Consider the following 57,671-nt stretch of genomic DNA (forward strand, 5'->3'; position numbering starts at 1 on the left):
ATTTTCGTCTGTAGTTTGTTTCCCTCAAGTTAACCATTTCTCTGTCTTCCCTTGTTGTTTACACTTTAGCGATCAGCCATGCGCGTGTTGAGTGTAACAGGATTATCATTAAATTCGTTTGATGAATTGCAGCCGTCAAAGCGGCGTATGATGCTGATCCGTCGATTCCCGAATTTCAGACACCCGGAATAACCATTTTACTATGACAACCAGATCAATTGTGCACAAAGAAATCCTTGTCCGTGGCCAGGTTCAGGGTGTGGGGTATAGGGCTAATGCCAAACATATAGCTGATTTATTAGGCGTGCAGGGAATGATTAAGAACATGCCGGACAGAAGTGTATGGATTCTGGCAGAAGCAGAAGAGTCGGTGATGGATAATTTTCTGGCATGGTGCCGAAAAGGACCAGCCTTCTCAAAAGTTACAGAGATGGAAATTACCATGGGAGCTGTGCAGCATATCCAGGGATTTACCATTCTTCCTTCAGGTAATAAATAAAACGTTACAGATAACAGACAGGAGAGCCGGTGGGAATGTGATCCTGCTGTGGTAGTTTATTGCAGACAATATTCCGAAAAAAGAAGTGTCCTTCCAGGATTATAAATCAGTTCAGCTACTGCTAACTACTATCCTTCCATATATGCCTGGTTAAATAACAGGCAACGGTGTTCCCTCTTATGCCAACTTAAATACAACGGTAAACCAATGAAAAAATAAAAGCGCAAAGAATTTGATGGCCCGCTGTAAGCAACTCCAGCCATATCATTCTTCGCGCTTTTATTATTATGAACGTTATTACACTATACTTTTAAATGTGTGACCGTCGTTATTCGTTTATTCTTCACCGTTACACAGAAAAAATCTTTGCGGCCTCACACTGTATCCGGGTTTCAGCTCATCAGTCTTCTACGCTGATGGAAAGATTACCCTGACGTTTCTGGTGAATGGTGATGTTTTTATTCTTTAACACATCTTTGTATCTGGCAGCAACATCGTCAGCAACTTTTTTGCCATCAATATACAGTCCGGAGTTATTTTTCTCAATCAGAAAGGATTTGCTGGGGTCAATCAGTTTGTCATCTGCAAAGCGTTTGATAATGCTGCGGTGTTCCTGGCGGTTTTCCTCTGCTTTGGCACGTGCTTCCTCTGCTTTATCGCGTGCTTCGTCTGCCCGCTGCCTGGCTTTCTCTGAGCGGCTGCTTGATTCTTCAAATGATTTCTGCCGTTTTTCCATCCTGTCAGCCATATCTCTGTGAGAATCTTCCATAGCTTTTATTCTGTCTTTGTTAAAGGCTGCCATATGCTGGCGGGCTTCTTTCATGGATTTTTCCACGATTACCCTGTTTTCTTTCCAGACTCTTTCGACATTTTTATTTACTTCCTTCCATCTTTCGCTGTCTTTAAAAGAGGTTTGATAGGCTTGCTGGATATCTTTATTGATCTGATCCCAGTTGATATTTTTCAGGGCTTCAGCGGCATGCTGCTGCGCTTTTTGGGTTTCTGCCGCGATAGCTTTCCAGTCAACATTTTCGGTTGCTGCTTTTGCTTCTGCCTGTATTCTTTTCAGATCTACTTCCTGGAGCTGTTTCATGGCCTGCTGTACGCTTTTCTGTGCCTCGCGTACCTGTGCCCTGATTTTACTGGCATCGCCGGTATACTTGCGCATTTGTGGAACGGAGTCCGGCTGATAGACCCATATTTTGGATTCTCTGTCATAGAGCGTGCCGTTGAATGGTACTTCCGGAGCATCCGGTATTTCCGGTGGCGCAGGTGGCAGCGGCATAGCATCCGGTAATGGTGCTGCTTCCGGGGTGTCTGGTGTTGCAGGTGCCTCCGGTGTTTCAGCAGGTGCAGGCGTTGGTGGCGCCGGTGGTACAGCTGGCATGGATGTACGCTGTGCAACCGGTACTGTCGCGGGCAGGATGGTATCTGCTGCCATCAGGGATTTATCGGCAGTACGGTTATTCTTACCTGTCACCGGGTTTAACCAGGCGATGGAAATCAGGCCGGTGGCGATGATGAGAACTGCTAAGAATTTCTGACTATAGTTAAGATGCTTTGTTTTCATCTCCATAATGCGTTTAATTCGGTAAAACAGATGTTGTTTATTGTCTGCAGCAGCCATAGACAACGGGTTGGCGGTTAACCGGTATTGTTCCAGCGCAACCAGGGCCTGGGCATAGTGCATGGGTTGCGCGGTGCTTGCAATCACAAGGTCGTCGCAACAGTGTTCCCTTTCCTGGCGTATTATTCGTGAAATAAGCCATACAAAAGGATTGAAGAAAAGAATGGTTTCAACAATTGATTGGAAGATATTCAACAGATAATCATTGCGTTTTACATGTGCCAGCTCGTGCAGCAAAATAGCTTCCAGCTGGGCTTCCGTGAGGTTGTTAACCATCGCGATGGGAACTAATATCACGGGTTTGAGAAATCCGAGCATCACAGGTACGTGTACATATCTTGATACCAGCAGTTTCACTTTCCGTGGCAGCGCCAGTTGTGCTGCGAGGTGTTCCAGGTGTTTCTCCCAGGCAGTGCCCATAGATTCCACCTGTGTGGTACGGATCTGCTGCAGCTGTACCAGGTCCGATACAAACTTGACAGCCATCAGCAGCATACCGGCGATATACAGGCTTACCAGCGCCGGGAAACAGAATTCGAGGTTAGGGAATAACCAGACCATCTGCGTCTGGCTGGGATAAGGTGCAGCAGCCTGTATGGCGCCGGCAGCCATATCTGTTCCTGTATACTGTACCAGTAATTTTTGCGTGGCAGATACAGCTGCCAGCTGCTGATACAGGGTAATCAGGAACCAGGTGAATATACCCGCCAGGGAAACAACAGACAGATTATACTTGATCCTGGCACTCGCCATCGGCCATAGCTTGAGCACTACTCTCAGGCACGCATATACGAAAAATGCCTGCCAGATAGCGTGTAGAATTGCCCATCCGAGCGCATGTACCAGGTTGCCGGTAATAGGTAATAAAGTCATGAGATAAAAATTTTACCTGTTATCGTTTTTGTTGTTTTTCTATGGCTGATAAATATTCCCTGATTTTGTCCAGCTCCGCTTCCGAGGAGTGGTGATGACCCAATGCCTGCATCACCAGCCTGGAGGCCGATCCGCCGAACACGGTGTCTATCATTTTATTCAGCAGCTGTTGCTGCGTTTTTTCCTGTGAAACAGCTGCACTGTATATATGCGTTTTACTGCTCGTATCGCGGTGCAGCAATTCTTTCTCATGCATAATCTGCATCAGCTTCAGCGTAGTGGTATATCCTGCCTCTTTGGTAGCGGATAAAATATCATGTACTTCACGCACGGTACTTGCTCCCTTATCCCAAAGGATACCCAGTATTTCCAGTTCGCTTTCTGTAGGCTTAATCTGTTTCAAAGTGATGGATTGACGACGATGATTATTGATGTACGAATATCTTCGTATCAAATGTACGATAGTTTTCGTAAATGCCAAAAAAAAGAGAATTTATGTGACCGGCGCGGATAAAAAAGGATAAGCGGGCAGGTGAAGCAGCACCTGCCTGCTGTAAGATGGAATAGTTAAGACGACAAAATTTTATGCTTCGTTTTGTTCCCGGCGCGCAGCTGGCTGGTAGTTTTCCGGCTTCCGTCGGCACTCCAGCCCGGAGCATTAAAAATATAGCGAAGGGCCTCCCGCAGGCTTTTAGACTGCCGCACATCCTGCCAGATGCTTACCCACTCGTGCGTAGCTATCCGCAGCGGATTAAAGGTATTGATGTTGGAAGTCAGCCCGTAAGCCGGCCGCTTTCCCTCCGGCGTAAAAGTACCGAACAGGCGGTCCCAGATAATCAGTATCCCCGCATGGTTGCGGTCCAGGTAAGCTATATCGGAACCATGATGAACCCGGTGATGCGACGGTGTATTAAATATATATTCTATCGGCGCGGGCAGCTTATTAATAACTTCTGTATGAATCCAGAACTGATAAATCAGGCTGATAGCCTGCATACTCAGCACCATCACCGGATGAAAACCTGCCAGCGGCATCCACAGCCAGAACAGGAAGGTGCCGGTCAGATTACCGGTCCAGGTTTGCCGCAAAGCTGTGGCCAGCGTATACTTCTGCGAGGAATGATGAATCACGTGCGAAGCCCAGAAGAAACGGACTGTATGACTGCTCCGGTGAAACCAGTAATAACTGAAATCATCTGCAAAAAAACATAAAACCCATGCCCACCAGGTAAATCCCAGTGTAAAAAAACGAAACTCGTATACAAACAGGTAAATGCCCAGTATGACCCCCTTGGTAAACAGCCCGATAAATACATTGCCCAGCCCCATCGCAATACTGCTCAGCGCATCTTTCGGCTCATAGAGATCCCGGTGGTCAATAGTGGTGACAACAATTTCCAGTAATATCAGGAGCACAAAGCCGGGAATGGCATACATAATCAGGTTAGGCGGCATAAAGGCATCTTTCTCCCTGAATTTACTGAAAAAAAATGAAAAAGCCGCCCGCTGTTGAAAGCGGTGCGGCTTTTTATTCCTGTGATTGTCCTGTTATTTTACGGTTCTTTCTCTTCTGCTTACGGAAGAGGCGCCGAACCAGCCCAGTATTTTGATCTTTCCGGAAGGTGTGGTATTCTTTACATTCGTTTTCACATTCTCCAGCACTTTTGCGAAAAGTCCGCCTGCATCTACCTGTGCCTGCACCTGTGTCAGAAAATCATGACTGCGGTGTGTGATGGAAAACAATTTCACAATAATTTTTTCATTCTTCTGGAAAGGTTTCTCATAATTGGTGATGCCTTCTGCGAGCGGCAGGATGAAGGTGGCGCCGTCAGATACGCCTTCATCATAGGAGCCGTCAATGGAGAAGTTATCTTCCAGCCGCCTGAGGGTATCGTTGCGGTAAGACCTGATCCAGTAATAGTCAACCGGGCCGCCCTCTATATCCTTTGCATGCATGGTGGCATAATACCCTTCCTTGCCGCTGATGGATTCTTCGTCGGTCTTGAATTTGTAGGAGATGGAATCAATGGCCGGCACCCGTTTGATGGTGTCAGACGCTTCAAAAATCTCTCCCTTATATTCCACGTGCAGTTTGTAGGCATGCCCCTGTATGCCTATCGGCGCAGCTGATGCATCATAGCTGTACATATTGTCCTTAAAGGCAAATGGATATGATTTACCGGCAGTTTCATCATACAGTGTAATCTTTGCGTCGTTGATGATGGGGGCAGGATTATTATCCGTATAGGGAACAGACATGGTGAACCTGATTTTCTGCAGGCCGGCTTCATTGGTAATCCATGCATCCAGCACCGGGAAAGATTTTCCCGGCGCTATGTCCAGGTCTATTTTATCCTCGCAGGCGGTAAGTCCGGCAAAGGCAGCTAAAAGTATGATCGGTAATTTTTTCATCTCAGCAATTTTTGACAGTTAGAATTTGAAGTTATAGGTGATACCCGGAATGATAGAACCTATGATGGACAAGCGAACTGCTTCACGTTTGTTAGGATCGTCTTCGTTTTGCTTGAAGTAGATGCTGTATGCATTCCTGCGTCCGTACACATTGTACAGGGAGAACACCCATTCGCCTTTCCAGCGTTTCAGCTGTTTACCTTTCAGTGTAAAGGAGAGGTCAAGGCGGTGGAATGCCGGCAGGCGGTAGTTATTACGTTTCTCGGTACTGTTGTACGGGATATCCCAGTCCTGGAATTCCATCCTGTTATCCGCATAGGTGCCCGGTGTGCCGGAAGCATACACCCAGTTGGCAGATAAAGAGGTACGTTTGGTAAAGGTATGTGTAAGCACGAGGTTGACGTTGTGCGTGCGGTCGTAACGATTCACAAACCATTCATCCAGACTGATTCCCGGCGTTTTTCTTTCGGTACGGGAGAGCGTATAGCTTATCCATCCGGTGGTTTTACCTATATCTTTTTTGGCGTACAGCTCCAGTCCGTAGGCACGTCCCTCTGAGGGCAGGAGATCGGCTTCAATGTACTGGTTCAGCTGCAGGTTGGCATTGTCTATATAATCCAGCTGATTATCTGTCTTCTTATAAAATACTTCTGCAGAAAACTCGTAGGAGTCATTGGGTGCATTGTAAAAATATCCTGCTGTATACTGGTCTGCCACCATCGGTTTGATATTATTGGTGCTGGGAGTCCAGATGTCCAGCGGCGTAGGGGAGGCGGTGTTGGACAGCTGATGCATGAATTGGGTGGTTCTGCTGTACGCCACTTTTACGGCATGATGATCGTTGAGCGCATAGCGGGCACTCAGCCTCGGTTCAAAGTAGTAGTAACCTTTAATCAGCTTGTTGGCATCGAAGGTTTCTGTGCCGGTCAGCCTTTTACGGATACCTGGTGTGGTGTCATTATAGTAGTAGGCTGTTCCTTTACCAATCAGCTGATAAGCAGATAACCTGCCGCCGTACTGGATACCGAATTTTTTTGTAGGCTTCCATTCATGATCCAGGTAAACAGCTGATTCCAGCGCATGTTTGTCGGTCAGCACTTTCACGCGTTCCTTCTCGCCTTCAGTGCCTGTACCGGTACCGGGTTTAAAGGTATAATAGATACCCTGTACCCCGAAATGCAGGCTGCTGCCGGAATTGATGTAATAGGTGAAAGATGGTTTCAAACCGTAGTTGATAATGTTGGAAGTCCATTTATACCCCTGTAATTCTTCGTCCGCCTGCTTTTTGTTGCCATTGCTGAAGTTCAGGCTGTAGTCATATTTGGAGTAGTAGGTGGTGAGGTTCAGGAACAGGCGGTTGGTGAAAACGTGGTTCCAGCGGATGGTAGCGGTGCTGTTACCCCAGTTCATGTTTACATCCTTGCCTATTCCGAAAACGTCGCGGCCGAAATAACCACTCAGGAAGAGCGTATTATTCTGGTTGAACTTGTAGTTGGCTTTGGCCGTAAGATCATAGAAATTCAGTTTGGTGTCTTTCATATCTCCCTTTACAAAAGGTTTCATGAGCACATCAATGTATGATCTTCTGGCGGCTACGATAAAGGAGGATTTATCCTTTACCAGCGGGCCTTCTACGGAGAGGCGGCTGAAGATGTTGCCGATACCGCCGTTCACGTTAAACTGCTGGTTGTTACCGTCTTTCATACGGATATCCAGTACAGAAGAGGCACGTCCGCCGTATTCTGCGGGGAATCCGCCTTTGATGAGATTGAGACTTTTTACGGCATCCGGGTTAAATACGGAGAAGAAGCCGAGCATGTGAGTAGAGTTGTACACCGGCGCTTCGTCCAGCAGAATGAGGTTTTCATCGCTGTTACCACCGCGTACATTGAAGCCTGCAGCGCCTTCACCAACGGTAGTTACGCCGGGAAGCGTCTGGATGGAACGCAATACATCTACTTCGCCCATGAAGGTGGGCATTTTTTTCATCTGTGCAATGTCAAGTCTGTTAATACTGGTGTTCAGTGTGTTAACACTTCTTTCCTGTTTTTGTCCGCTGATGGTTACTTCATTTAACTGACTGCTGCTGCTTTCCAGCTTTACATCTAATGTTTTATTGGTGTTCAGGTTAACGGTTGTTTTGAAGGGTGCATAACCCATAAAGGAGAATTGCAGTTCGTGTTCTCCGGCGGGTAAGGTGAGGGAATAGAAGCCGTATTGGTTTGTGACGGTACCAACTGCGGTGCCGGGCTTGCCGATGGAGATGCCTACCAGGCTTTCTCCGTTTTGTTTGTCTTTAACATAGCCGCTGACAGTATATCGTTGCTGCTGTGCCATAGTTGAGTGTGCCGCCAGTATTATTACCAGCAGAGACATCAACATGATTGCCGTTGTTTTCATAATAGGTAAATCGTGTGTTTGATGAGATTTATTCCTGTTTTGTAACATTGTATTTAAGACGTGACAGGGTAGATTTACCCCTATGCAGAAAAATGAAATATTTATTTAATTAATATAGAAGTAAAGATAGATGGGGAAAACAAAAAAACAGCATATTAAGATACAAACTGTCGGGAAAAGTTGTCGATCTCAATATTCCGGGGGTTAAAGCGTTAAATAAGCGGGCTATTCAAGGATGTCGCAGCTGAATCCCAGGTTTGTCACAAAATCAATAATAGATTCTTCTGCCAGCTGTTGCTGACTGATGACTCTGAGTACTTTGTCACAGTCTTCAATATCCACGCTGCAGGCGTTTACAGTAAAGCTGGCATTGATAGCGCTGATCACATTATCCTTATCCCTTACAGTGTTAATGTTTGTACGGAATATTCCTATCATGACTAATTTATTTGAATTTTGAGGAATATATTTGTGCAAATTTGCCACTGTTCGGCCGTATAACTGTTACACAAAAAGGATTAAAACTTATACGAAACGGATTTTTTATGACCGTAGTTATCAGAAATGAGGCTAAAGAAGTATTACTTGAGGAACCGTTTCCATTTGCCAGCGATCGAATGGGGTCCAAGGTAATTATTGAAGGAACCTCCCAGCTGGAGCGCGATTTTGGCTCCTACCGGATTCATGAGCTATGCTTCGACGGTATTCAGATGGCCATCTGCAATGCAGAGGTCCGTCAAAACCTGTCTATTACCACAGATGAGATTGACCGGCATGTGACCATGATGTTCATGCAGCGTGGGGATGTCAGTACTTCTATTGAAGGACTGACCAGGCAGTACAGATTCAGCAGCCTGCAGCATAATCTCCTGTTTACTCCTGAATCGATGGAAAGTGCCAATGTGAAAAAGCAGGAAGGCATCCGGTTTTATGGGCTGAGCCTTACTCCGGAAAGATTCCTGGAACTGGCAGAAAATAATGGTGGCGTATTGGGCCGCCTGGCAGATAAAGTGGCCGGCAACCGTAAAGCGATACTGGTGGAGAAGGCAAATCCTCCTATTACCCCGCGAATGAGCGCTGTACTGGCGGAAATCAGCCAGTGCGGGTTTTCCGGCGGACTCAAAAAGCTGTTCCTGCAGTCAAAGCTGATGGAACTGCTGGCGTTGCAATGTGAACAATCAGAGAGCGTATTCCTGAATGGCAATGTAGTGAGCCGCCCTGTAAAAATATCTACCCGCGAAGTAGATCAGCTGCATCACGCCAGGGAGCTGCTGCTGCAGGACCTGGGCAATCCGCCCACCCTGAGCCAGCTGGCGCGCAGCACAGGTCTGAACGAATTTAAGCTCAAATCAGGATTTAAAACGGTATTCGACAGCACCGTATTCGGTTACCTGAACGATTACCGCCTCAATATGGCGAAAGAACTGATACTGACGGGAGATAAGCCGCTGTCGCAGATTGCGGACGATGCCGGTTATTCTTCCCCGCAGCACTTCAGCACCGCTTTCAGAAAGAAGTTTGGGGTCAGCCCCGTTCAAATCAGGAAAAAGTAAGTATGACAGATAAGCGGGCGTATTATGAGATGCTGCTGAAACATATCGCTTCCAGGGTAAGCATCACGGAAAAAGAAAGGGAACTTATCAGTGAAGCCTTTGTACTGCGGCGTTTGCTGCCCAAGCAGTACCTGCTCCAGGAAGGAGATGTCTGCCGGCACGAGAGCTTTATATGTGAAGGATTATTACGCTCTTTTTATGTAGATGAAGATGGCATGGAGCATACCTTGCATTTTGCCCTGGAAGACTGGTGGATAGCAGACCTGAAGAGTTTTATCAAAGAAGAACCCGCCAGCCGTAATATAATAGCTGTAGAACCCGTAATACTCCTGCAGATCACCCGCGAACGCCGGGAAGCCCTGCTGCAGGCAGTTCCGGTCCTCGAAAGATTCTGGCGTATACTGAATGAAAGCGCCTGCGCCGCCCAGGATGACCGCATCCTGCAGAATATCAGACTCACCGGGGCCGAACGTTATGCTGCCCTGGTGAATAAGTATCCCGGCCTGGAACAGCGCTTACCCCTGAAATTCATCGCCTCCTACCTGGGTATCACCCCTGTATTCCTCAGCCAGATCAGGAATAATAACGCCGGAAAGAAGAAGAAAGAAGTGAAGCATTAAACTAGTTTAATCTCTTTTATTATAATAGTTATACGTCGGGAAACCGCAACTGGTCTACTTTTGTATTCATAATCGACAAGAGAATGGATACAAAGCAACAGACCATTTTTCAGCCGGTAACGCTGAAAGGTCACCAACTGAAGAACCGGCTTACCGTAGCGCCTATGTCGCGGGTAAGCGCCACCGCAGAAGGATTACCTACCGCGGAAATGACAGATTATTACAATGCATTCGCCAAAGGCGGCTTCGGCATGATTATCACCGAAGGTATTTATACAGACAATATCGCCAGCAAAAGTTATGTTAATCAGCCCGGCATTACCTCCGCCGCGCATATTGCTGCCTGGCAGCAGCTGACCGCAGAAGTGAAAAATACAGATGTATTACTGATTGCCCAGCTGATGCACGGTGGGGCTATCTCCCAGTATTCGGCGCATACCGTAGCGCCGTCCGCTATTCAGCCGCCGGGCGTGAAAATGGTCCAGTATGGCGGAGAAGGGGCCTTCCCGATGCCCAGGGCCATGAATACGGAAGATATACAGCTGGCTAAACAGGGATTCATCGATGCTGCTGTAGCTGCCATGCTCGCGGGTTTCGACGGCGTAGAGCTGCATGCCGCCAACGGATACCTGCTCGACCAGTTCCTGACACCGGAATGCAATACCCGCCAGGATGCCTACGGAGGCAGTGTTGCCAACCGTTTCAGGCTCATCGCCGAGATTATTGACGGTATCCGCACGGTAGTACCCGCCCAGTTCCTCGTAGGTATCCGCCTCTCTGAAGGAAAGGTGAATGATATGAGCTACCGCTGGAAAAACGGACTGGAAACAGCCCATGCCGTACTGCAGGAGGTGAAAAAGGCATCGCCGGACTTTATCCATATCGCGGTGCAGAGCGGAGAGTGGGAGCGGGACAGCTTCTATGAAGATGGTTCTTCCTATGCCGCCCTCGCCAGACAGATCACCGGTCGCCAGGTGATTGCCAACGGCGGTATGCATCAGTTGCCACTGGCGGCAAGAGTACTGGAAGAAGGACATGCAGACCTGCTTGCCATCGGGAAAGCGGCCCTCGCCGATCCGTACTGGCCGCACCATATGCAGCAGGGGACCGCACCTCAGCCATTCCACCGCGATATGTTATGGCCACAGGCTACCATCAGCCACTCCCGGAAGATTATTCAGACACTTCAGCCCAATTAATCATTATAACATGAAATCTTTTCTTTTAGCAGTCGCTTTACTCAGCGGCCTGACATCCTTTGCGCAAAAAAATTCAACTAACAGTAAAAAACATACCACCATGAAAATTTCACAGATTCAGATTACACCAGACCCATATAAACCTTTCCGTCTTGCTCAGGGCTACCGTGCCGGCGATATGCTTTACATTTCCGGACAAACAGCAGTAGATGATAACGGACAGCTGACCGGCATCGGGGATTTCGACAAACAGGCGGCCAAAGCTTTTGAAAACCTGGAGAAAGTACTGAAGGCAGGCGGCTCCAGCCTGAAAAATGTGATCAAGGTAACCATTATGCTGAGAGATATGAAGAACTTCAGCAAGATTGTTGAATTACGTGGCCGCTACTTTACTGCGCCCTATCCGGCAGACACCATTCTGGAAGTGTCTTCCCTCTTCTCTCCGGATGCGCTGATTGAAATAGAAGCCATCGCTGTGGCTGACGAGGCCGCCGACTGGCAACGGTAGACAACTGACGGATATATAAATGCAGTGAGGCACAAAAAAAATAAAGCAGGAAATTTTTTTCCTGCTTTATTTTTTTGTGGGAGCATATATGCTGCAGGGAGGCATCTTAATTTGGTCCCGACATGTTTACTATATTTTAAAACTGTATCACGTATGAAAAGGAAAACACCATCCGGAAAACTGAAACTTTCCCGCATCAGGATTGCAACGCTTGGCAAAGCCCAGCCTGACCAGTTAAGGGGTACACTGGTATCCTGCACCAACATTGTTTGTACCGTGACATCAAAGGTCTATGTCTGCAGCTACGAATAACATCTGAGATTTGGTTATTTGCCTATTCGGTTATTTGAGATTTTATTTCCGGTCCGGGGTATGGCTGCATTTATCAGTGCAGTGAACAGCGGAAAAGGAAATAAATCTCAAATGACCGGTTTTATTTTTAAACACGCAGAGATGAAAAAAATACATCCCAAAAAACTACAACTTCCCAGAATCAGGATTGCTACCCTGGGTAATATTCCGACGGCACAGGAAAGACTGACGGAAATCTGGTGTACCAGATCTCCATGTCCGACAAAAGGTGCGATTACCTGCAAGTGCGGCTGATATAAATATTTACGGATTTTGGGATTTTCTGATTTAGGAATTTATAAATGCAGCAAAGATCTTAGCATAGCTATCCGCTGCATTTATAAATTCCTAAATCAGAAAATCCCAAAATCCGTAAATCTCAATAATTAATATGCTACGGTGAACCTGGCGCGTATGTGCTGTGGTTTTTCCAGTTCATCGATCATGGCGATGGCGTAATCGGCAGTGGAAATGCTGCTCTTGTTGTTGCTGTCGGTGAGCAGCTGGTCTTTACCCAGGCGGAATTTGCCGGTACGTTCGCCGGGAGCAATCATAGCAGCGGGGCTGAGTGCGGTCCATTCCAGGTCCTTGTCTGCCTGCAGTACACGGAACGCTTCTCTGGTGGCAGATGCGCCGCCTTTCCATTCGGCCGGAAATTCGGGCGTATCCAGCAGTTGCAGTCCGGGCGCTACTTCCAGGCTACCGGCGCCGCTCACTACGAGAAGTCTTTTAATACCGGCTTTTTTAACGCCGTTGATGATAGCCTGTATGGCTTTTACATAAGTATCGGTGTCATGGGAATTGTAGGCGCTGATGACAGCGTCGTTGCCTGCTACCAGTGATGCAACTGTTGCTTCGTTGCTCACATCTCCCTCTTTCACTGTCAGGTGCGGATCCGTGATAGTGATCTTTGACGGATTACGTACAATGGCAGTCACTTCATGCCCTCTGCCCAGTGCTTCTTTCAGAATTTCAGTGCCAATAAAACCGGATGCGCCGATGATCGCTACTTTCATGTTGGTAGTTTTTTATAGTAAGATAATTACAGCTGATGCCAGCCATTTGTTTAATTGTTATATTTTTTATTACAGTTTTATGGATAAAAGAAGACAGCTGATCATCTGTCTTAACTGTAATTAAATAAATTACAGTACAAAAATAAGCAATTCTCCCAAAAGGCAAAATTTATTTAGTTATTTGAGATTCTCACTCATCAAAAAGCCCCCTGAGCATTCAGGGGGCTTTTTGATGAGTGAGAATCTCAAATAACTAAATAACCAAATCTATTTAACGAGGTAGGCCGTTGCCTTGCTGGCAGGAGGCGTTACCGTTTTAACTTTAGCAGTAGGGGCAGGAGCGGCTTCCTTGGTATGGAATTTCTCTGCCAGGGTAGGCGCTATTACCAGTGAAACGATGGACATCAGTTTGATGAGGATGTTCATGGACGGACCGGAGGTATCTTTAAACGGATCGCCTACAGTATCGCCGGTAACGGATGCCTTGTGTGGCTCAGATTTTTTGTAGTAGGTTTCGCCATTGATTTCCACGCCTTTTTCAAATGATTTTTTGGCATTATCCCAGGCGCCGCCGGCGTTGTTCTGGAAGATACCCATTAACACACCGCTCACGGTAGCGCCGGCCAGGAAACCGCCTAATACTTCAGGGCCTAAGATAAAGCCGATCAGCAGCGGGGAAATCAGGGCTATGGCGCCAGGCAGGATCATTTCACGGATAGATGCCTGGGTGGAAATAGCTACACATTTATCATATTCGGGTTTGCCGGTACCATCCATGATACCCGGAATTTCCCGGAACTGACGGCGTACTTCCTCTACCATCGCCATAGCAGCGCGCCCTACGGCGGCAATAGCCAGGGAAGAGAAGATAAACGGAATCATACCACCGATGAACAGACCGGCCAGTACATCCGCCTTATAAATATCGATACCGCTGATACCAGCCACGCCCACAAAAGCGGCAAACAGCGCCAGGGCTGTCAGCGCAGCGGATGCAATGGCAAAACCTTTACCGGTAGCGGCAGTAGTGTTACCTACCGCATCGAGGATATCTGTTTTCTCCCGTACATCTTTTGGTAATTCGCTCATTTCCGCGATACCACCGGCATTATCGGCAATAGGTCCGAATGCGTCTATCGCCAGCTGCATGGCAGTAGTAGCCATCATACCGGCAGCCGCAATGGCCACACCATATAAACCGGCAAAGGCATAAGAGCCGTAAATGCCGCAGGCCAGCACAATAATAGGCAGCGTGGTGGACTCCATACCTACAGACAAACCGCCGATGATGTTGGTGGCAGCACCGGTAGCCGACTGACGGATAATGGAACGTACCGGGCGTTTACCCATAGCCGTATAATATTCTGTGATGATGCTCATCAGCGTACCTACCACCAGGCCAACGGCGATAGCGCCGAACACCTGTCCTTTGGTGAACTCATGACCACGCAGTACCATCACACCGTCAGGCAGTATCCAGTTCACCAGGAACCAGGAAGCGATGGCGGTGAGCACAATGGAACCCCAGTTACCCATGTTGAGTGCTTTCTGTACAACGCCGGTGTTAAGACCTGCGCCGTCGCTGATTTTTACGAAGAAGGTACCGATGATGGAGAATACGATACCGATACCGGCAATCAGCATTGGCAGGAGGATGGGGGCTAAGCCGCCAAATGCATCCTGGGAGCTGGTTTCAGAGCCAAGTACCATGGTAGCGAGTACGGTAGCAACATAGGAGCCGAACAGGTCAGCACCCATACCTGCCACATCGCCTACGTTATCGCCTACGTTATCGGCAATAGTGGCGGGGTTGCGGGGATCGTCTTCCGGAATGCCGGCTTCCACTTTTCCTACCAGGTCAGCGCCTACGTCGGCCGCCTTGGTATAGATACCGCCGCCTACGCGGGCAAACAAGGCAATACTTTCTGCACCAAGTGAAAAGCCTGTGAGCACCTCAATGGTTTTCACCATTTCAACAGTGTTGGCAGCTGCGCCGAACCAGGCTTTCAGCGTGATGAACAGGGCGCCGAGCCCTAATACAGCCAGACCGGCAACGCCCATACCCATTACAGAACCACCTGTAAAAGATACTTTAAGCGCCTGTGCCAGGCTGGTGCGTGCTGCCTGCGCAGTACGCACATTCGCTTTGGTCGCTATCTTCATTCCTATAAACCCTGCCACGGCAGAAAATACAGCCCCTATAACAAATGCCAGCGCTATAGACCAGTGGGAGTTTTCATGGGTGGATCCCATATAACCCAGCAGCAGCGCAGCGATAATTACAAAGTAAATAAGGACCTTATATTCTGCTTTAAGAAATGCCATAGCGCCTTCAGCAATATGCTGCGCTATTTCTTTCATCTTTTCATTACCCGCGTCCTGACGGGAAACCCAGGAACTTCGGATAGCGGTAAATAACAAAGCCAGTAATCCAAAACAAGGAACGAGGTAAACGATATTCATAGAAGCGTATTTAAATAAAAGCTCGGTTGAAAAAATAGCGGTAATGTCTAAAATATCAAAAAAATACTAAAAGTGTATCCAATAAATATAAAACATAAAAAATGATTTACGAATGCTCGGGGGCTTTTCATAATTTTTTCCTTTACCATTTTTCAATGGCAATGAAGGCGGGGTCATAGTCTTGCCTGCGTATGAAATTTTTAAAAAAATTATCTCCTCACATTTCCGGGGGGAAGCAGGACAAAAATGCTTTTCCCACAAAGTTAATGATATCGCCTGCGGTCATTGCTTCCTGCGAAAGTTCTGCTGCTGCAAGATCGCCGGCATAGCCATGCAGCCATACCCCCAGCAGTATGGCGGCCTTGGGCGAATAGTCCTGCGCCAGCAGTCCGGTAAGTATGCCTGTCAGCACATCGCCGCTGCCGCCGGTAGCCATACCGGGGTTGCCGGTGGCATTGAAGTACACAGCACCGTCGGGGCAGGCAATGGCTGTATACCTTCCTTTCAGTAATATATACAGTTGTAGCCTGACCGCCTGCCTGGACAATAACTCCAGTCGTTCAAAGTCATTGGTGGTACTACCGAACAACCTTTCAAATTCTTTGGGGTGGGGCGTGAGTATGGAGCCGGCAGGGAGCTGGTATAACAGGTACGGATATACGGACAATATATTCAGGGCATCTGCATCTATCACCATCGGCCGTTTGTAAACAGCCAGCAGTTTTTCAAAGGAGCGGGCAGTAGCCGCAGCGGTGCCCAGTCCCGGCCCGATGCCAATGGTTTTATACCGGGCATCTGCCTGTTCATGGAAGTGCGCGTTGAAATCAGGCTGTTCATCAGTGCTGCACATCGCAGCCGGTTCGCCGAGCTGCATGATTTCATATCCGCACTGCGGTACATGGCAGGTGAGTAATCCTGCGCCGGCGCGCAGGAAGGCCCTGGCAGCCAGTACTGCTGCGCCCATTGTGCCACGGCTGCCGGCTATCAGCAGGGCATGACCATAGGTGCCTTTATGTGCAAAGGGTTGACGGGGCTGATAAATGGTGCGCATCATATCTATATCCGTGATATGATAACGTGCAGGCGTCTGCGTTATATACTCCGGATGCAGTCCTATCGGCAATACATGTACCTGGCCTGCGAAGGCAGCATTTTCGGGTAACAGGAAAGCGAGTTTATAAAACTGAAAACTGAGTGTATACTGCGCATGTATCACCGGCATATTACGCGAGCTGCCGTCTGCCATCAGGCCGGAAGGCATGTCAACCGCAATAATGGTATGCTGTCGCTTTACATCATTGATCTTATGTACGATACCTGCCAGCCAGCCTTCAATGGGCTTGTTCAGGCCGGTGCCGAATATGGCATCAATAATTACTGCACCGGGAGGGAGTTCCGGAAATCCGGTCACGTCGGCTATTTCACGGATACGGCCGGGGTATTGCTGGTGCAGCTGCCGGAAATGAATGGTATAATCCTCACTGGCCCTGCTGCCGTATTCCAGCAAACAGGCGGTAACCGGATAACCCTGCTGCAGCAGCTGCAGCGCTATTACCAGGCCATCGCCGCCGTTGTTGCCTTTGCCGCAGAAGATGTAAATGGGTTGCGCAGGCGTATAGCGGTCTTCTATCCACGCCGCACAGCGGCCGGCAGCGCGTTCCATCAGGCTGGTACTGCTGATGGGCTCATTACTGATAGTGTAGGCGTCTGCCTCCCTGATTTGTGCAGCCGTGAAGATTTTCATAAGCGCCCCGCTTTTAGCTGTTAGCAGATAAAGCTACATAAAAAATCAGCAGGGAGGAAAACAACGGGGCATAAAAAAACGGATCATGCTTGCCTCATGATCCGTTCAAGTGTATAGCGTTGCCGCTGATTAGAAAGTGTATCTCGCAGAGATGCCACCAATTTCTTCGCCGATGTAGTTGGTCGGGCCAACAAACTGAACATAAGGCTTCAGGTCAGCACTCAGGTTCAGCGGTATTTTCTTGAAAGTATATTCTATACCAATGATACCATCCAGTCCGGGAGATACGTAAGTACCTTTACCTTTATTCCAGTAACGGTCTGTATCATAGTCCAGGCGGTCATAGAAACCTACATGCACACCACCGCCGGCATACATGTTCAGTTCCGGCATACCGATATTCCAGTGGTATTCATATAAACCCGTAATGGTAACATTTGTTCTGTTGGAGTGGTTGGTAGTTACCAGTCCTTCAACTGCGTGAGGGCCCTGGAGGAAATGTTTGATAGTAAAACCTACTACCCATGGGTTTAAACGGATACCTAATGCAGTATTGTAGTTTTCAACACTGTTGCTACGGTAACTGCTTTTCTTTTTTTGCGCGTTTGCCTGAACTGCAATCATGGCAATCAGACCAAATAGTAACACGACTTTTTTCATAGATGTTGATTGTTTGAATGATACAAAAAAAATGTATCGACTACTAACGTTGGCTATTCTTTCTAAAGTATGTACGATACCGATTAAAAAATCAGCATAGCCTAACAAGAACAATGCCAACTACTGCAATTTTTCATTTTTTATGATGGGCACGGGCTTGAGTATACGAAGAAATACATACCCAAGGATTCCCGCCAGCAGCGAGGCTGCGATAACAGATATAATGGAGATGATCTGGTATTCCCTTTCTATATAGGCCAGGGAAGAAATGAAAATAGACATGGTAAATCCGATACCGGCAATGATGCCTACGCCGAACAGCTGTGTCCACCGCGACTTTGAAGGGAGTGCCGCCAGTTTCAGCTTTACCGCGGTAAATGACAGCACAAAAATGCCGAGCGGTTTTCCCAGCACCAGTCCTGCAATGATACCATAACTGATGTTATTGTGCAGTGCGCCCCATATATCCGATGGCAGCTGAATGGCGGTATTGGCCAGCGCAAATACCGGCATGATGATGAAGTTTACGGGATCATGGAGGTCATGCACCAGGTCGGCAATCTTATCCTGCGGTATGCAGAAGGCCAGCAATACGCCTGCAATCGTGGCATGTACGCCTGAATTGAACAGGCAATACCACAGCACCACACCAGGTATATAATATAAGATAAGCCGCTTCACCTTCAGCAGGTTCAGCAGCACCGGAATCAAAAACACAGCGCCGCCGATCAGCAGGTACTTTACTTCCAGGTGGGGCGTGTAAAATACAGCGATGGTCAGAATTGCGCCGAGGTCATCGATAATAGCCAGCGCCATCAGGAAGATTTTCAATCCCACCGGCACCCGTTTACCCAGCAGGGAAAGTATGCCCAGCGAAAAGGCTATATCGGTCGCCATAGGGATACCCCAGCCATGGGCATAGGGCGTACCGCTGTTGAAGAGCGTAAATATCAGTGCAGGAAACACCATTCCGCCGATAGCTGCCAGCACCGGCAGTATAGACTTCCGGAAGGACGACAGTTCTCCTACCGTCAGCTCCCGCTTGATTTCCATACCTACCAGGAAAAAGAACAGCACCATCATGCCGTCGTTTATCCATAACAGGTAGGAGTTGGGAAGATGCAGGGCGCGGTACTGGTAATGATGACCTCCTGCCGGATCAAAGAGTGTATTCCAGAACGCCACATATCCTTCCTGTACACCGGAATTGGCCAGTATCATAGATACCAGCGTGCAAACAATCAGCACAATACCAACGGCCCGGCTGTCTTTTAAAAAGGTGTGGAGGGGAGATAGCAGCGTTTTGAAGGTGGCTCTTATCATGAAGCGTAATATTATAGGGCTATTTGAGATTTGTTTATTTGAGATTTCTTTCCAATCAGTATGTACCTTCAAATTCAGCGGACATACTGATTGGAAAGAAATCTCAAATAAACAAATCTCAAATAACCCGTGATTAAAATAGGTTATTGCATTAACTCGTACTTCGTCCTGGGCTTCCGTTTAATATCCCATTTGAAGTTATCCAGCTGAAGCTGTTCTTTGGGTCTTTGTGTGAAAGGGTAAACAGTGCCCTCTACATCTTTCATCTGTGTGACTTTATTGACTTCTCCGTTTTTGAAGAAGATATTGATAATGGCACACATGGCTTTGTTGACGCTCATATAGGCGCCACCCTGGTCCTTGATGTAATTGATGGTTTCGGCGTTTCCTTCCACATGCATCCAGTCCAGGGTTTCACCTGCAACGTAGCCGGTAATATCATTCCCTTTTATCTGGTTATACATGCCTGGTCCGGCTTCGTTGATAATCAGGGCATTTTTGATCATAACAATTTTATCGGCCGCCTGGTTTTTAGTATACATGAGCATGGTATCTGCACTCAGCTGGGTAGTATTGTTGGACCACATTACGGGGTCGCGGAAGAAGCGGAATACAGAGTCTTTGGTAGTATAGAAAACGCTGTCTGCCACCCCCTGGATAGAGTCGGAGAACATCCTGACGTGGTGGTATGCCAGCAGGTAGCGGTATTCGGTCGTATCCTGTTTGTCTGATCTGGCGGCAATTGCCATGCTATCGGCATGATGCATGACGCCGGGCAGGGAATCCCGGATGGGTATATCTTTCAGCGGCGCTATCTTCACTGTTTTCATGGCCGTATCCAGTTTGGCTCTGGTGCGGGCCAGCGCGCTGTCGGCCTGATGCATCATAACTGCGGCGGGCACGCCACCTTTCTCCAGGAGTGCATCTCCTTTTGTTACCGGCGATATAGTAGCGGGAATATCGTATTTAGGCCTGGCTGTCCTGACAGTATGCAGCGGCTCTACATAGGGCTGCTTCTTCAAACCGGCTACAGAGGGGATAGACAGACTGTCGCCCGGCTTGATGATACCGGAAAACAGCGTATCTGCCGTCATGTAGAGGGTATCTTTGTTTTTCTCCATGATCACCAGCGGCTTCTGGGTCACCAGGATGGTTTTCTGCAGCTGGTTGACGGTGCCGTGATTGCCGAGCAGGGACATCTTGTTGATGGTATCCCGGTACACCATGTTTCCGTTGGCGTATGCAAGGCCGGTGATTTTATTCATTTCTATGTTATCGGCAGTGAGGGTACCGGTGCTGTCTTCGATGACAGGGCGGTTGCCGAAGTTGCCGTAACCTTTGTCGGTATCATAGTAGCCGCTGGTTACATACATGGTGCGTTTCCCTTCGTTGATGGTGGTGGGAGCAATGATGTTGGCGACTTTCGTTTCCGTGTTATACAGGAGCGCGTCTGTGGCGAGGGTATAGTCAGGATCTACGAGAACCACGTGACGCTGGAAGTGCATCTCCTTGGTTTCGGTATAATAGAATCCTTCGTCGCTGGTGAGCACACTTTTACCGTTGACGAGCTTACCTGTTTTGAGGTAGCTGCCTATTTTGGCATTCATATCATACTGCAGTTCGGGGCCCGTGATGGTTACTTTCCCGTCGGTGAGGCGGGCGTTTTCCCGGAGTATGGCCATGCGGGTGTTACCGTCGTAGTTGAGGTAGTTACCGTAGATGTGGATACTGTCTGCCTGGTTGATATGTACGTTACCGTAGGCGTCAACGATGTTGGTCTTGTTATTTTTGATGGCGCTGTCGCAGTAAAAGAGGGTTGAGCCCTGTTTAAAGGCGGCATGGCCGATGAAGCGGGTCAGATTTACTGAGTCGTGCTCAATCATCTGTAATGTATCGGCTTTGAGGATCTCAATGACGGTACCTTTTTTCGGGGCAGGCGTGGCCGGAACCTGTGCGCTGGCGGACATTACAGCCGCCAGGCACATGACTGCCAGGAAAAAAACTGATTTAGTATATAGATTCATTGATGCGAATTATTGTGCCGCTGCGGTATCAGAAGGCAGTGGCTTCGTTTTATCTTTTTTGCCGAACAGTGAAAAATGCACGTAGCGTTTTGGATTTACCCGAAGATCTTCCAGCAGTTTGTTCAGGTTACCGAGAGAATTCTGGAGGTTGGTGTAAACCCTTTTATCGTTGAGCAGCATACCGGCGGTACCATCGGTGGTATTGAGTTTGGCGATGGTGGCGTTCAGGTTGGTAGCTGTTTGCTGTAGCTGCTGCAGTGTTTTGTCAATATTGCCGGCGGCCAGTGCGTCGGTTGCTTTTTTAGCGTTATCGAGAATGCCGCTGATTTTAGCGTTATTGTCTTTCAGGTTGCCTGTAACAGCTGCCAGGTTGTTGAAAGTAGCCTGTATGTTACCTTTCTGCGGGTCCAGCATGCCGCTCAGGGAAGCGGAAGTATGCGAGAAGTTACGCATGGTCACATTCAGGTTGCGCATGGTTTCCTGGAGGTTACCTTTGGCGGTGGTATCCAGGATAGCGCTGACAGCGAGTAAAACGGAGTCGATATTGGAGAGGGTTCCTTCGAGTTTTTTCACCAGGGGGCTGATCTGTTCTTTCAGCGCATCCGTCATGGAGCCGTCTACAGCTGCGTAGATGGTATCGCCGCTTTTCAGATATTCGCTGGCGTTACCCAGGTCCATCTGTACAGTTTTGGTGCCCAGCAGGTCGCTGCTGATACGGGCAACGGAGTTCCGGGGGATTTCCACTTTCTTGGTGATGGTGATGGTAACCAGTATTCTGGAAGGATCGTTGTCCATTACATTCAGTTCTGAAACATTACCTACTACCAGACCATTGACCTGTACTGCATTTGACGGCTGTAATCCGTTTACCTGCTTGTATACAGCGTAAATGGTTTTGTTTTTCGAAAACAGGCTCTTTCCCTTCAATAAATTAAAGCCCAGTACGAGTAAAGTTATACCCAACACGGTAAGTATGCCTACCTTGGTTTCATTAGATAATTTGAGCATGAGATTCGTATACGTTCACGCAAAAATAATCAAAAAGGATGCACGGGGAGTATCCGGAAGAAAATGTTGATAATAAAAAGGAAGAACAATGGGAGCGGGGTGCGGTGAAGGGGCAGTGGGGAGGGGAGTAATCAGCAGGTGGTGACGAAGGCATCTTTGAATCCGAGGCGGCGGGCTTTGCGGGCGGCGGTGGAGGCTTGCTGGTCTGTTTTAAAGTGCCCCCAGGTGTATTTATTCATTTTTTTTTTATTCATGACAATTTGTTCTCTGTTGATATTTCCGTGGAGCTTCCTGAAAATGGAAGCTCCCGGTTTATAGATTTTATCTGTTACCATCAGCTGAACGCAATATGGGTCAGCGGCTGGTGCAGGGGTGTTTTTGTTGTTGCCGGAGCGGGACCGGAGTCTGGTGGTTTCGTTACCGGACGGCGTATTGCGGCTGTTGGTGAAGCGCTGCAGCTCATCGCGGTAGCGTTTGATGGCCTTGTAGATGCCTGTAGCCAGTTCCTGCTGGCCATCGCCGGAGTTCAGATAATCTTCTTCTTCCGGATTGCTGATAAAGCCCAGTTCCACGAGTACGCTGGGCATAGCGGTAGCAGACAATACCCAGATACCTTTTTCATTACGTTGTCTGGCGCCGCGGCTGATACGGCCTGCTTTGGTGAACTCGTCTTCTATGAGGGTAGAGAGGCGGAGGCTCTGGTCAAAATAGGCGTTACGGAGGGTGTTGAGCAGAATGAAGGTTTCCGGATCGGTATCATCCATCAGCTGTTTGGTTTCTTCTGAATTGGCGTCCAGCACGATCACCGAGTTCTGTTTCAGCGACTCCATTTTGGCGCTGTTCTTACTGGTAGCCCAGATGTACGTTTCGGTACCTTTGGCATTGCTGGGGTAATAGGCGTAGATAGCCTGCTTGGTAGCTACTTTCCTTTTCCCTTTCTTATGGTATACTGTTTTATACCCTGTTACCTTCCGGATTTTGCCGGTAGAATTACAGTGGATGGATATAAACAGGTCGCCTTTGGCATCATTGGCCATCTGTGCTTTTTTGGTGGGGTGGTCAAAGCGGTCCACTTTTCGTGTATACACCACCTTTACATCGGGCATGTTCTCTTCCAGGATCTTCCCCAGTCTGAGGGCTACGGCAAGGGTTACCTGTTTCTCGGTAGAGTAGCTGCCCTTGGCACCAGGGTCTTCTCCGCCATGTCCTGCATCAATCACAATAGTTCTGATAGGGTTCTCCTGTTCCGGTGCAACCCGTGCCACCGGATTGTTTTTAGCCTGAATAAAAAAGGTACAGGTGAATAGTGTTCCCAGTCCTAAAATCCAAAATCGGTTCCAGCGCATGATTCTCATTTTATTGGGTGCTGTTATCACAAAAAATAAAAAAATATGTTTATCTGTTAAACTAATAATTCCTATGCTCCATGAGTGTTTCAAGGGTATTTGCAGGTAAATTTAATCAAACTTAACAAGCTCCTGTTTGTAATAAATTGTATAATTTCCTGTAGGTTTGTGCCCGCCTTAACTCATGAGCTCTAGCTACAAAAATAATTATAAAAAGTTTTTACGGCAGACATACCTGGTATTTGCAGGTGTGGTAATCGCCGTTCCCTTTATTATAGATGCATCTGGTGGCAACAGGCCACACGTATCTCCGATTTTTAACAAAATTTTGGCAGATACCGTTCCCGTTGTCAGAAAAGATTCCGGCAGAACCAGGTTATCCAGGGACACCACCCGGCCGGGAAAGGATTCCAACCAGGTATTCAGGGATACCGATACTTCCCGGGAAGTATCCGTTGATACTATCTTCATCCCGAAGATTTCCAAAGATACACTCGATGCGCCGGTAACCTACAAGGCTAAAGACTCCATCATCCTGATGGTGCCTGATAAACGCTTCTATCTTTACGGTACAGCCAATACGAAATATAAATCCATTGACCTGTCTGCCGAAAAAATGAACTTCGATCAGGCTACAGGCGTACTGGAAGCCACCAACGCGAAAGATACCGCCGGCAAATTTTATGGCCGGCCGGTCATGAACGACGGTGGCCAGAGCTTCGAGTCAGATACGCTCCGGTATAATTTTACCTCTCAGAAAGCAAAGATCTACAATACCCGCTCCCAGTACGGTGAAGGCTATGTGCATAGCGAATACACGAAAAAAGCGGCAGATAATACCATCTTCGGTTTCAAAAACGGCTATACAACCTGTAACCTGGACACACCGCACTTCAGCTTCCGGGCCCGCAAAATAAAGGTTATACCTGATAAACTGGTAATTTCCGGTCCGGCTAACCTGGAAATTATGGGGATTCCCACCCCGCTCTTCATTCCGTTTGCCATTTTCCCGATTACACAGGGACAGCGGTCAGGTATCCTGCCTCCGCAGTATGTGGTGAATCAGCAGAAGGGGATGGGATTGGAAAACGGCGGCTACTACCTGGGCCTGGGGGAGCATATGGACCTCACCCTGCGTGGTGATGTTTACTCCTACGGCAGCTGGAGCCTCACGGCCAGCCCTACCTACCGCAAACGCTACCGCTACAGCGGAGGTATGAACCTGAGCTTTGCCAATACCCGCTTCGGCGACCCGTCCGTGAAATCCGAGTTCCAGTCCTCCCGTGACTTCCGCGTTACCTGGAACCACAGCATGGACAGTAAAGCGCGTCCCGGTGTGAACTTCGGCGCCAGCGTGAACTTCGGAACATCGTCCTACAACAGGTATAATGTTTTTGACTACAATACCCGTGTAAACAATAACATCGGTTCCTCCATCAGCTTTTCCAAGGCATGGCAGGGCAAGCCCTATAACCTGACGGTAGGCCTTACCCACTCACAGAACCTCAGCACCCGTGATGTGTCTATCTCCTTCCCGGATGCAACGTTCACCGTGAACACCATCTATCCTTTCCAGCCAAAGGAACTGGTAGGCTCGCCCAAATGGTACCAGAAAATCGGGGTTTCCTACAATACCAGCCTGCGTAACCAGGCCAACTTCAAGGATTCGCTGTTTGGCAAGCAGGCTATGTTCGATGCTATGCAGTCCGGTATGCAGCACAGCATCCCTATCTCGTTTTCCGTTCCGGTGCTGAAAACCCTGACGTTTTCACCAAGTATCAACTATAACGAGTACTGGTATACGAAAAAACTGATCCGCAGCTGGGATGACAGAAAACGCATCAACGATACTACTTTTGGCGGCGTGGATACTGCCTATGCCAGCGGTTTTTATACTGCCCGCAGCCTGAGTGTCAGCGCCTCCCTGTCTACCGCCGTGTATGGCATGTATGGTTTCAACAAGCACTCCAAGGTAAAGGCCATCCGTCACGTGATGCGCCCTACTGTCAGCGCTACCTATACACCTGATTTCTCCAGTGCGTACTACTATTCCTACCGTTATAACAAAGCAGGGGATATAGCCCGTGTTTCCTATTTCGACGGAAGTATCGTCGGGGTGCCGCAGGCAGGAACGTTTGCGGGTCTTAACTTCGGGATAGACAATAACCTGGAGATGAAGGTATTTTCCCGGAAAGACACCTCCGGCAACCATGAGAAGAAAGTGAAACTGCTGGATGGTTTCGGTATCACCGGTAACTATAACTTCATGGCAGATTCCTTCAAGCTCTCTACCTTCAGCCTGTATGCGCGTACCAACCTGTTCGATAAAGTGAATATCTCTGCCAACGGTAGCGTAGATCCTTATGTAACAGATGCCCGCGGGCACAGGATAGAAAAATTCGCCTGGCAGGCCGGTAAGTTCAGTCTGGGCCGCCTCACCAACGCTACTATCTCCCTCAGTACCTCTTTCCAGTCAAAGGATAAGAAGAGCAAGGATAAAGAGCAGCGGCTTGACTCCCTGGAAAACATGCAGAGCGCCGATGCCGCCTTCCAGGCGCAGCAGCGCCAGCTCCAGATGGTGCGCAACAATCCCGGAGAGTATGTGGACTTCGATATTCCCTGGCGTGTGGATCTTTCCTACAGCCTGTCCTATACGAATAACATCATTGTTGACTCCGGCGGGGTCGTAAAACGTATTACACAATACGTCAGCTTTAATGGCGATTTCAGTCTTACACCCAAATGGAAGATCGGCCTGAACAGCGGTTTCGACTTCACCAATATGCAGATCGCCTATACGAACATGTATATTTCCCGCGACCTGCACTGCTGGCAGATGTCAATCAACCTGATACCATTCGGTAGCTTCCGCCAGTTCAGCATTACCATTAATCCGAAAGCCGGCATTTTACGGGATCTGAGGATTAACCGATCGCGGCAGTTCTATGATTTCTAATGAGAACTACGATTTCTAATGAGAATTACGAATTACGAATTGCGAATTGCGAATTACGAATGTAACCCGAAGATAAAAGCGAAGACCGAAGCAAATACTTGATAGTATTATCGCTTCGGTCTTCGCTTTTATCTTCGGGTTACATTCGTAATTCGCAATTCGTAATTCGTAATTAATATTACATGAAATCTTGCCCAAACTCCCCCCTTGTATTTTTAATTTCATACCTGGTTTTGTACCTTAAAGCCTGATACCCGATCTGCACTTAATATCATTATCCGATGAAGCTATCCGGCGTTAATGAAGAAACGTTATGGCAAAACATTAGAGCAGGCGATCAGCAGGCTTTCAGCATATTGTATGAAGCGGCTGCTGATATGCTGTATGCGTACGCATTGAGATATTTTCCGGATAAGGAGATGATAAAGGACTGCATCCACGATCTCTTTGCCGACCTGTATACGCAGCGGCAGAACCTGGCGCCGCAGGTGAATATAAAATTCTACCTGCTGGTATCTTTCCGCCGGCGGCTGAAAGCAGCACATAAAAAATCTTCCTTCCTGTCTTTACGCGAAGATATGACAGGTGCTGAACCCCTTTTCCAGCTTACCTTTGAGGCGCAGGATGTACAGAGTAAACTGATTGCCCGCGAAGAAGAGCAGGCTGTACTGCAGCGGCTGGCTGTGGAGATGAACAAGCTGCCGGCCAGACAGAAAGAGATTCTTTACCTGAAGTATAACTGCGGACTATCCTATGAAGAAGTAGCGGTACTGATGCAGATTACTGTTCCTACCTGCCGTACCCTGGCTTACCGCGCCATCCGCCAGCTGCGCCAGGAGCTGCATGCTTCGCCTGTACCGGCTTTCGGCCTGCTGCTGCTGGCATGTCTGAAAAATTTTTAAAATAATTTTGTTTTTGCGTCTATAAAACGAGGAAACGATACTCTGTTAAAGAGAGGGTAAACTATTTTATGGACAATGGCAATAATTATCACGATCATGAAGAAGACGGGATGCCGGAAGCATCCGGAGCACTGCAGCGTGACAGAATGCTGGCGATTGTCAGGGCCTCCGGTAACGAACAGCTTCCTGATGGGGAGAAAGCAGCGCTGTGGCAAAAAATAGCTACCGGTATGACAGCTGTTCCCACCCGTCGCTGGTGGCCGCAGTTGCTGAAAGCAGCGGCTATATTACTGCTGGTAATCAGTGCCGGCATCTGGTGGTACCAGTCCCGGAAGGAATCCATACCCTCCCTGGTGGCCTTTGCTGCGCAGAAGCAGCCGCTTTCCGGAGACAGCGCCCTTACCAGAATGATATTGGGTAATAACCGTCAACTGGTGATCCGGAATAACCGCGCCAGCATCACTTATCACGGTAGTGGCGGCAGTCTGCAGATAGATTCGCAGCGCGTCAGCCAGCAGCTGAAAGAAGATAAACCTGTATTCAATACCCTCGTTGTTCCCTATGGCAACATCGCTGTACTGCAGCTGGAAGATGGTACCAGCGTGTGGCTGAATGCAGGCTCCCGGCTTGTTTATCCGGCGGTCTTCAGCAAAAACAAGCGGGAAGTACTGCTGGAGGGAGAAGCCTACTTTGATGTGCAGCAGGAGGCCGCCCGTCCTTTCAGCGTATATGCCGCAGATATGCAGGTTGCCGTGCTGGGTACCGCTTTCAACATCAGTGCCTATAAAGATGATAACAGTACACAGATTGTGCTGGCCAGCGGCAGCGTTCAGCTGAAGGCTTTCCGTGGCAGGGGAACAGATAAAGCACCGGTACAGCTGCAGCCCGGTCACCGCGCGGTTATCAGCGCACAGGCCGATATGGAAGTAGGCGCAGTGGACATCGCAGCATTCACCTCCTGGAAAGACGGAATGATCGACGCCTCACATATGCCGCTGTCGGAGATACTGAAGAAGCTGTCGCGATACTACAATCAACCAATATTAACAGATGCACGGTCAGGAAGAGAAACTTTTTCAGGTAAACTGAACTTAAAAGGAACAATGAATGACGTACTGGATATAATAGCTGCTTCCACTTCCGGGAAGTATGAAGAACGGGAGAACAAAATCATTTTCAGAACCAGGTAAATATCAGTAAAAGGCCGGAAAAAAAACCGGAAGATGGTGCAACATCTTCCGGCGGGTGGCAGCCTGCAGACAGGCCGCCAGGCTAACTATTTTCATTAATTAAACCAGTCAAATGTATGCAAAAATTTTACGTTTGCCGGCGTATCAAAGCGCCTGCCCAACTATGGCATGTTATGCGGCTAATAATGATCCTCTTGTTTGTAGGACTGATGAGTGCCTACGGTACCACCTATTCACAGAATACGCCCCTGCATGTGAAGGTTACAGACGGGCCACTGTCTGAACTCTTCCGGCAGATACAGGAACAAAGCAACTGGCGTATCTTTTACAAAGATGACCTGATAAAGGCAGAGAAAAACATCACCCTGCACCTCCGCGGCAAGCGGCTGGTAGAAGTGCTGGACAGAGCGCTGGCGGCTACGGCGCTGGGATACAGGATTGTAGACAACCAGGTAGCCATCGTTCCGAAGGCAGAGCAGCCGCCACGGGAGATGCAGCGCCACCGGGATGACAGCCTGCTTACCATCAAGGGCCGCGTATATGACACGCACGAACCACCGGTATCGCTGCCGGGTGTTACCATCAGCGTGAAAGGCGGATCCCGTGGCACCACCACGGACGCTGACGGCTACTTTACCATTCAGGCGCCTAAAAATGCAGTGCTGGTCTTCTCGCTTATGGGGTTTGCCCCCACCGAGTTTGACGTATTACGCAGCCATACTTCCCTGTCTGTTTCCCTGAAGGAAAAAGTATCGTCTCTCGATGAAGTAGTAGTAGTGGGGCTTACAGAGCAGCAGCGTAAACATATAGCCAGCTCCGTAGCTACGCTGAACGTAAAATCCGCCATGAGCGGAAAGCCGGTCACCACCATCTCTCAATCCTTACAGGGCGGTGTGACCGGTTTGCAGGTGAGCCAGGCTTCCGGCCTGCCCGGCGGCGATGCCGCTACTATCAAGATACGCGGTATCAGCACGCTGAATGGCTCCAATCCGCTGGTGTTGGTTGACGGCGTACCGATGGACATGAATTTCATAGATCCGTTGACGGTAGAAAGCGTGACTGTGCTGAAAGATGCGGCCGCCGCTGCCATCTATGGCGCGCGTGCAGGCAACGGCGTTATACTTGTTACCACCAAAAGAGGGGTGCCCGGGCGCGTGGCCGTCAGCTACGACGGATACTATGGCTTTCAGTCGCCCACTGCCATGCCCGCACTGGTAGACGCGCCACAGTACATGCGCATGTACAACGAAGGAATGGTGAACTCCGGTAAGCCGCCATTATATTCGGAAGAAGATATTCAGCAGACCATCGCCGGTACTGACCCGGTGAAATATCCGAATACCGACTGGCAGAAAATAATTGTGAACAAACGCGCCCCTATTACCAGTCACTCGCTGGGAGTGAGCGGAGGTAACAGCCTGGCGCGTTTTGCACTCAATGCCAACTACCAGTACCAGGAAGGGATGACGCCAGTAACCAGCAACAAAAAATATAATATCCGCGCCAACACCACCATCTCCCTCGCCAAAAATTTTCAGGTCAACATGGACCTGCTGGCCATCAAGCGCAATATACTACTACCTAACCGCACCCTGGGACATGACGGCACACGCCTGCTGGAAGATGTTTTCCGTGTACCGCCTACCATTCTTCCCAAATATCCGCAGAAAGAAGGAGCAGCAGATATTTACGGACGTTATGTGGACATCGTTAATCCACTGGCATATGCAGAGAAAGGCGGAAGATTTATTAATGAATACGGACAATCCAGCATTAACCTGCAACCTAAATGGGAGGTACTGCCAGGACTGAATCTGCGCGGACAATTCAGCTATCGCCTCAACAGCGATCTGCTGGGCAGCCTGCGCGATAACTATAACTTCTTCGATTATTATACAGGACAGCTGTTACAGACATGGACACAGCAACGCGCTTATATACAGGCACGCACTACCTACTATTATATCGGTGCAAATGCAGACTATACCTATGATCTGAAAGATCATCACTTCTTTTTAATGGCAGGTTATTCCCAGGAAGAAAGTAACAACAGCGCCAGTGCAGCGGGTACCTATCTCTATGTCAAAACAATTCTGTCTACCTATGCTAAACTGAATTATTCCTACAAGGACAAATATCTGCTGGAGTTAACAGGGAGGATGGACGGATCTTCCAATTTTGCGAAAGGACATAAGTACGGCTTCTTTCCTTCCATCGCGCTGGGATGGAATATTCATAAGGAGAAATTTATGTCCGCACTGCCTGCCGTGAGCAATATGAAACTGCGCGCCTCCACCGGTTCGTTAGGTAATGAAGATATCGGTTACTACAGGTATCAGACCACCATCAACAGCAGCAGCGGCCTCGAAAGCAGCTACGGAAATCCCGGTATCAGCTGGGAAACGGTGAATATGACGGATATAGGTCTGGACCTCGGACTGTTTAACAACAGGCTGGAGATAGTAGTGGATTATTATAACAAGCTGACGAAAGATATTATCCTGAATCCGCCCCTGTCCTATACCGGCGGCTTTGAAGGCAAGGTGCCGGTCAATGCCGGTAAAGTGAGGAACGAAGGTTGGGAGGCATCGCTTAACTATAACGGTACCATCAGGAAGCATCTCAATATTTCCATCCGCCCGGGTGTTACCTATAATAAGAACACGATCCTGTCATTGCTGAACGGGCCTTATGTAGATGCTACTACCATTAATCAGGAAGGCGGCGCCATCAAAAGCTACTTCGGATATAAAACAGCAGGACTATTACAGCAGCATGATTATGATAAAGACGGCAACCCCCTGGTGCCGGTACTGCCGGGAGCACAACCGGGTGATATCAAATACCTGGATCTGAATGCCAACGGATTGATTGACGGCGCAGACCAGACCATGATCGGTAATCCGGTACCCCGCCTGAATTATTTCGCCAATTTCCGCATAGCCTATAAAAATTTCGATCTGGAGTTTTTGTTGCAGGGCGCAGGTAAATCAGATGCCGTACTCGAAGGTATGCTGGCATTACCTATGGATAACAGTAAGGACGGAGGCGTGCCTACCCGTTACTATGCTGATAACTACTGGACGCCAACCCGTACCAATGCTGCGTTTCCGCGATTAAATACTTTGCCGGCCAACAATAAACTATCATCTGATTTCTGGTTACAGAATGCCGCCTACCTACGCGTGAAATATATACAGCTGGGTTATAACACAGCAGCGGCTTTTCTCAAACGAGCAGGCATCCGCGGGCTGCGTTTTTACGCGAACGCGCAGAATCCCTTCACCTTTACCCGGCTGAAACTAACAGATCCGGAAAGCCAGGGCGATCAGTGGACATACGGTATCATGAAGGCTTTCATCGCAGGTATCAATATTCAACTTTAACAACGGAGTGTATGAAAAAAATATTTTTACTATCACTTATAGCCATTATGCTGATGACCAGCAGCTGTGAGAAATTTCTCACGCACGATGATCCCGTGAATGTAGTAGATGAAACCTGGTGGAAGACAGAAGCGAATGCCACAGGGGCATTAGGCTCTGTATATGCCGGATTGCCTGGTGGCTCCAGCGGCCGTCAGCTGATGTTTTTGTCAGCGCTCAGTGACGAAGCGGTAGCCCGCCAGGATTCCCGCGGCGCCTATGAAGCCTATGCCAAAGGATTGCAGAACAGCAGCTGGGGTGTTGCGCTGAGCCTCTGGCAGGATGATTACAAGGATATCCGCCGTGCCTGCCGTTTCCTGGAGAATGTTGACAACTGCTACATGGATTCTACACTGAAAGACCGCTACAAGTATGAAGCAAGGGCTATGCGCGCTTATTATCATATGGAGATGATGATGTTTTTCGGAGGTATTCCTATTGTAACTACTTCTTTATCTCCCGGTAACAGCAATACGCGCCGTAATACCGAAAAGGAAGTCTATGATTTTATTATCAGCGAGCTGACAGCCTGTGCGCCGCATCTGCCGGACGTATACAACAACAATGAGGCCTGGCGTATTTCTTCCGGCGTATGCTGGTCGCTGATATGTAAGCTGGCGATGTTCTACCGGGAATATGAAACCGCCAGGATGGCCGCCCGTAAAGTCATTGATCAGAATGTGTATGCGTTGTACCGCAGTAATAATGCTAAAGTCAACAGCTTCGCCGAACTGTTCACCTATGCCGGTGAGCTGAATAAGGAAAGAATATTTTTCCGTGATGGCGGCTGCGGCACAGCCTGGAGAACATTTGCACCGTATGGTGTAGGCGGGCAGACGGTCGTATCTCCTACCATGCTGGTGGTTAATAATTTTGAAACCCTGCAGGGAAAAACGCTGACAGAGCTGGGGGCAGATTCCGCCGCCATCTATCAGAAAGATCCATTGTTCAAAAATAACCGCGATCCGCGGCTGGCGGCCGCTGTACTGGTACCCGGACAGATCTATGAAAAAGATACCCTGCGTCCATTTGCGGCAGAGGGCAGCGATCGTATCGGCGTATTAAACAGTACGGCCACTGGCTTCTGGGTAAGGAAATACCTGGATCCTAAAGACAGAAATGCGGCGAGTCCTTCTCTGGACTATATGATTATCCGCTATGCGGAGTTGCTGCTGTATTATGCAGAAGCGTTGGTAGAGCTGGGCGACTGGCAGAACCCTGATATCATCAGGTATCTCAATGATATCCGTACGCGTGCAGGCATGCCCGTAGTTGATGTTTCCAGGTACAATACAGCAGATAAACTGCGGGAGCTGATACGCCGTGAGCGTATGTCGGAGCTGGCCTTTGAGGGAGCGCGCTTTTACGATATCCGTCGCTGGGGTATCCTGAGCAAAGTCATGAATGGTCAGGTATATGGCGCCGTAGATCCCGCCACCGGCAACCCCGTACCTGTGGAAGTCCGCTCCTGTAATGAAAAACGCGACTTCCGCTATCCGATACCACTGAATGAAATGCTGGCAAACCCGAATATGGAGCAGAACCCGTTTTATTAGAATTACGAATTGCGAATTACGAATTACGAATGAGGAGCGAAGATATAAGCGTAGCCATTATTTGACCTACGCTTATATCTTCGCTCCTCATTCGTAATTCGTAATTTGTAATTCGTAATTATTTACTGCTGATTTTGCACATAATAATCCACCATCAACTTATACACTTTCTCTTTCAGCGCCGGTATGTCATCGCGGGTCATTCCTCTGGTGGGTATGGGTTCCAGGAAATGGTAGTGGATGGGGTAGGGCCAGGCGAAGAATGTTTTATCTGGTGGCAGAATTTTTTTTGTGTTGAAGAGGAGAGAGGGGATGATGGGTGTTTGTGCATCGATGGCGAGTGCAAAGGCGCCGTCGTAGAAGGCTTTCAATGGTTCGGCGGTGCGGTTGCGGGTTCCTTCCGGGTATAGGAGGATGTGCAGGCCGAGGCTGAGGGCGTGTTTCATTTCAACGACGCTTTGTTTTCTGCTGGCTTCACTGCTGCGGTCTACGAGGATGCCGCCTATCCGGTACAGGACGCCGAACAGGGGGATTTTGCCCATAGAGGCCTTTGCGAGTGTTTTATTGTCGCCGGGAATTTTAGATGTAGTGACGGGTACATCTATGAGTGCATTATGATTACATACTACTACATAAGTTTCGCCGGGGGCGAAGTGTTCTGTTCCTTTCCTGAATACGGGGCATCCGATGAGCGGCATGTATACCTTCATCCATATGCGTCCGATGGCGAGGAAGATGCGGGAGGCAGTTCTTGGATGGAAGAAGGAACCGATCCAGATAGGAATGAATACAATGAGCATAGTGCACGCAAAGAGTAGCAGTGCGTACAGGGCGTAAATTCTTCCCAGTATATTCTTGAGCATAACGGTTGTCTTTTATCAGAAAGCTGATATTACATAAAATTACAGAAAAAAATTATGCGTTTACAGCCTCCAGTCTACCGCTTCGATGCCTGCTTTTTGCAGTAGTTCATTGGTTCTGGAGAAGTGTTTACATCCGAAGAAGCCTTTATCCGCGCTGAACGGGGATGGGTGGGCCGCTTTAAGGATGTGATGTCTGGTAGCGTCGATAAGTATCTGTTTATCCTGAGCGAAGCGGCCCCAGAGGAGGAACACCACGTTTTGTTTCTGATCTGATATTTTCCGGATGACGGCGTCGGTGAAGTTTTCCCAGCCTATTTTGCTGTGGGAGGCAGGTTCGCTGGCTCTCACGGTCAGGAAGGCGTTGAGCAGCAGTACCCCGTGTTCTGCCCATTTGGTGAGGTTGCCGCTGGCAGGGATTTCCAGGCCCAGGTCGGTTTTCATCTCCTTGTAGATATTCACAAGGGATGGCGGCGGCTTTATACCGTCGGGCACCGAGAAGCTGAGTCCGTGGGCCTGTCCGGGGCCGTGGTACGGGTCTTGTCCGAGGATGACCACTTTTACCTTGTCGAAAGGTGTTTTGTCAAATGCGTTGAATATGAGGTTGCCGGCGGGGTAAATGGTTTTGCCCAGTGCTTTTTCGTGCTTGAGGTGCATCACGATTTCACTGAAATAGGTCTTGTTAAATTCGTCCTTCAGCACGTCTTTCCAGCTTTCTTCCATTTGTACATTCATAGTATTCACATCAAATATTTAGAAAAAATAAATTAAATTTGATTAATTGGAAATTATTTCCATAAATTTGCACTCCCAAAATGAGAGATAAATATAGGAATTTATTTCACATTAGCGGTAAAAATAGAGAGTAAGTCTCGGTAGCTCAGCTGGATAGAGCAACTGCCTTCTAAGCAGTAGGTCATTGGTTCGAATCCAATCCGGGACACAGGAAAGGAAAATTGCGAAAGCGGTTTTCCTTTTTTTGTGCTCCTTAATACGCCTTAGTTAACATCTTGATCTGTATGTTATGAACGTACTGACCTTGTTGTTAAAAATGATGTAATCCGCATTACGCCGCCCGCTGCGCTTTCTCCTTCCTGTACTGCGCCGGACTCACCCCTGCAAATTTCTTAAACTGACTGCTCAGATGACTCTCATCATTAAACCCTAATTCATCTGCAATCTGACTGATAGTGGAAACACTGTACTGCAGTTTGTTTTCAACAAGACGCATCTTATATACCGTGATATAGCGCTGAATACTTTCACCTGTCATCTTTTTGAAATATTCTCCGACATAGTTGGCAGACAGGTTGAAAGTCCGGGCCAGGTTAGCAATGCTCAGTTGTTCCCTGGATGCGATATGTTCTTTTATATGCAGTAACATTCTGTTGATTAAAGGTTCCTCCTCCTGCAATGCCTGTCTGTGTTGCGCGGGTACTGCAATATTCCGTACCAGCGTATTGAGCATGAGCGTAATCAGATGCTGGATATTATCTTCAAAGTATGTCTGCCTGCGTTCAAATTCAGTTACGAGGTGTGCAATGAGGCTGCTTACCATAAACTGATCTGCTGCATCTTTTATGACGAACTGCTCAAAGCGGTTGTGCTGGTAGAACAGTTGCTCCAGTTGTTTCAGCCAGCCCGACACTGTTGCGCGTTCCGCCTGATTCCTGTACGCTGTCAGAAATACTTCTGCAAACCGGATAGAACAGAATTTGGTAGGCATACTGCTTTTGAAGCCACGGCAATCCAGCGGCGTAAACAGGAATATATCTCCTGCCCGGTAATTAAAATGATTCCTGTTCACCTCCCGTACGCCTTCTCCTTCCAGTATCAGCACGATCTCAAAGAAATGATAGACGAGGATGCGTTCTTCCCAATCTCCCGGATCTGATATATATAGCTCGAATGGCTGGTGTAAATGTTTTTGCTTCATAAAACCTCTAAAGTTACAGGTCAAACCCCTGGTTTTAAATGTATGCTCCCTGATGCCCGCTGTAATTTTGTGTTAAATCAATCAGGCATATGAAAACAAAAATAGTAAGACATCTGGAGAAATACGCTATGCTGGCAATGGGTGTATTGACTATCACTAATCCGGCAGCAGGTAAATCATCTTATCATACTAATACAAACATGACGCAAATGACTATTCATACCTATACCAAAGCATATTTCACCACAGGAGATAACGTACGCATTGCCTACAGACTGGATGGCCCGGCAGATAAGCCCGTACTGGTACTTTCCAATTCCATTGCCACAGACCTGCATATGTGGGATGAGCAGATCCCTGTTTTTACAAAGCATTTCCGCGTGCTGCGTTTCGATACCCGTGGTAATGGCAGTTCCGGCGCACCGGTGGGCGATTATTCCATCGACAGAATGAGCAATGATGTGATAGAGTTACTCGATTACCTGAAAATAGACCGGGTGCATTTCCTGGGCCTTTCCCTCGGCGGATTTATCGGGCAGTGGCTCGCGGTTCATGAAGCACATCGTATCGATAAACTGATTCTTGCCAACACTTCTTCCTACTTAGGTCCGCGGGATACGTGGAATGGATTGATCGGCTCCCTGCGGAAGGATGGTGATATAACTCCCTTTGGCGCTATGTTTATCAATAACTGGTTACCGAAAACTTACCAGGAGCAACATCCGGAGGTAGCTGCTAAATTCAGGGCAATGGTGCTGGCGACCCCGCCGGTCGGACTGGCCGGCTCTTTCGCCGCGGTGCGCGATGGAGACCAGCGCAGGACTATCGCGCTCATCACAAATAAAACCCTGGTTATAGGTGGTAGGTACGATGGCGTTACACTGCCGGAGCATAGTGAACTGATCGCGAAAACTATCCCGCAGGCAAAACTGATCATATTGCCGGTGGTGCATCTGTCAAATGTGGAAGCGCCGCAGGTATTTGAGAAAGCAGTAATTGATTTTCTGCTGGATTAATGCAGGGTTATCTGATGATACAGGAGCATGAACAACAGGTGAAAGCGGTTGTTCATGCTCCTCCTGTATGATTAACAGGTTCTCATTGCCGTATTAACCGTATATTGTGTGGCTTCATACTATGTTATCACCCAAAAGAAATGAATATGCTTTCACTAAAAGCGTTTATTGAAAGAGAACGCATCTCCTTAGAAAAATTTATCAATAACCGGCGTCAGGAATTGTCCGGCGTTAAAACCTCGGACTTTCTTGACCGTTATGCCATATTGATTACGATGGAAGTAGAAGATAAGCAACTGCTTCTCGAACACGAAAAGTATAAGGGATTTAAAAAATCTACGGATTTATATTACAAACATCCGGAAGATACAAACATCCCGGTTCAGGCTCATTATCACGTTGTGAATGCCCGGTCAGGGAAAGAGATTTATGCCGTGAATATGGATGGAACAGCTCATCATCGTGTTAATAAGGGATTTCAGGTTCCTGCAAAACAGGCGGCTGAATTAAGAAGCCTGGGAGTGAAAATTCCTGACAATAATCTTTTGGAATCAATACAGTTTCCGTTGAATGAAAGCGAAGCGCGTATCTGTCATATTTACATCATTCTGGAAGGGTAAATAAATGTATAACAGAATATAATTTCATGAACATCAATATAAAAACCGGTAATTGTGATTACAAAATACCTGCTGTTTTCCCTGAAAGCCTTGATAGCGAGATAACAATTGAAATCAGATTTCCGGAGCATATTCCAACCGGTCAATCCAGAAAAGAAGTGAAGGAATCGATCATCAATTTAATAAAGTCGGAACTGCAGCAATTTGAATGGCTTTGCTTTGGCCCGCTATGGATTGAGCTGACATGGTTTCTCCAGGCAGATGACAGGCAGGAATCAGATGCTACAGGCGACCTTGATAATATCACCAAACCGGTACTGGATGCGCTATCGGGGTTAGATGGTATTATGGTGGATGATACCCAGATTAAAAGTATTTATACCAGGTGGCTGGCAAAGAACAGTGCGTTACCCGAGCAGTTTTTATCTATAAATATCCGGATGCTTAACGATGAAACTATCTCAAAGGATAAAGTACACTTTATTCAGTATCATGGCCCGATGTGTTTTGTTATTGATTTAAATCCTGCTGTTCCAGAAGAGTTACGGGGCATTAAATTGTTTGCAGATGCCAAACGTCATCAGCGGCAGACAGCTTCGCAGATGCGTAAAACCGGTATGGATGTGGGGCTGGTGCTGATTGCTTCCCAAAAGGATTTTCATAGAACCAGGCTGAGAAATATACCAGCAGACAGGATTTACAAGTTAGCATAGCGGGTGTATGTATTTGCAATTTACATCCAGTGCTTATACCCGTTTTCCCTGAACTGCTGTTCCAGTTCTTTCAGCAGTACCGGATGCAGGGCTGCGGGCTGTATGACAGCGGTAGCTGCGCTGACCTTATAATCTTCCGGGGTGGGCGTGAATCTGGCCCATATAATTTCGTAGCCGATGAATACCGTGTGGCGCCCTTCGGTGTAGGTGTCGGCATGGCCGAGCCGCCGGGCTTCTCCGGGCGCCAGGTTTTTGATAAGCCTGGGTTTGTAGGTGGCGCCCATATTGGTTTTGATTACTTCGTTTATAGCAACGGTGATAAACCGGTCCGTACTGCTGTTCCGGATGTTGCGCTGATATTTTGATACGCTGAACGCGCTGCCGGTAACCTTTTCGATGACAGCCGCCTGTATAGCGTCTTCGCCTTTTACGGGAATGGGTTCCTGTGGAACCGGGAGCAGGGCTTTTATGGTACGTATGCGGAACCAGGCATAACAGAGGGTAAATGCCAGTACGATGAAAAGCAATATGTACATACGATCAGTTGGTTTTACATACAGGCGGTCAGCGGCCTGATGGTGAGAACTACCGAATGTAACTTTAATTCTTATTTTGAGGAAAAGAATCTTACTCTAAACCCTTTAACAATTCTTCCAGCGTAATGTTGTGTACTGCCGCCAGTTTGCGTAAGGTAGACAGGCGCATGTCCATCCCTTTTTCATATTCCAGGTACTGGGTTCTGCTCATTTTTATTTCATAGGCAAATGCTTCGGCGCTGGTGAAATCCGCTTCTGTCCGCAATTCCTTGATTCTTTTACCCAACCTGGCGTAAAAGACTTCGTCTTTCATTACAATCTGTTGCTTTTTGCCTGCCATTTCAGAAAATTAGCATAATCCTGCTAATATAGTACCTACTTAAATAGGGGCTATAAAAATAGGTCCTATTTAAATAGTCTTTTAGAAAAAATAATCCTATATTAGACTTATCTTTGCAGCCCTAAAAAATTATTAGCAGCTGCTTCTTACGTCTCTTCCGGTGAACCTCGGAAATTCAAAACGGATATGGGAGACGAAGGAGAAAGGCTCACGTTTAAAAGCGTGGGCTCTTCTTTGTCGTTTCCAGCCCTCCGAGGGGTCACCGGCGGCGAGGCAAGAGTTCCGCGCTTTTTTTATTGCAGCGCGGGGAATAAAACCTGTAACCGGAGAACAGCTGCCGCATTCATCATTCAGCATCCCGGACAGAACATACCATACACCAAACGGTCCCCCGGATGCTTAAAAGAATGAAACCCCGGCGATTGCCGGTATTGTTGATAAAACCCGAAATTCCCTACCGCGATAATGAGGCTATCACCAGAAGAATCATGACCCGCCTCTTCAACGCAGGATATGATGTGTATGCCTTCCATGAAAAAGTACTGGACATCGTCATGGAACAGCGCCCGCCTTTCATCTGCGTAGTCACCTCTGCGAGCCTCCGGGCCAGACTGAAATCAGATTACTCCTGCGGGATTTTTTTTGTTAACGTGGCGGATGAAGACTGGATACATCACCTGCGCGAACTGGTACGGCAGATGAACCAGTACCGCGACACCACCGGACAGCAGCCATAAACATTGCTATTCAGCGATCTTTTAGTAAATTGTTACATATCCCTCATACGTTTCGTTAACATTAACCAGGCTTCGTTTATGAGTACCCGTATTCCATCCACCTCCAGGAGAATTATTGAAACCGTACTGGTATTACTGCTGCTGCTGGGCCTCATGTACGCCTTGTTCGAAGTGATGAAAATATTCTTTGGCGTTTTTACCTTCGCTATCATCTTCGCCGTTTCCTTCTTTGGTTTGTTTGAACGCTGCTGCAGATGGGCGCCCCGGCGCCGCAAACTCATCGGGGTAATCTATTCCATTCTGCTGATCACCGTAGTGGTACTGCCATTTGTCTATATCATCAATACACTTAACGGACATGTGAAAGGGGTGGGCCAGTGGTTCATCGCCGCCAGGGTAAACGGTATCCCGCCATTACCGGAATGGCTGACCAGCCTGCCTTATGTAGGAGAAGATATCGCTGAATTCTGGAAACAGCTGCAGCTGCGGCCTAAAGAAACCGCCGGCATCTATGAAAGGCAGATCATGCATGTCCTCCAGCATATCGTGACAACCGGCGCAGGCATTCTGGGAATGGCCCTGCAGATTGTTCTCGGCATTATCGTATCGGCCGTTTTCCTCGTAAGCGGTGAAAAAATATTGAACCCTGTACGCGCAACCCTGTCACATATGTTTGGGGAAAAGGACAGCAAAGCCTTGCTCAACGCGGCCGGACAGGCTGTAAGAGGTGTTTCCATCGGCGTTATCGGTGCATCGCTGATTGCGGCTGTCATCTCCTGGATAGGATTCAAAATAGCAGGTATTCCTTTCGCGCTGGCACTGGCCGCCATTGTTTTTTTCCTGGTACTCATCCAGGTAGGCCCGCTCTGGATATGGGTGCCGCTGGTGATCTGGCTGCTGGTGGAAAGACATACAGGCACGGCCGTTTTTATGATTATCTACGGCGCAGCCCTCCTGGTTATTGATGCCGTATTAAAACCGGTATTAATTGCAAAAAGCGGAAAACTTCCTTTTCTTGTGCTTTTCCTCGGAGTGATCGGCGGCCTCGTGGCATGGGGATTTACCGGCATGTTCAAAGGCGCTATCATCCTCGCGGTTTTCTATACCGTATTCAACTCCTGGATGGAAAAGAACAAATACTACGCTCAAAAAGAATAGATGATGAAACACCCTTTCCTGCTATGCTGCTTTATGTTACTGCAACTGCTGACTGCGGCCCAGTCGCCGTTTACATTTGCACATGTTTCAGATATACATATCGGCAGCGATCACGCGGATGAAGACCTCCGGCGCACTGTCACCGATATCAACAGAAATCCTTCCCTGGCATTTGTAATCATTTCGGGAGATATCACCGAATTTGGCGCCGATAGTGAACTTCAGCTGGCTAAAAGTATCCTTGACAGTCTGCAGAAACCCTGGTACATCATCCCGGGCAATCACGACACCAAATGGTCGGAAAGTGGCGGAAATACCTTCCGCCGCGTTTTCGGCAGCGAAACTTTTTCGTTCAGCCATGCGGGTTATACATTCATCGGCACCAACTGCGGCCCTAATATGCGCATGGGACCAGGACAGGTACCCAGAGAAAATATCGTGTGGCTGGACAGCCTCCTGCGTAAAAAAGATACTGTCACGCCCATCATCTATGTGAATCATTACCCGCAAAATACAGATCTCAACAACTGGTATGAGGCCATCGACCGCCTGAAGCAGCACAATATCCAGCTGATACTCTGCGGGCACGGTCATGCTAACCGGCAGTTTGATTTTGAAAATATTCCCGGCATCATGGGCCGCTCCAACCTGCGTGCAAAAGACAGCATCGGCGGTTATAATATCGTTACGGTTGCCGGTAATACGGTTACCTATGAAGAAAGAACGCCGCTGCTGGAAAAGAACCGCCAGTGGGCTGTGGTAACCTTGCGCAACCATAGCCGGATGTATGACACTGCCTCATTTGAACGTCCGTCCTATGCCATGAATGATTCTTTCCCCAACGTACGCATCCGCTGGACCTGGCAGGATAATAACGACATCGGCTCCGGAATGGCGCTATACGGGAACCTGGTGATTGCCGCCAATACCGCCGGAGAAATATATGCCCTGCAAACCGCTACCGGCAGGAAAAAATGGACATTCCCCACCGGCGGAAAAATATATGCGACCCCGGTAGTTAGTGGAAATGTAATCATCGCTGCCTCTTCAGATCATTACATATATTGCCTGGATGCCGCTACCGGCAGGCAACGCTGGCGTTATGCCACCGGCAAACCGGTAGTGGCCAGTCCGCTGGCAGCTAACGGCATTGCCTATATAGGCTCATCTGACGGACATTTCAGGGCTATCAGCATTCACGACGGAAAACTGAAATGGGCATTTACAGGTGTAAATGGTTTTGTAGAAGACAAACCACTGCTGTATCAGGGTAATATTTATTTCGGCAGCTGGGGCAATGACCTGTACGCACTGGATGCCGCCACCGGCGCGCTGCAATGGAAATGGAACAATGGCTCTTCTAACCGGATGTTTTCTCCTGCCGCCTGCACCCCGCTGGGCGCAAACGGGAAAGTATTCATCGTGGCGCCGGACAGATACATGACTGCCTTTAACGCCACTACCGGCGCGGTTATCTGGCGCAAATCCATCCCTCACGTCCGTATGCGTGAATCGCAAGGCCTCTCTGCCGACAGCAGCGAAGTCTTCATCAAAACCATGGACGGCGGCCTCTATGGCGTATCTGCCACCGCCGATTCCCTGCAGCTGAACTGGCAGGCCTCCCTTAACATGGGATATGAACTGAATCCTGCTTCTCCCATAGCATTCAACCACCTCATTTTTATACCCACACACTCCGGCGTCCTGTACGCTGTAAACAGCAAAGACCACACCCTCTCCTGGAAACATAAAATATCCAACTGCCTCATCAACACTATTGTTCCATTAACGAAGAACACAATATTGGTGAGCACGATGGATGGGAAAGTGACTTGTGTAAAATACCAGTAATTACGAATTACGAATTGCGAATTACGAATGTTGAGCGAAGATGTGAGCGGAGACGTAAAATTCTTTATCTGCTAAGGTCTTCGCTCAACATTCGTAATTCGTAATTCGCAATTCGTAATTATTCATCTATTTTATACTTCCGGTTGCCTTACGCACGTTATATTTGCAACGTTTTTCATTTCTTCAGCGCTATTATGATTGCATCCATATTAACCAAGCTTGAATCATCGCGGAAAGAACTGCTTGATTTGGGTCTCAGGAATCCCTTGTTGAACTATAAATTACCCGCCAGTAAAGGGTTACATATTGTGGAGGAGTTATCTGCTTCCATTTATGATATACTGGTCAGGGAGAATAAAACCATGACTTTTCTCGGAAGACCTGACAGGAAGGGAGAAGAGAGTGAGGTGGTATATGATGAAACGCCGCCGGCTGCGCTGAAGGAAGGGTATAGTGATACCCGGCTGCAAACCAATGAAACCCAGACAAATCTTCATACCAGGTTACTGAATACCTATTATGCAGCCAGAATGAGTATAGAGGAACAGGGGGTGAATATCCTTTACCTTTCACTCGGCATGCTGCACTGGTACGAAACGCCCGGCAGCGGGGAGCCGCGGCAGGCGCCGCTGATAATGGTACCGGTATCCCTGGACCGTTCCAGCGCGCGGGAACGTTTCCGCCTGAAATATACGCTGGAAGAAGTAGGCGCCAATATTTCGCTGCAGGCCAAGATGAAAACAGATTTCAATGTCATCATTCCGGATCTTCCGGAAGCAGATGATTTTGATGTGACTGCCTGGTTTGCCTCCGTAACAGCCGCTGTGGCCGGCCTTCCCAACTGGAAGGTAGAACCGGATGCCATTGAGCTGGGTTTTTTCTCTTTCGGAAAATTCATGATTTATAACGACCTGGATGCAGCGCGCTGGCCACAGGAAGAAAACCAGCTGACGCATCCCGTTATCCAGAGCCTTTTTGGCGGCGGCTTTGCTGATCCGCTGCCACAGCTGCCGGAAGATGCTTTCATTGACCGCGATACACACGCGCACGAACTATTCCAGGTAGTAGATGCAGACAGCTCCCAGATTATGGCGATGCTCGCTGTTCAGGAAGGACGTAACCTGGTCATACAAGGCCCTCCGGGAACAGGTAAATCGCAGACAATCACCAACATCATTGCGGATGCCATCGGCAGAGGAAAGAAGGTGCTGTTTGTTGCAGAAAAGATGGCAGCGCTGGAAGTCGTAAAACGCCGGCTGGACAATATCCAGCTGGGAGAAGCCTGCCTGGAGCTGCATAGCCATAAGGCCAATAAAAAAGAGCTGCACCAGGAAATCCGCCGGGTGCTGGAGCTGGGACGCCCCGCTATCAGGAAGCTACAGGAAGAAGTGCTGCAACTCGATAATTACAGAAACGAACTGAATGACTATTGCCTGCATATCAATGCCGTAATCGGTAACAGCGGACTTACCGCCCACCAGGTGATAGGCTATCTGTTACGCATAAACGAAGAAACTGCCGGTAAAGATCTGCCGCAGATCATGCTGCCGGACCTGCCATCGCAGGATGCGGCGTTTATGCACAAGGCCACCGGCCTGGCGCAACGGATACAGGCCTGCCTGCAGGAAACCGGTATGCCCTCTGCACTCACCTTTAAAGGCAGCAGCCTGACCGTATTACTGCCGCATCAGCAGGAAACGCTGCTGCGTCAGCTCAAAGATACCATCACCGCCGTTGGCGCCCTGGCGCAGGAAACAGCAGCCATAGCAACAGGAATTGGTATGCCGGCGCCGGCTAACGTGAACGCAGCTACGCAGCTGGCAGACCTCTGCGCGTTGCTCGCCACACAACCGGATATCGCCGGACTGAACATACACTCCAAAGCCTGGCTGCTGCAGGAACAGGATGTAGCAGAGTGGCTGGCCGCCGGAAAACTCAAGGGTGAAATTCAAACAGCCTATCAACAGCTGCTGATTCCGGAAGCATACGACCAGCAGGTGATGGAAATACGCGAAAACCTGCTGGCACACGGCGCCAAATGGTATAAGTTCCTTATCGGTGCCTACAAACGCAGTAACAGGCAACTGGCAGCATTATGCAAAAACGGACTGCCTGCCGGTAACGACGAGAAGCTGCGATATATAGACGCCATCATGGAACACCGCCGCCAGGACGCCGTTATGCAGGAACACGCTACGCTGGCTAAAGATCTCTTCGGCGCCCGCTGGCAGAAATCACAGACAGACTGGGACGCACTCGCCAAAGCGGTGGCATGGCTAACGGACATGCATAAACGTATTGCTGCCCGTACCTGCCCGGAAGCAGTGCTGAATTATCTGCAGCAGCAACAGGATCCTGCAGCGGCTGCCATCAGCAGGGATAAAATCAGGCAGTTGCTGGATGTCACTGCTGCACAGTATTCCAGGTTGCTGCAACAACTGGGAATGGATGCTTCCCGGCTGCCGGACACATTTTCAGTACAGCTGGAATGTCTGCAAAACTGGGTGGACCGCCTCCCGGAAATACATCATGTCATCAACTGGAACAATATAACGGAAACGGCTGCACTGGAAAAACTGGAATGCCTCACGGCTCCGGCCCTGGACTGGCCGGAAGCACCGCAGCTGCTGAAAACCGCCTTGCTGAAAACCTGGTACGAATACCTGGTGGAAACAGCGGTGAATACACAACCGGCACTGCGTAAATTCGACCGCGCCGGCCACGAGGAACTGGTACAACAGTTTCGCCGCCTGGATGTGCTGAACCTCCAGTATAACCGCGCCCGCGCCGCCCTGATCCATTGGGAACAGATGCCTAAAATGGATGCCGGCGGACAGGTAAATATTCTCCGTACGGAATTCAATAAGAAAGCGCGCCATATGCCGGTGCGCAAACTCATGCAGGAAGCAGGGCTGGCCATACAGGCTATCAAGCCCGTATTCATGATGAGCCCTTTGTCTATCGCTAATTTCCTGCCACCGGGCGCTGTGGAATTTGACCTGGTGATATTCGATGAGGCCAGCCAGGTGAGGCCAGTAGAAGCGCTGGGAGCCATTCTCCGCGGAAAACAACTGGTAGTGGTAGGCGATACCAAACAACTGCCTCCCACCAGCTTCTTTGACACGCTGACGAAAGAAACAGATGATGAAGAAAACGTGACAGCGGATATGCAAAGTATCCTCGGTCTATGTGATGCACAAGGCGCGCCGCAACGCATGCTGCGCTGGCATTACCGCAGCCGCCATGAATCGCTGATCACGCTATCCAATCACGAATTCTACGAAAATAAACTGGTCATATTCCCCAGTCCGGGTGATAAAGACAGCAAAGGACTGGTATTCCATCACCTGAAAGAAACCGCCTATGACCGCGGTAAAACCCGCACCAATCCAAAGGAAGCAGAGATCGTGGCGGATGCTGTCATGGAACATGCCCGCAAGCATCCGGGGCTGAGCCTTGGCGTGGTGGCGTTCAGTACCTCCCAGCGGCAGGCTATAACAGATGCACTGGAACTCAGGCGCAGGAAGCATGCTGAGCTGGAGACCTTCTTCAGCAATCATCATGATGAACCTTTCTTCGTTAAAAACCTGGAAAACGTACAGGGAGATGAAAGAGATGTTATCTTCATCTCTATCGGTTACGGACGTACGGAAGAAGGATATGTGGCCATGTCTTTCGGGCCGCTGAACAACGAAGGCGGGGAACGCCGCCTCAACGTACTGATTACACGCGCCAAAATGCGCTGTGAAGTATTTACCAATATCACTGCGGATGATATTGATCTCAGCCGGACAAAAAGTTATGGTATCCAGTCGCTGAAAAATTTCCTCTACTTCGCACAGCATGGAAAGCTGTATATGACAGCAGAGACGGGCCTTCCGGCCGACAGTCCCTTCGAGGAAAATGTAGCTGCGCGGCTGGAAGCGCTGGGTTACACCATCCGGAAACAGGTAGGTTCCAGGGGCTTTTACATCGATCTGGCCGTGGTAGATCCGGATAGCCCTGGCCGTTATATCATGGGGATCGAATGTGATGGCGCCGCCTATCATTCTGCCCGCTCAGCGCGCGACCGCGACCGCCTGCGTCAGCAGATGCTGGAAGCTATCGGCTGGAATATATACCGGGTATGGAGTACAGACTGGTTCCGTAATCCGGACCGCGAGCTGAACAGACTGGTCGCTGCCATAGAAAAGGCGAAAGCTGACAAACATTTAGAAGAAGACAGCGAGGAAGACGTGCCCGCCGCAGATCCTTTATTGCTGACACGGGAAGAAGTGATGACGGAAGAAGACGATGTAGCCCGCTATGAAATGGCCATATTGCCGGACGAAATAAAAGGACAGGAATTTCACCTGGCCCCCATCGGGAAGTTATGCAGCTGGATCGAACAGGTGGTAACCATTGAAAGCCCCGTGCATTTCGATGAGGTAGCCAGACGAATGGTGGAAGCAGCAGGTATCACCCGCGTAGGTCCGCGTATCCGGGAAATACTGCGTCACGCAGTCCGTCATGCAGATGCCGGAAAGAAAATACGTATCAAAGGACAATTCCTCTGGCATACAGCATTACCGGAGCCCGTAGTGCGCAATCGCAGCCAGCTGCCGGCAGGCGCCAGGAAAATCAGTTATATCGCCGCGGAAGAAATAGGCGTGGCGCTGGAGAAAGTAGTGAAAGACGCTATCGCCATACAACGGGAAGAAGCGGTTCCCTTCATCGCCCGGATGTTCGGCTACAGCCGCGTTACAGAAGAAATAAAAGAAGAAATCCTGAAAGCAATTGATACCAGTATCGCCAATAACGTAGTACAGCTGGAAGGTGAGCTGCTGAAAGCGTAAGTGAACAGCTCCTGTATCATTTCCGGACATATGTAGTAAAAATTATACGTATATAATCTTATGAAGTAAAGCATGTCTTTCATGGCATGCTTTTACATTTTATCATGCAGGAATAAAAGAGCAGAGAAACGGAGGCAGTAATTATTTCAACCACAATCCCTTTTACGATGTTCAGAAATTACCTGCTTATAGCATGGCGTAACCTTGTCAGATACAAGTACTACTCGTTAATAAATATTGCGGGTTTATCTATTGGGCTGGCTACCTGCTGGCTGCTGTTACTATACGTGTTCCAGGAAACCAGCTACGATAGTTTCTACCCCAATAAGGACCGTATTTACCGCGCAGTAAACAGCGCTACCTGGACAGGTGGCAGTCTCAATCTGGCTACTACCTCGCCGCCGTTTGCTGCCGTGCTGAAAAAGGACTATCCGGAGATAGCAGCCATCACGAGGATATTGCCGGATGGCGGTTCTATGCTGAAGTACGGGGAGAAGAAACTGCAGGCGGACAATCTCTTTTTTGTTGACACCACGTTCTTCCGTGTTTTTGCGTTCCACCTCATTGCCGGGGATACCGCTACAGCACTGGCAGCGCCCAATTCACTGGTACTCACCCGCAAACTGGCTGCCAGCCTATTTGGCGATCCTTTGCAGGCGGTAGGCAAAACCCTGCTGACAGAAGACAGTGCCACCATTTTTCATGTAACAGGTGTGATGGAAGATGTGCCGGACAATGCCCACTTTCATTTTACCGGCCTGCGGCTCATACCTGAAAATTATGATGCCGACGGCTGGCAGAGCTTCAGCATGTATACCTATATGTTGCTGCATAAAGGCGTAACGCCGCAGATGCTGGAAAGCAAGCTCCCGAAATTTGCAACGCGCTATATACGTCCGCAGATGGGAGACGTACAATATAAGATGACCCTGCAGCCGCTTACTTCCATTCACCTGCATTCCCGTCTGGGTTACGAGATGGAAGCCAATGGCAGTATCCTCTACGTATATGTGTTCCTGTTAGTAGGGCTGATGATCCTGATTATTGCCTGTATCAACTATATGAATCTGGCTACAGCCCGCGCCATCGGGAGAGTGAAGGAAGTAGGCGTACGAAAGACTATGGGCTCCGGCCGGGATGAGATTGCGGGAATGTTCCTGTCAGAATCACTGCTGCTGACATGCATCGCTTCGCTGGTAGCCTTTGTACTGGTGTATCTGAGTCTGCCTTATTTCAGTGTTTTTGCAGACAAGCCGCTGCATATGTGGCAGTTTGGCGTATGGAGAACCATTGCCGGTATATTGCTGCTGTCATTATTCACCGCCTTGCTGGCGGGTATTTACCCGGCTGTGTTTATGTCAGGTTTCCGGATTATCTCTGCGTTGAAAGGCCGGCTGAGCGGCAGCAGCCACACAGGCTTCCGCAAGGGGCTGGTAACCTTTCAGTTTGTGATTGCCATTGTGCTGACTGCCAGCACGCTGGTAGCCTACGATCAGCTGGAGTATGTGATGCATACCAATCTGGGATTTGATAAGGACCAGGTGCTGAGTTTCCATCTCGGAGATCTGAAGGCGCGTGAAAAGGTGAAATCCCTGAAAGAGCAGCTGACAGCCAATCCGCTGGTATTGTCAGCCGCCAGCGCCAATAACCCGATCGGTCATAACAGTCTGGGTACCAGCGGGCTTTACTTCGAGCAGGCAGACGGGCAGATAGCAGAAAGTTCTTTCCTGTCGCAGTTTTTCATGGCTGATGCAGACTTTGTAAAAACGATGGGTATTCAGCTGCAGGCCGGGCGTAATTTCTCGGATACCGGTAATGCAGACCGTTATCATGCTGTGCTGGTAAATGAAACACTGGTGAAGGAAATGCAGCTGAAAGAACCGCTGGGTAAGCGGGTACAGTTTAAAATAGATAACAGCGGAAGACGGGCAGAGCGTGTAGTCGTAGGTGTGATGAAGGATTTTCATGTGTATTCCCTGCAGCATAAGATAGCTCCGCTGATTATACAAATGCCGCCTGCTTCAGAAGTGGAGGACAATATCTATGTAAAAATCAGCAGGCAGAACATACCGGCAGCGCTGGCGCATATAGAAAAGGTGTATCATCAGTTTGATGCGGAGCATCCGTTCAGTTACAGTTTTCTGGATGATAATTTCGCGAAGCAGTATGCCGGCGAGCGGCAGCAGGAAAAAATATTTCTGATGTTTACCGTTCTGGCGTTGTTTATTGCCTGCCTCGGATTATTCGGACTGGCGGCTTTTACAGCGGTGCAGCGCACCCGCGAAATAGGTGTGCGTAAAACACTGGGTGCGTCTACCGGCAGTATCGTGCGTATGCTTTCCCGCGATTTCCTGCGGCTGGTATTGCTCGCAGCGCTGGTGGCATTTCCTTTGTCCTGGTGGATTATGGATCGCTGGCTGCATAATTTCGCCTACCGTACGGGCATCAGCATATGGGTATTTGTGATGACGGGTGCAGGCGTTACCGTGATAGCGCTGGCAACGGTGAGTTTCCATGCGCTGAAAGCGGCAACGGCCAATCCGGTAAAGAGCCTGAAAGCCGATTAAGGCATGGCGGTCTGGAAACAGCGCATGCTGATGCTGGCATTCTGAATTTCCTCGTAAGTGAATTGGATATCTTCATTGCTGTTTATCATGCCGAGTATATATAACATGGGAAGATAGTGATCGTTGGTGGGAATGGAGAGCATGGCTGCCTGTCCCAGCTGCTGATAGTTAACGAGATCCGTGAACGCGTGCTTTTCCAGCCTGTCTTTCACTGTAGCGTCGAAGGAGAGTGCCCAGTCGTATGGTTGGGCGTTCTCTGAAAATGAGATCTGGCGCAGGTTATGCACGATGTTACCGCTACCTATGACAAGTACGCCTTTTTTACGGAGCGCTTTCAGTTCCGCTGCCAGTTTGTAGTGGTATCCGGGAGACTGGTAATAGTCGATGCTGAGCTGGTAAACAGGGATATCTGCCTGGGGATACATATGCCGCAGGACTGTCCACGCGCCATGATCCAGGCCCCAATGGTCATCTTCCACAACTTTCACGCTCGTAATCAGTTCTTTGGTAGCTCTGGCCATGTCGGGAGCGCCGGGAGCGGGGTACTGCACGCGGTAAAGGGCTTCCGGGAATCCGCCAAAATCATGAATGGTAGGAGGTTGCGGGGATACCAGTACATGTGTACCTTTAGTAAGCCAGTGGGCAGATATAACCAGGATAGCCTTCGGTGGTTGTGGCAGCGCCTGACCCATTTTCCCGAGGGCATGTGTAAAGGCGTTGTCGCTGATGCCATTCATCGGGCTGCCGTGGCCGATGAACATCACGGGCATTTCTTTTTCAGTCTGCCGGAAGTCGCTGGTAATATGATGCAGGTCTTGTAATTCCATGGTGATAATATTTAGTCTTCAAACTGCGCGGAGAAGTCTTCCAGCGTCATTTTGTCGAGTTTGCGCAGCAGGGCGCCTTCTATTTCCTGGTACAGGTTATCCAGGTGAACATTGATCTGGCGGCCTACAGAGCAGGCAGGGTTCGGATGATTGCGGCTGTTACCCAGGAGGGAAGCCTGTTGCACGGCATGGTATATATCAGACAACTGAATGTCCGAAGCTGGTTTTGCCAGGGTACTGCCCCCGTTTTTACCTTCTTTGCTCTCTACCAGGCCGTTGTTGCGCAGGTTGCTGATCTCTTTCCTCACCAGTACCGGGTTGATATTGATACTGCCGGCAATATGCTCAGACGACAGCAATACCCCTTTGTTCCTGGCCATCAGGGTCAGGATGTGTAATGATATCGGAAATCTGGCATTATTCATTCTGTAATTCTGTTTATTACAGTACAAAAGTACAATAAATAAGGGGAACGTGGAAATTCCGGTTGTTTACCTGCGGGTGAAGAAATAAACGATACTGGCGATAATGAGTAGTATAACAATCAGCGCCACCACGCATCCGTTCCGGTTGGGCTTTTTTACGGCGTTGGTCAGGCCGCGGGCGTATAACAGGGCTTCCACATCTTCCTTGGCTTTCAGTATATCCGTTTGTTTGCCGGGCAGCTTGCTGACTTCGGAATAATAATACCGGATGCCCTGCAATTTGCCGGAATTGAGGCATAGCTGAATGGTTTTTTCGGTAACAGCCGCCGGGATTCCGGAAACCGGAGGCCGTATTCCATCTGTATCACCTGCATCACTGCCGGCTACCCGCTGGCAGGTATTGCAAATAACCATTATATTAAATGGGTCTTTTTCAGGAATAGTACGTATCAGATTTTCACTGCCACACCAGGGGCAGGTTTGTGGAATAGAAACCATTAAATGTATTTAAGGACCCATTAAAATAAGGAAATAATTACGAATTACGAATTACGAATTGCGAATGGGGAGCGGAGATGGGAGCGGAGAAAGGTTTAATTATTGATTTTGAGGATGGTTCATCCGGATTTTATTTCCGTCCGTCCCCATCATTTATCATTAAAAGACATTCCCTTTTTATTCCCGCCTGGTTCTCTGCTCTACATTCGTAATTCGCAATTAAATTCCGCCTGGTTCTCCGCTCTACATTCGTAATTCGCCATTCGTAATTCGCAATTGCCCTACTGGGCTTTAATCTTGTCCTTGAAAACTTTTTTGAACTTTTCCAGTTTGGGTTTGATGACAAAGGTGCAGTAGGGCTGCCGGCCATTGAGTTTATAGTAGTCCTGGTGGTAGTTTTCGGCTTTGTAGAAGGTGGTCAGGGGCGCTATTTCGGTTACGATGGGTTTGTCGAATGCGCCTTCGTCCCGGAGTTTTTTCTTATAGAATTCCGCTTTTTCCTTTTGTGCGGCATTATGGTAGAAGATGACGGAGCGGTACTGGGTACCCACATCGTTGCCCTGCCGGTTGAGCTGGGTGGGGTCATGGCTTTCCCAGAATGCCTGCAGCAGTTCATCGTAACTGATTTCAGCAGGGTTGTAGGTGACCTGTATCACTTCTGCGTGGCCGGTGTTGCCCGTGCATACTTCTTCGTAGGTAGGATTGGCTACGGTGCCGCCGGCATAGCCGGATTCTACCTTGATGACGCCTTTGAGGTACTGAAACTGGGCTTCTGTACACCAGAAGCAGCCACCTCCGAAAGTGGCCTTTTCGGTTTGGGTATTATTGCTTACATCCATATCGCCGGGTACTTTATCTTTTTGTCCCTGGGCACAGGCAAATATGGCCAGGGTGATTAAAAACAGGAATATTGAATACTTTCTCATAAATAAATTATTTCAGGATACAAGTTTTTTTGTATGTGTAGAAGTCAATACTGTAGCGGTATAGCGTTGATTTTTCCCACCTTTGTTACACCTGGATCAGGAATAATTTACGTAAAAAATGATGCAGGAGAACGACAAGTTAAGTAACTTTAACATTCTTTTGCAGTTCCAGGGTATGTGTGAGCCCCCTTAAAACTGCCAGAAAATCAGATACGTCAGCAGCAGCAGCATAGATTTGAAAGCCGGATTACCGGATACCGTTGATAGTATAATGACAACGCCGATGAAAAAGAACTAATATATTCCCAGCACTACTTCTCCGCCACTTCGTGGACGGGCGCATGGAAGCGCGCCCTGAAAAATCTGTTTACAGTCAACACGTTACTGTTGTTGTAAATTTGTGTCATCTATTTAAATAATAATCACTTGAAATATTTTCCTGAGTCTGCGTTGATGCAGTTGGAATTTGATAAGGTTCAGGCATTGCTGCAAGAGCATTGCAAAACAGAACTTGGCAAGCAAATGGCGGCAGACCTCCGCCTGCACACGCATATAGATTACGTCAGAACTGCCCTGCAACAGGCGCACGAGTATAAACAACTGGTGTTGCTGCAGGAGCATTTTCCGAACGACTTCATATTAAACCTGAAAACAGAACTGCGGCTGTTATCCATACAGGGCGCGGTACTTACCGGCGAACAGGCGATGGCCCTGCGCAAGCTGACAGAAAGCATGCACAGCATTGTCCGCTTTTTTGATCATGACCGCCGTATCACTTATAGCGGTCTGTATGAAGTCATTAAGGAAACACATTACGAAAAGAAAATCACTGCCATCATCGATGAGGTGCTGGATGAAACAGGACAGGTGCGTGACAACGCCTCCAAGGAGCTGCAGAGCATCCGCGTGTCCCTGTTCCGCAAGCGCACGGAATTACGCCGTGTGTTTGACCGCATCCTGCAGAAATTACAGAAGCTCAACTACCTGGCAGACCAGGAAGAGGCTTTCCTCAACGGAAGAAGGGTAGTGGCCATCTATGCGGAAAACAAACGCATGGTGAAAGGTATCATCCATGGTGAGTCCGATACGCGCAAAACTGCGTTCCTGGAGCCGGATGAAACCATTGAACTGAATAATGATATACAATCGCTTGAGCGGGAGGAAGGACGGGAAGTGTACCGTATTCTCCGGGCAATGACCGCCTCGCTCAGCAGTTATTCCGGATTGCTGAACAGCTATCACGAGATACTGGGTGTCTATGATTTTATCCGTGGAAAGGCCAAACTGGCGCTGGATATGGATGGTAACTACCCGACGCTCGTGCCGCATGCGCAGCTGCACCTGGTGCAGGCTTATCACCCGTTGCTGTTGCTATACAACCGCAAAAACAGTAAGCCTACCATTCCGGTGAACATCAGCCTGGATAAGGATGCGCATATTCTGGTCATCAGTGGTCCGAATGCCGGTGGTAAAACAGTGACGCTGAAAACCGTGGGGCTGATTCAGCTGATGCTGCAGTCTGGTCTGCTGGTACCGGTGCATCCGTCGTCCCAGCTGGGCATCTTCAAACAACTGATGATTCATATCGGTGATACGCAGTCACTCGAATTTGAGCTGAGTACCTACAGTTCTCATCTCAAGAATATGAAATACTTTATGGAGAACGCCAATGGCAGAACGTTGTTCTTCATAGACGAGCTGGGAAGCGGCTCCGATCCCAACCTGGGTGGTGCTTTCGCGGAAGTTATCATGGAAGAGCTGGCGAAGAAGCATGCCTTTGGCATTGTGACCACGCACTACCTCAACCTGAAAGTGATGGCCAACAAGGTAAGGGGTATTATCAACGGCGCTATGGGCTTTGACGAACAGACGCTTATGCCGATGTATAAGCTGATGATCGGCAAGCCGGGCAGTTCGTATACGTTCTCTATTGCAGAGCGGATAGGGTTGCAACCGTCGCTGATTGCCCGCGCAAAGAAGCTCGTGGACGAAGGGCACTTCCAGCTGGATAAACTCCTGAATAAAGCAGAACAGGATCTGCAGAAAGTAGAATCCAAGGAGAAGGAACTGCAAAAATTGCTGAAAGAAAATGAGCGCCTGAAGAAAGAGTATGAAGTTTTGGCAGATAAAGAGCGGAAACATCAGCAGATTACTTTTATGAAACTGCAGAACCAGATTAAGGAAAACGACCTGCAGTACCTGAAAGACATGGAACGAAAGCTGAAACAGATCGTTGCCGAATGGAAAAGAGCTGACGATAAGGAGAAAGTGATGAAACAGGCAGAGATTTTGTTGTTCCGCAGAAGAGAGAAACAACAGAACGAACAAATTAACCGGAAGATTCAGGATAAGTTTGAAGAAGTAGGCCGCCAGTGCCAGGTAGGCGATCAGGTGAAAATACTGAGTAACCGCCAGGTAGGCAGGCTGATAGAAATCCGCGATAAGCGCGCTATTGTACAACTGGGTAATATTCCGATTAATGTGAAACTGAGTGACCTGGTAGTTGTACAGGAAAAACCGAAGGAAACAGTGGACTGATCACCAGTAAAATGTATCAACGATGGAAGTATTAAAAACCGGGAAGATAGCTGATATACCGACATACAGACTGGAAGACTGTCTGGGCGCCGACCAGCTTTTTTTCATCGGAGAGATGAAAGGATGCGAGCTGGCTGTGCGGAAGCTGGGAATACCACACCGTCACAACGGCTATAGTATAGATATACTGACCAAGGGTACTATCCGGCAGTCGATTGATTTTAAGCAGTATGAAGTCACTGCACCTGCTATCATGCTGATGGAACCTGACCAGGTACATCAGCATGATATGGCTGGTGACGCAGAGATGATAAATATTTATTTCTCACCGGATTTCCTGGTGCCTGAGATTAAGGGAGTGGTGAGCTGCTGGCGTTGTATTTTCAATTCCGGCGTTATCAACCTGAATGACGAGCAGATGGAGGAGCTGATGACCTATGCGCAGCTGATAATGAAGGAGCATGAAGGGCACCGGCCGCGGAAGGAAGCTATTATCCGCAACCTGCTCAATGCCTTTGTAATAGCAACGGGGCGTATCAGTGAGCCATCTACGGAATGGCTGAATGCGGAAAATTCCCAGTATAATATGGCGCGTCAGTTCAAGGTACTGGTGGATCAGCATTTCCATGAGAAATCGCAGGTATCGGATTATGCAGAGATGTTATTTGTGACACCCGGTCACCTGAACGATACGGTAAAAAGTTTACTGGGACGTAATGCGAAATATGTCATAGACGAGAAAAGAATGATGGAAGCAAAGCGGCTGCTGTATTGGGGTGAGCACTCTGTAAAGCAGATTGCGGCGCGCCTGAATTTTGAGGATGATGCTTACTTCAACCGCTTTTTTAAGAAGCATACCGGACTTACACCAGCCAACTTTCAGAAGACTACCCGTGAAAAGTACAATTAAACCCGTAATAATTTAAACGTCCGTTAACATTAATATATTAATTTTGCATCGTTGTCAATGAATGATGTTGCCCGTACATCATTATAAATTTGAAAACCATGAGAATTTTTTAGGTGGATAACTCCGCCACACCTTCAATTTTTTTACAGTAGTAACTTTCTGTTACGCGCTTACGTATAACACGCTGTGACGTTATACGTTGCCCGAAGCCGTAGCAGTGCTGCCTGTATCTTCACTCCCGTGTGCTGTTACTAAAACTGCTGCTGAGAAGCAATGTGAGTTGTATTGTCTTCTGAGCAAGGGAGGCTCTTATTGTTGCATGATTAAAAAACTTTGTATGAAACCATCGAAATCAATTTTCGCAAAATTGCCGGCAGGCTTGATTTATAGCGTTATCATCCTCGCAGTAATGTCTGGCTGCAGCACATCGCAGGCGCATCAGGAAGCGCCGCAGGCACAGGCTTTACCTGTGATGAAAGTGAGTGCTGTACCCGCAACCACTTACCGTGAATACAGCGCCGCCCTGGAAGGCCGCACCAACGTAGAGATACGCGCACAGGTAGAAGGTATACTCGATAAGATTTATGTTGACGAAGGCGCCTATGTAAAAGCCGGTCAGCCTTTATTTAAAATCAACGACCGCGTATATACTTCTGCACAGAATAATGCCAGCGCTTCCCTGCAGGCTGCAAAAGCCAACCTGGAAAAGGCGCAGGTAGAAGT

The 57,671-nt window shown here is 48.5% G+C and carries 46 protein-coding genes and 1 tRNA gene (1 of these 47 running past the window's edge); 24 read left to right on the forward strand and 23 right to left on the reverse strand.

Features of this window, described 5'->3' with window-relative positions:
• The first annotated feature begins 202 nt into the window (after positions 1-202).
• On the forward strand, positions 203-499 hold the full coding sequence (locus tag GWG06_RS21010) for an acylphosphatase (protein ID WP_127034562.1): 297 nt from the start codon (positions 203-205) through the stop codon (positions 497-499).
• A gap of 400 nt (positions 500-899) precedes the next feature.
• Here the strand turns inward: GWG06_RS21010 and GWG06_RS21015 are convergent, their stop codons facing one another.
• From GWG06_RS21015 to GWG06_RS21040, 6 genes are all read right to left on the reverse strand, one after another.
• Positions 900-2,999, reverse strand: a complete 2,100-nt coding sequence (locus GWG06_RS21015) for a M56 family metallopeptidase (RefSeq protein ID WP_160715737.1) — start codon at positions 2,997-2,999, stop codon at positions 900-902.
• A gap of 19 nt (positions 3,000-3,018) precedes the next feature.
• Complete coding sequence (locus tag GWG06_RS21020; RefSeq protein ID WP_235938463.1) at positions 3,019-3,402, reverse strand: BlaI/MecI/CopY family transcriptional regulator; 384 nt, start codon at positions 3,400-3,402, stop codon at positions 3,019-3,021.
• A 164-nt stretch (positions 3,403-3,566) separates the two neighbouring features.
• A complete protein-coding gene (locus GWG06_RS21025) occupies positions 3,567-4,454 on the reverse strand; it encodes a sterol desaturase family protein (protein ID WP_160715739.1) in 888 nt (295 codons plus the stop codon).
• A 93-nt stretch (positions 4,455-4,547) separates the two neighbouring features.
• Positions 4,548-5,411, reverse strand: coding sequence for a DUF4249 domain-containing protein (locus GWG06_RS21030; protein ID WP_127034568.1), 864 nt, complete (start codon positions 5,409-5,411; stop codon positions 4,548-4,550).
• Between the two features lie 18 nt (positions 5,412-5,429).
• A complete protein-coding gene (locus GWG06_RS21035) occupies positions 5,430-7,793 on the reverse strand; it encodes a TonB-dependent receptor (RefSeq protein ID WP_235938465.1) in 2,364 nt (787 codons plus the stop codon).
• 243 nt (positions 7,794-8,036) lie between these two features.
• The gene (locus GWG06_RS21040) at positions 8,037-8,249 is read right to left on the reverse strand and encodes a hypothetical protein (protein ID WP_127034572.1); all 213 of its coding nucleotides are present in this window, start codon (positions 8,247-8,249) and stop codon (positions 8,037-8,039) included.
• Positions 8,250-8,356: 107 nt separating this feature from the next.
• On the opposite strand from GWG06_RS21040, the gene GWG06_RS21045 reads away from it, so the two are divergent.
• The 6 genes from GWG06_RS21045 (at position 8,357) to GWG06_RS21070 (ending at position 12,297) form a co-directional block, all read left to right on the forward strand.
• The gene (locus GWG06_RS21045) at positions 8,357-9,364 is read left to right on the forward strand and encodes a helix-turn-helix transcriptional regulator (RefSeq protein ID WP_160715741.1); all 1,008 of its coding nucleotides are present in this window, start codon (positions 8,357-8,359) and stop codon (positions 9,362-9,364) included.
• A 2-nt stretch (positions 9,365-9,366) separates the two neighbouring features.
• Positions 9,367-9,984, forward strand: coding sequence for a Crp/Fnr family transcriptional regulator (locus GWG06_RS21050; RefSeq protein ID WP_202183079.1), 618 nt, complete (start codon positions 9,367-9,369; stop codon positions 9,982-9,984).
• 83 nt (positions 9,985-10,067) lie between these two features.
• Positions 10,068-11,183: an oxidoreductase gene (locus tag GWG06_RS21055; protein ID WP_160715743.1), complete on the forward strand. Its 1,116-nt coding sequence runs from the start codon at positions 10,068-10,070 to the stop codon at positions 11,181-11,183.
• A 100-nt stretch (positions 11,184-11,283) separates the two neighbouring features.
• Positions 11,284-11,691, forward strand: coding sequence for a RidA family protein (locus tag GWG06_RS21060; RefSeq protein WP_127034578.1), 408 nt, complete (start codon positions 11,284-11,286; stop codon positions 11,689-11,691).
• Positions 11,692-11,844: 153 nt separating this feature from the next.
• Positions 11,845-12,003, forward strand: a complete 159-nt coding sequence (locus GWG06_RS21065; RefSeq protein WP_160715745.1) for a hypothetical protein — start codon at positions 11,845-11,847, stop codon at positions 12,001-12,003.
• Positions 12,004-12,144: 141 nt separating this feature from the next.
• Complete coding sequence (locus GWG06_RS21070; protein ID WP_158631317.1) at positions 12,145-12,297, forward strand: hypothetical protein; 153 nt, start codon at positions 12,145-12,147, stop codon at positions 12,295-12,297.
• Positions 12,298-12,428: 131 nt separating this feature from the next.
• Here the strand turns inward: GWG06_RS21070 and GWG06_RS21075 are convergent, their stop codons facing one another.
• The 8 genes from GWG06_RS21075 to GWG06_RS21110 form a co-directional block, all read right to left on the reverse strand.
• Positions 12,429-13,058 carry an NAD(P)-dependent oxidoreductase gene (locus GWG06_RS21075; protein ID WP_160715747.1) on the reverse strand — a complete coding sequence of 210 codons (630 nt, stop codon included), beginning with the start codon at positions 13,056-13,058 and terminating at the stop codon, positions 12,429-12,431.
• A 267-nt stretch (positions 13,059-13,325) separates the two neighbouring features.
• Entirely contained in the window at positions 13,326-15,521 is a 2,196-nt protein-coding gene (locus GWG06_RS21080; RefSeq protein WP_127034582.1) for a sodium-translocating pyrophosphatase, read from the reverse strand.
• Between the two features lie 217 nt (positions 15,522-15,738).
• On the reverse strand, positions 15,739-17,265 hold the full coding sequence (locus GWG06_RS21085; RefSeq protein ID WP_160715749.1) for an NAD(P)H-hydrate dehydratase: 1,527 nt from the start codon (positions 17,263-17,265) through the stop codon (positions 15,739-15,741).
• 129 nt (positions 17,266-17,394) lie between these two features.
• A complete protein-coding gene (locus GWG06_RS21090; RefSeq protein WP_127034586.1) occupies positions 17,395-17,925 on the reverse strand; it encodes a hypothetical protein in 531 nt (176 codons plus the stop codon).
• A gap of 120 nt (positions 17,926-18,045) precedes the next feature.
• On the reverse strand, positions 18,046-19,248 hold the full coding sequence (nhaA, locus tag GWG06_RS21095) for a Na+/H+ antiporter NhaA (RefSeq protein WP_127034588.1): 1,203 nt from the start codon (positions 19,246-19,248) through the stop codon (positions 18,046-18,048).
• 143 nt (positions 19,249-19,391) lie between these two features.
• On the reverse strand, positions 19,392-21,272 hold the full coding sequence (locus GWG06_RS21100) for an OstA-like protein (protein ID WP_160715751.1): 1,881 nt from the start codon (positions 21,270-21,272) through the stop codon (positions 19,392-19,394).
• Between the two features lie 9 nt (positions 21,273-21,281).
• On the reverse strand, positions 21,282-22,280 hold the full coding sequence (locus GWG06_RS21105) for an MlaD family protein (protein WP_127034592.1): 999 nt from the start codon (positions 22,278-22,280) through the stop codon (positions 21,282-21,284).
• 131 nt (positions 22,281-22,411) lie between these two features.
• On the reverse strand, positions 22,412-23,626 hold the full coding sequence (locus GWG06_RS21110; protein WP_158631318.1) for an N-acetylmuramoyl-L-alanine amidase family protein: 1,215 nt from the start codon (positions 23,624-23,626) through the stop codon (positions 22,412-22,414).
• A 184-nt stretch (positions 23,627-23,810) separates the two neighbouring features.
• Here GWG06_RS21110 and GWG06_RS21115 point away from each other — a divergent pair, with 184 nt between their 5' ends.
• The 5 genes from GWG06_RS21115 to GWG06_RS21135 all read left to right on the forward strand — a co-directional run bounded on the left by GWG06_RS21115 (position 23,811) and on the right by GWG06_RS21135 (position 33,655).
• Entirely contained in the window at positions 23,811-26,582 is a 2,772-nt protein-coding gene (locus GWG06_RS21115) for a putative LPS assembly protein LptD (RefSeq protein ID WP_160715753.1), read from the forward strand.
• A 281-nt stretch (positions 26,583-26,863) separates the two neighbouring features.
• Positions 26,864-27,484 carry an RNA polymerase sigma factor gene (locus GWG06_RS21120; protein WP_127034598.1) on the forward strand — a complete coding sequence of 207 codons (621 nt, stop codon included), beginning with the start codon at positions 26,864-26,866 and terminating at the stop codon, positions 27,482-27,484.
• A gap of 68 nt (positions 27,485-27,552) precedes the next feature.
• Positions 27,553-28,674 carry a FecR family protein gene (locus tag GWG06_RS21125; RefSeq protein ID WP_160715755.1) on the forward strand — a complete coding sequence of 374 codons (1,122 nt, stop codon included), beginning with the start codon at positions 27,553-27,555 and terminating at the stop codon, positions 28,672-28,674.
• A gap of 116 nt (positions 28,675-28,790) precedes the next feature.
• Positions 28,791-32,060, forward strand: coding sequence for a TonB-dependent receptor (locus GWG06_RS21130; RefSeq protein ID WP_160715757.1), 3,270 nt, complete (start codon positions 28,791-28,793; stop codon positions 32,058-32,060).
• Positions 32,061-32,071: 11 nt separating this feature from the next.
• Entirely contained in the window at positions 32,072-33,655 is a 1,584-nt protein-coding gene (locus tag GWG06_RS21135; RefSeq protein ID WP_160715759.1) for a RagB/SusD family nutrient uptake outer membrane protein, read from the forward strand.
• 122 nt (positions 33,656-33,777) lie between these two features.
• On the opposite strand, the gene GWG06_RS21140 is transcribed toward GWG06_RS21135, so the two are convergent.
• Positions 33,778-34,518 (reverse strand): lysophospholipid acyltransferase family protein, encoded by a 741-nt coding sequence (locus GWG06_RS21140; protein WP_160715761.1) that lies wholly within the window; start codon positions 34,516-34,518, stop codon positions 33,778-33,780.
• Positions 34,519-34,578: 60 nt separating this feature from the next.
• Positions 34,579-35,250: a uracil-DNA glycosylase gene (ung, locus tag GWG06_RS21145; RefSeq protein ID WP_202183086.1), complete on the reverse strand. Its 672-nt coding sequence runs from the start codon at positions 35,248-35,250 to the stop codon at positions 34,579-34,581.
• Between the two features lie 134 nt (positions 35,251-35,384).
• Here ung and GWG06_RS21150 point away from each other — a divergent pair.
• Positions 35,385-35,458 (forward strand) — tRNA-Arg (locus tag GWG06_RS21150).
• A 123-nt stretch (positions 35,459-35,581) separates the two neighbouring features.
• On the opposite strand, the gene GWG06_RS21155 is transcribed toward GWG06_RS21150, so the two are convergent.
• Positions 35,582-36,451: an AraC family transcriptional regulator gene (locus tag GWG06_RS21155; RefSeq protein WP_160715765.1), complete on the reverse strand. Its 870-nt coding sequence runs from the start codon at positions 36,449-36,451 to the stop codon at positions 35,582-35,584.
• Between the two features lie 89 nt (positions 36,452-36,540).
• Here GWG06_RS21155 and GWG06_RS21160 point away from each other — a divergent pair, with 89 nt between their 5' ends.
• The 3 genes from GWG06_RS21160 to GWG06_RS21170 all read left to right on the forward strand — a co-directional run bounded on the left by GWG06_RS21160 (position 36,541) and on the right by GWG06_RS21170 (position 38,800).
• On the forward strand, positions 36,541-37,467 hold the full coding sequence (locus GWG06_RS21160) for an alpha/beta fold hydrolase (RefSeq protein ID WP_202183080.1): 927 nt from the start codon (positions 36,541-36,543) through the stop codon (positions 37,465-37,467).
• A 146-nt stretch (positions 37,468-37,613) separates the two neighbouring features.
• Entirely contained in the window at positions 37,614-38,087 is a 474-nt protein-coding gene (locus tag GWG06_RS21165) for a hypothetical protein (RefSeq protein WP_160715767.1), read from the forward strand.
• A gap of 26 nt (positions 38,088-38,113) precedes the next feature.
• The gene (locus tag GWG06_RS21170; protein WP_160715769.1) at positions 38,114-38,800 is read left to right on the forward strand and encodes a RusA family crossover junction endodeoxyribonuclease; all 687 of its coding nucleotides are present in this window, start codon (positions 38,114-38,116) and stop codon (positions 38,798-38,800) included.
• A gap of 20 nt (positions 38,801-38,820) precedes the next feature.
• On the opposite strand, the gene GWG06_RS21175 is transcribed toward GWG06_RS21170, so the two are convergent.
• Positions 38,821-39,336 carry a hypothetical protein gene (locus GWG06_RS21175; RefSeq protein ID WP_160715771.1) on the reverse strand — a complete coding sequence of 172 codons (516 nt, stop codon included), beginning with the start codon at positions 39,334-39,336 and terminating at the stop codon, positions 38,821-38,823.
• Between the two features lie 91 nt (positions 39,337-39,427).
• The gene (locus GWG06_RS21180; RefSeq protein ID WP_127034615.1) at positions 39,428-39,676 is read right to left on the reverse strand and encodes a helix-turn-helix transcriptional regulator; all 249 of its coding nucleotides are present in this window, start codon (positions 39,674-39,676) and stop codon (positions 39,428-39,430) included.
• Between the two features lie 407 nt (positions 39,677-40,083).
• Between GWG06_RS21180 and GWG06_RS21185 the strand changes: the two genes are divergently transcribed.
• From GWG06_RS21185 to GWG06_RS21205, 5 genes are all read left to right on the forward strand, one after another.
• Positions 40,084-40,413, forward strand: coding sequence for a hypothetical protein (locus GWG06_RS21185; RefSeq protein WP_235938467.1), 330 nt, complete (start codon positions 40,084-40,086; stop codon positions 40,411-40,413).
• 78 nt (positions 40,414-40,491) lie between these two features.
• On the forward strand, positions 40,492-41,571 hold the full coding sequence (locus GWG06_RS21190) for an AI-2E family transporter (RefSeq protein ID WP_127034621.1): 1,080 nt from the start codon (positions 40,492-40,494) through the stop codon (positions 41,569-41,571).
• The gene (locus GWG06_RS21195) at positions 41,572-43,422 is read left to right on the forward strand and encodes an outer membrane protein assembly factor BamB family protein (RefSeq protein WP_235938469.1); all 1,851 of its coding nucleotides are present in this window, start codon (positions 41,572-41,574) and stop codon (positions 43,420-43,422) included. It abuts the gene before it with no gap.
• A gap of 194 nt (positions 43,423-43,616) precedes the next feature.
• Complete coding sequence (locus tag GWG06_RS21200; RefSeq protein WP_160715775.1) at positions 43,617-48,257, forward strand: DUF3320 domain-containing protein; 4,641 nt, start codon at positions 43,617-43,619, stop codon at positions 48,255-48,257.
• Between the two features lie 167 nt (positions 48,258-48,424).
• The gene (locus tag GWG06_RS21205; RefSeq protein ID WP_127034625.1) at positions 48,425-50,824 is read left to right on the forward strand and encodes an ABC transporter permease; all 2,400 of its coding nucleotides are present in this window, start codon (positions 48,425-48,427) and stop codon (positions 50,822-50,824) included.
• On the opposite strand, the gene ygiD is transcribed toward GWG06_RS21205, so the two are convergent.
• The 4 genes from ygiD to msrA form a co-directional block, all read right to left on the reverse strand.
• Positions 50,821-51,651 (reverse strand): 4,5-DOPA-extradiol-dioxygenase, encoded by an 831-nt coding sequence (gene ygiD / locus GWG06_RS21210; RefSeq protein WP_160715777.1) that lies wholly within the window; start codon positions 51,649-51,651, stop codon positions 50,821-50,823. The two genes, GWG06_RS21205 and ygiD, sit on opposite strands and share 4 nt — an antisense overlap.
• 11 nt (positions 51,652-51,662) lie before the next feature.
• On the reverse strand, positions 51,663-52,076 hold the full coding sequence (locus GWG06_RS21215) for an Rrf2 family transcriptional regulator (protein WP_127034629.1): 414 nt from the start codon (positions 52,074-52,076) through the stop codon (positions 51,663-51,665).
• A gap of 66 nt (positions 52,077-52,142) precedes the next feature.
• Positions 52,143-52,574, reverse strand: a complete 432-nt coding sequence (locus GWG06_RS21220; RefSeq protein ID WP_127034631.1) for a hypothetical protein — start codon at positions 52,572-52,574, stop codon at positions 52,143-52,145.
• 281 nt (positions 52,575-52,855) lie between these two features.
• Complete coding sequence (gene msrA, locus GWG06_RS21225) at positions 52,856-53,500, reverse strand: peptide-methionine (S)-S-oxide reductase MsrA (protein ID WP_235938471.1); 645 nt, start codon at positions 53,498-53,500, stop codon at positions 52,856-52,858.
• A gap of 426 nt (positions 53,501-53,926) precedes the next feature.
• Between msrA and GWG06_RS21230 the strand changes: the two genes are divergently transcribed.
• The 3 genes from GWG06_RS21230 to GWG06_RS21240 form a co-directional block, all read left to right on the forward strand.
• A complete protein-coding gene (locus tag GWG06_RS21230) occupies positions 53,927-56,038 on the forward strand; it encodes an endonuclease MutS2 (protein WP_160715779.1) in 2,112 nt (703 codons plus the stop codon).
• Positions 56,039-56,060: 22 nt separating this feature from the next.
• Positions 56,061-56,948, forward strand: a complete 888-nt coding sequence (locus tag GWG06_RS21235) for a helix-turn-helix domain-containing protein (RefSeq protein ID WP_127034636.1) — start codon at positions 56,061-56,063, stop codon at positions 56,946-56,948.
• Positions 56,949-57,285: 337 nt separating this feature from the next.
• A protein-coding gene (locus GWG06_RS21240) for an efflux RND transporter periplasmic adaptor subunit (protein ID WP_127034638.1) crosses the window boundary here: on the forward strand, positions 57,286-57,671 show its 5' end (the start). Its footprint extends 790 nt past the window's final position; 386 of the gene's 1,176 nt are visible here — the first part of the coding sequence; it begins with the start codon at positions 57,286-57,288; its stop codon lies beyond the right edge, outside the window.

The organism is Chitinophaga solisilvae (assembly GCF_009928525.1).
GTDB lineage: Bacteria > Bacteroidota > Bacteroidia > Chitinophagales > Chitinophagaceae > Chitinophaga > Chitinophaga solisilvae.

Coding starts and splice junctions, on each gene's coding strand:
- GWG06_RS21010 (WP_127034562.1), top strand. CDS start 203: ATGACAACCAGATCAATTGTGCACAAAGAAATCCTTGTCCGTGGCCAG.
- GWG06_RS21015 (WP_160715737.1), bottom strand. CDS start 2,999: ATGACTTTATTACCTATTACCGGCAACCTGGTACATGCGCTCGGATGG.
- GWG06_RS21025 (WP_160715739.1), bottom strand. CDS start 4,454: ATGCCGCCTAACCTGATTATGTATGCCATTCCCGGCTTTGTGCTCCTG.
- GWG06_RS21030 (WP_127034568.1), bottom strand. CDS start 5,411: ATGAAAAAATTACCGATCATACTTTTAGCTGCCTTTGCCGGACTTACC.
- GWG06_RS21035 (WP_235938465.1), bottom strand. CDS start 7,793: ATGTTGATGTCTCTGCTGGTAATAATACTGGCGGCACACTCAACTATG.
- GWG06_RS21040 (WP_127034572.1), bottom strand. CDS start 8,249: ATGATAGGAATATTCCGTACAAACATTAACACTGTAAGGGATAAGGAT.
- GWG06_RS21045 (WP_160715741.1), top strand. CDS start 8,357: ATGACCGTAGTTATCAGAAATGAGGCTAAAGAAGTATTACTTGAGGAA.
- GWG06_RS21050 (WP_202183079.1), top strand. CDS start 9,367: ATGACAGATAAGCGGGCGTATTATGAGATGCTGCTGAAACATATCGCT.
- GWG06_RS21055 (WP_160715743.1), top strand. CDS start 10,068: ATGGATACAAAGCAACAGACCATTTTTCAGCCGGTAACGCTGAAAGGT.
- GWG06_RS21060 (WP_127034578.1), top strand. CDS start 11,284: ATGAAAATTTCACAGATTCAGATTACACCAGACCCATATAAACCTTTC.
- GWG06_RS21065 (WP_160715745.1), top strand. CDS start 11,845: ATGAAAAGGAAAACACCATCCGGAAAACTGAAACTTTCCCGCATCAGG.
- GWG06_RS21070 (WP_158631317.1), top strand. CDS start 12,145: ATGAAAAAAATACATCCCAAAAAACTACAACTTCCCAGAATCAGGATT.
- GWG06_RS21075 (WP_160715747.1), bottom strand. CDS start 13,058: ATGAAAGTAGCGATCATCGGCGCATCCGGTTTTATTGGCACTGAAATT.
- GWG06_RS21080 (WP_127034582.1), bottom strand. CDS start 15,521: ATGAATATCGTTTACCTCGTTCCTTGTTTTGGATTACTGGCTTTGTTA.
- GWG06_RS21085 (WP_160715749.1), bottom strand. CDS start 17,265: ATGAAAATCTTCACGGCTGCACAAATCAGGGAGGCAGACGCCTACACT.
- GWG06_RS21090 (WP_127034586.1), bottom strand. CDS start 17,925: ATGAAAAAAGTCGTGTTACTATTTGGTCTGATTGCCATGATTGCAGTT.
- nhaA (WP_127034588.1), bottom strand. CDS start 19,248: ATGATAAGAGCCACCTTCAAAACGCTGCTATCTCCCCTCCACACCTTT.
- GWG06_RS21100 (WP_160715751.1), bottom strand. CDS start 21,272: ATGAATCTATATACTAAATCAGTTTTTTTCCTGGCAGTCATGTGCCTG.
- GWG06_RS21105 (WP_127034592.1), bottom strand. CDS start 22,280: ATGCTCAAATTATCTAATGAAACCAAGGTAGGCATACTTACCGTGTTG.
- GWG06_RS21110 (WP_158631318.1), bottom strand. CDS start 23,626: ATGCGCTGGAACCGATTTTGGATTTTAGGACTGGGAACACTATTCACC.
- GWG06_RS21115 (WP_160715753.1), top strand. CDS start 23,811: ATGAGCTCTAGCTACAAAAATAATTATAAAAAGTTTTTACGGCAGACA.
- GWG06_RS21120 (WP_127034598.1), top strand. CDS start 26,864: ATGAAGCTATCCGGCGTTAATGAAGAAACGTTATGGCAAAACATTAGA.
- GWG06_RS21125 (WP_160715755.1), top strand. CDS start 27,553: ATGGACAATGGCAATAATTATCACGATCATGAAGAAGACGGGATGCCG.
- GWG06_RS21130 (WP_160715757.1), top strand. CDS start 28,791: ATGCAAAAATTTTACGTTTGCCGGCGTATCAAAGCGCCTGCCCAACTA.
- GWG06_RS21135 (WP_160715759.1), top strand. CDS start 32,072: ATGAAAAAAATATTTTTACTATCACTTATAGCCATTATGCTGATGACC.
- GWG06_RS21140 (WP_160715761.1), bottom strand. CDS start 34,518: ATGCTCAAGAATATACTGGGAAGAATTTACGCCCTGTACGCACTGCTA.
- ung (WP_202183086.1), bottom strand. CDS start 35,250: ATGAATGTACAAATGGAAGAAAGCTGGAAAGACGTGCTGAAGGACGAA.
- GWG06_RS21155 (WP_160715765.1), bottom strand. CDS start 36,451: ATGAAGCAAAAACATTTACACCAGCCATTCGAGCTATATATATCAGAT.
- GWG06_RS21160 (WP_202183080.1), top strand. CDS start 36,541: ATGAAAACAAAAATAGTAAGACATCTGGAGAAATACGCTATGCTGGCA.
- GWG06_RS21165 (WP_160715767.1), top strand. CDS start 37,614: ATGCTTTCACTAAAAGCGTTTATTGAAAGAGAACGCATCTCCTTAGAA.
- GWG06_RS21170 (WP_160715769.1), top strand. CDS start 38,114: ATGAACATCAATATAAAAACCGGTAATTGTGATTACAAAATACCTGCT.
- GWG06_RS21175 (WP_160715771.1), bottom strand. CDS start 39,336: ATGTACATATTGCTTTTCATCGTACTGGCATTTACCCTCTGTTATGCC.
- GWG06_RS21180 (WP_127034615.1), bottom strand. CDS start 39,676: ATGGCAGGCAAAAAGCAACAGATTGTAATGAAAGACGAAGTCTTTTAC.
- GWG06_RS21185 (WP_235938467.1), top strand. CDS start 40,084: ATGAAACCCCGGCGATTGCCGGTATTGTTGATAAAACCCGAAATTCCC.
- GWG06_RS21190 (WP_127034621.1), top strand. CDS start 40,492: ATGAGTACCCGTATTCCATCCACCTCCAGGAGAATTATTGAAACCGTA.
- GWG06_RS21195 (WP_235938469.1), top strand. CDS start 41,572: ATGATGAAACACCCTTTCCTGCTATGCTGCTTTATGTTACTGCAACTG.
- GWG06_RS21200 (WP_160715775.1), top strand. CDS start 43,617: ATGATTGCATCCATATTAACCAAGCTTGAATCATCGCGGAAAGAACTG.
- GWG06_RS21205 (WP_127034625.1), top strand. CDS start 48,425: ATGTTCAGAAATTACCTGCTTATAGCATGGCGTAACCTTGTCAGATAC.
- ygiD (WP_160715777.1), bottom strand. CDS start 51,651: ATGGAATTACAAGACCTGCATCATATTACCAGCGACTTCCGGCAGACT.
- GWG06_RS21215 (WP_127034629.1), bottom strand. CDS start 52,076: ATGAATAATGCCAGATTTCCGATATCATTACACATCCTGACCCTGATG.
- GWG06_RS21220 (WP_127034631.1), bottom strand. CDS start 52,574: ATGGTTTCTATTCCACAAACCTGCCCCTGGTGTGGCAGTGAAAATCTG.
- msrA (WP_235938471.1), bottom strand. CDS start 53,500: ATGAGAAAGTATTCAATATTCCTGTTTTTAATCACCCTGGCCATATTT.
- GWG06_RS21235 (WP_127034636.1), top strand. CDS start 56,061: ATGGAAGTATTAAAAACCGGGAAGATAGCTGATATACCGACATACAGA.